We start from the raw sequence: 57,671 nt of genomic DNA on the forward strand, positions 1-57,671 counted from the left end.
ATATCTTGCTGGTCCCATTGATCATTTAACAATAATTCTAACGAATGCTTTTGAATGCCATACATGTCTTTTAAAGCTTGGATCTGCGCCAATACCGCTTGATCAGGTTCGACATAGTCTGCACGTTTGGTTGCCAAGATCATTTTATTTTTACTGGTATGTTCAAGTGCCACAAATTCAAAGACTTTGGTTTCATAACCATATGCTTTCAATAAAAGTGCACGAATCGTGTCGGTGAGCATTTCTGCTTGCTGGCCGGCATGAATGCCAAATTGCAACATTGGCGCAAGTACTTGCGGCGCTTTCAATTGAGGACGCAGTTCTTTATGACAACACGGCGCACACATGATCATTTGCGCATTTAATCGAATGCCGGTATGAATCGCAAAGTCCGTTGCTACATCACAGGCGTGCAGCGCAATCATGACATCTAAGCGCTCAGGCGCATATGTACGAACATCGCCTTGGAAAAAATCCAGTTGGCTAAAATTCGACTGCTGCGCAACACTTTGGCAAAATTCCACCATTTTTGGATTCAGCTCAACCCCAGTCACTTTAGGCACTTGCTGGTGTTTTGCTAAATAATCATATAATGCAAAAGTTAGATATCCCTTGCCTGAACCAAAATCCACAACATGTAGAGATTGATCAGTCTCTTTAATCTGACTTAAAGCGCCTGAAAAAAATTTCTACAAATTTATTAATTTGTTTCCATTTACGCGCCATGCTCGGAATAATTTGTGCTTTGGCATCCGTAATACCGAGTGGCTGTAAAAAATAACTGTCTTGATCGACATAGCGATGTTTTGCTCGATCATGCCCTTGCTGCTCCGTAGGATTTTTCCCTAAAGCAGGCTGCTTTTTGCTAATGCTTAGCATGGCTTTCTTTTTATTTTTCTTAAGCTGAATTTCTTCATCCAAGGTCATCAGGTTGGCTTGCTTACAACAGCTCAATAAACTTTCGACTTGTTGATATGCAGCTGCCATTGGATAGTTTTTGGTGATGTCTTGGGTTTTATAACGATATAAACAACTGAGAAATGACTCACCTTGCAGCGAAATGACTCGCAAGGTCATTTTTTCTAATTGGTCTAATTCACCTTTATACTGACTCAAAATCATGCGATCAAAACGCTGTGTTTCAATGGCTTGCTGAAAGGCTGCTAAAAATTGCTGCTCTTGCGTAGAGGGAGAAGCCAAAGATGACATAATATAAACCTAGATAAATTTGCAAAACAATTTTAAATCTTCTTACACCAAAAGCAAAATTGAATTACTATACATATGTATATTTAAATTATTATAAAAGATACGTTATGAATCCTCCCCATCTTTTAGCTTATGACCCAGCTGAAGAAAGACTGAATTTCTATACCCATGCTTTCGGTGCAGCGTTGTCTGCCATCGCAGGTATCCTACTGATTTTAAAAGGATCATATCTTCCAACTGGACAATGGCTTGCACTTTGGGTGTATGCATTCAGTATGCTGTTATTGTTTTCAGCCTCGAGTCTATATCACTTCGCAGAATCTCCTGAGCGCCGTGGTTGGTACAAAAAACTCGACCATACCGCAATCTATTATTTAATTGCAGGTACTTACACCCCGTTTCTGGCAATCGCATTGCCTACCGCAAAAGCGCATTATTTACTCATTGCACTGTGGGTCATTGCTGCAATTGGAACACTATTCAAATTAATTTTCATTCATCGTTTTCAAAAGATTTCGTTGATTGCCTATTTGGTGATGGGATGGCTTGCAGTACTGGTAATGGATGATATGCAACGCTTTTTATCTGATCAAGCTTTAACCTACCTGATCATTGGCGGGCTATCTTATACAATCGGTGCATTGTTTTATGCCTTAAAAAAGGTAAGATATACACACGCTATCTGGCATATTTTTGTATTGATAGGTGCAGGATCACATTTCCTGTCGATTTATCTCTACGTGATATAACCCACTGACACTGCATTCTTTAGTGACCCTAATTCCGCAGTCCGTAAGTTGGTATTTCGTATTTTTTTAAGAAATTACGCCTTTTTTAAAAAGATTACGCTTTTAAAACTAAGTTCAATTATTTTTAGTAAGTGTAAGGTCCACCATGGCGTCTTCAAGTGCTGCTGCCACTGAACAGCAACCAACAAATTCAAAATTCCGCGTACTTACAGCAAGTCTTGTAGGTACCACAATCGAATTCTTCGATTTCTACATCTATGCAACTGCGGCTGTAATTATCTTCCCGCATCTGTTCTTCCCTGCAAGTACAGATCCAACAACCGCAACAATTCAATCTTTAGCAACGTTTGCGATTGCCTTTATTGCTCGCCCGATTGGTGCAACATTCTTTGGCCATTTAGGTGACCGTATCGGTCGTAAAGCCACATTAGTTGCCGCTCTCCTCACCATGGGGATTTCTACAGTATGTATCGGCTTGCTTCCAACCTATGCTCAAATTGGTATCGCTGCTCCGCTCATGCTTGCACTTTGTCGCTTAGGTCAAGGTCTTGGTTTAGGTGGTGAATGGTCAGGTGCCGTGCTGCTTGCAACTGAAAATGCGCCAGAAGGCAAACGTGCTTGGTATGGTATGTTCCCTCAATTAGGTGCGCCAATCGGCTTTATTCTTGCAACAGGCTCATTCTTGACCTTAGGTCACTTCATGTCTGAAGCTGAGTTTATGCAATGGGGTTGGCGTATTCCATTCATTGCAAGTGCGCTATTGGTTATTGTCGGTCTGTGGATTCGTTTAAAATTACATGAAACACCAGCGTTCCAAAAAGTTTTGGATAAGCAAAAAGAAGTAAATATTCCGTTCAAAGAAGTGATCACTAAGCACTGGGGGATGTTAATTCTCGGTACGATTGCCGCGATTTGTACATTCGTTGTGTTCTACTTAACCACAGTATTCGCTTTACAATGGGGTACAACCCAGCTTGGTTACACACGTGAAGAATTTTTAAAACTTCAACTGGTTGCCACACTTTGTTTCGCTGCCTTCATTCCACTTTCTGCTGTATTTGCTGAAAAATTTGGTCGTAAAACGACTTCGATTGCGGTATGTGTTGTATCTGCATTGTTTGGCTTAGTCTTCTCAAGCATGCTTGAGTCTGGCAGTACTGCGATGGTGTTCTTATTCCTATGTATCGGTCTTGCGATCATGGGTTTAACCTATGGTCCAATTGGTACGGTATTGTCTGAAATCTTCCCAACGTCTGTACGTTACACAGGTTCAGCTTTAACCTTTAACATGGCTGGTATTTTTGGTGCATCTTTCGCGCCATTGATCGCAACTAAACTTGCAACTGGCTATGGTTTATATGCAGTAGGTTACTACCTAACTGCAGCATCAATCCTTTCATTGATCGCATTCTTAATGATTCGCGAAACTAAAAATGATGATGTGAATAATCAGGTTTAATCTGCACATAATAAAAAAGCCAGCACATATTGCTGGCTTTTTTTATGTCTCAAATTGAGTCAATGAACTGATGAATACTCTGTAGTTGACAGCATTTTAAATAATTAAATTCATGCATGCAGCTTAGATCCCACTGAGTAGCAATACACATCATCTGTTCCAAAACACTGTCATTCACTCAACTTCAAACTACAAATGTTTCATGGCACGATTCAATTTTATTAACAAAACAAGGTTTGTAGCTCTTCATCAAGAGGAACAGTCACCAAACCGTTTAGCGATAATAAACGGTAGTTTTTGATTAAACCAGCTCGATAATATCAATGGTCGGTGGCACAAGAAAACGGAAAGGTACCCCAACCATGCCCGTACCAACAGTGACAAAGACATCTGCATTGTCATGCTGATATAGCCCTTTTTTGTGGCCTAAAATGGACACTTTTTTCATTACATAATCGGTCAACCATGGCAATTCCACTTGTCCACCATGGGTATGACCCGACAACATCAATGGTCGTCCCGGAAGTTTAGGTACCATATCGACGGTATCTGGATTATGCGACAAAATGATCCAAGGTTTATCTTGTGGCAATTCTGGCAAATAGCGCATATCGGCTTTACCAGCCCATAAGTCCCCAACGCCTAATAAGCGAAACTCATTAAACTCAACCACCTGCCCTTCGATGTCCACCACATGATTACTTTCTAATGCATGTTTTAACAGCGCTTGAATAGGCGGACCGGGATATTGCTCATCATGATTACCATTCACCGAATAAATCGGAGCAATAATTTTTTTTAGTACGGCCAGTTCTTCAGCTAACTTATTTTCTGGCTCGTAAGTCCAATCCCCTGCAACCACGACCAAATCAGGATTTTGTGCATTGATCTTATCGACGATCATTTTTAACTGACGTTCATGGCCCGAAAATAAACCAATATGTAAATCACCAATTAAAGCAATGCGTACAGGCTTTAATAATTGTCGTGTTTCATGCAATTGATATCGACATTTTTTCACCTGAATCATGTGCGGCTCGATAAATCGGGCATAGCACAAAAGCCCCGTAACAGCACCGACAAAAATCGCTTCATGTAGTGAATAATAGCCACTCCAGCCTGCATAAAAGCTAAAGAAGAATAAAGGGATAAGTAAATACGAAAGATAGAATGCCAACAAATGTACGAAGGCTTTAAACGGATGAATCGTTTCCGTGCGTGACTGGCTTAACCAAGCTTGGGATATTGCCCAAACGCCCAGCACAGCCAACCCGATATAAAAATACATCACTACGGAATCTAATTCCCACATACATTTGCTCTACAATTTGCCTAACGAGAAAACTCGGTCACTATATTTATCTTTTCACAGCTGACACTTATACTCAAATCAAATTTTTTTTAGTATGTCTAACAGTATGAACTCAGCTACACCGAAACAGCAAAATTTGCCCTTCATACACAACCACACTAAGGCGGTTTTGCTGAGTTGTAGCCTTGTTTTGACTTTATCTGCATGTAGTACCTTACCTAAACAGCAAACTCAACCTGTGGAATATGCCTTTAATACTCCCACTGACGATACTAGCCTTGCGAAAATTGTGCTGCCGCTACGTGAACAAAATCCTAATTTAACTGGTTATCATGTTCTATATGACCCATTAGAAGCCTTAGCGGCTCGAATCGAGCTAATCAATAAGGCCGAAAAAAGTTTAGATTTACAATACTATATTTGGGATAACGACAAAATTGGTGCTTTGGCCCTACATGCCATGATCAAAGCTGCAGATCGTGGGGTGAAAATTCGTTTATTGGTCGATGACAACAATGCCAAAAAAATGGAAGGCATTTATATGGCACTCGACCAACATACCAATATTGATGTCAAACTGTATAACCCATACCGCTTCCGACATTTCCGCCCTGTCGATATGGTGCTGGATCTAAAACGCATCAACCGCCGTATGCACAACAAAAGCTTTATTGCAGACAATCAAATCGCATTGATTGGTGGTCGCAATATGAGTAACCAATACTATAACGTCAGTGATAATTATCAATTTTCCGATGTTGACGTCATGCTGGTCGGTGCGGCATCCGATGAAATCATCCATTCTTTTGACGAATATTGGAATGATGATTATGCCTTTCCAGTACGTCAATTGGTCAATCCACGCCACTATAGTTTGCGCTTTGACAGTCTCAAACAACAACTCGATGACTATAACCAAGAAGCCACTGTGGTCAATTATTTGGACTTAGCTAACCGTTCACATGCCTTTGATGACTGGCTCAACAATAAAATCCAATTTGATTGGGTCAAAGCCGAAGTGGTCAAAGATTCCCCGAGCAAAATCAAATCTAAAGCCAAAAAAGAAGAGCACCTCAACTTTCAGCTCCTCAACCGTTTAGATAAACCGGAACAAAGTGTTGATATCGTTTCGGCCTACTTTGTCCCAGAAAAAAAAGGGGCTGAACGCCTAAAAAACCTTCGTGCAGATGGCGTAAAAGTCAGAGTCTTGACTAACTCATTCCAGGCCAATGACGTGCCATTGGTTCATGCTTTTTATAGCAAATATCGTCAAGATCTCTTGGAACACGACGTTCAACTCTATGAATTTCTCTCTAGACCTGATGCAGAAAACCTCAACACCAATACCAAAGAGTTGGCGGAAAAATCTAAAGTTAGTCTAAAAGGTTTAAGCCGTTCAAGCCTACATGCCAAACTGATGGCAATTGATGAAAAACAAGTCTTTATCGGCTCATTTAACTTTGATCCACGTTCAGCATATTTAAATACTGAAATTGGGGTATTACTGAATAGCCCACGCTTAGCCAAAGCCGTCCACTACACCATGGATGAAAATTTAAGTAAATATGCCTATAAGTTAGTGCTCAATGCAGACCAACAGATCAATTGGAAAATTAAGCTGTCAAATGGTCAAACGCGTATTTATCCACGTGAACCGAAAATCAAGTGGTGGCAAAAAGCAGGGGTGAAATTTATCTCTTGGTTGCCGCTCGAAGGCTTTATGTAAGGATTGTGCTGCAAAGGCATCCCCCTTGCAGCATGTATCACTAATTCATTAAGCTTCAACTGGAACTGGCGCTTTAAGGACTTTGGCTTGAAGTTCTGCCAATCCCTGATTCATTTTTTGCTGCACTTCTTGTGTCAGACTGTCAACAGTATGACCTGCCGAATCAATTGCGGGCAATGTCATCAGATGCGCTGTGACTTTCGGCATTTCTAAGACATTTTTGACATGTCGATCAAAGCTAATGTCTCCGACATAGGGCGCAATATTATCGAGTTCACCGTCCTGATTCACATAGCAAATTAAGCAAATTTGGACTGGACGTTCGGCTTCAATTGCCGCACCTAAAATACGACCATGAATTTTTTTAATTTTGCTGCCATCTGAAGTGGTGGCTTCTGGGAAAAAGAGTACCGGCGTATCTTGCTTTAAGAATCCCGTAATTTGTTCTTTAATTTTAATTGAATCGCCAGAGCCACGCTTAATAAATAAGGTGCCACCGCCTTTCGCCAAATTACCCAGCACTGGCCATTTTTCAATTTCAGCTTTCGCCAAAAAGAAAACACGTGCACCAGAACCTAAAACTGCCACATCTAACCATGAAATATGATTACTTACCCAAAGGGCTGGTTGACGTGGAATTTCGCCATGCACTTTGACTTCAAGATTAAATACTTTGCATAACTTGCGACAAAAATACTGCACATAGCGGGTATTTTGCGGGTTATTCGGGTCTTTATACAATTGATGACGATAAACCAAATAAAAACCCTGCGTCACGGCAACAGCTGCTGCACCGACTTTTTTACAATACAAATAAAATTTTGAAAACACATTAATTTGCGGTGTATTGACGATTTGAGGTTGATTCATAAACGGTTCACTAAAAGGACACGGTGCCACAATTTGGCGTAAATTTTCATCATCATATACCGAAGACAGTTTTTTTGCATTGATCATAAAAACCGAAGTCGAAGATAATATTTTCCCATTTTAATCGTTTTTAAAAATCAAATATTATTTTTATATCGGTTTTAAAGGTTAAAATTATGAATCATTCATATTCAGACAATCCCCCTATTTCTTCATGGCAAGCGTTAAAAGCCATTGCTTGTTTTTCATTGATATATGTGAGTGTGCTTTTTTTACTGGCACTGAGCTTTCGCAGCTTTCTCTAATTGAACTGCAGGTCGTACAGCAACTTTGCCATTAATCCATCACTTAGATTAACCACCGCACTCCATTTTCGCCTAAAATGAATCTTTAAACAGGAGTGTGTGCTGAGTGGAAAATTTAAATCAACATCAAGCGAGCGGTGAACGCGTAATTTTAGTCAGCGTGGCAGTACAAATGCTCGCAGACCTTGATGCCGAAGAATTCCACTTACTAGCTCAATCTGCAGGTGCCAATATTCTGCAACATGTGCATGCTCAGCGTATTAAGCCTGATGCCAAATTATTTATCGGCTCAGGGAAGGCTGAAGAAATTGCAGAAGTGGTTGCAGAGCATGAAGCCGAATTGGTTATCTTTGACCATGCTCTCACCCCTGCCCAAGCACGTAATCTTGAACGCATCATGCGTTGTCGTGTGGTCGATCGTACAGAATTAATTTTAGATATTTTTGCCCAACGCGCACGTACCTATGAAGGTAAATTGCAAGTTGAATTGGCCCAATTACAGCATATGGCTTCACGGCTGATTCGTAGTCGTGGCGATCTCGATAGCCAAAAAGGTGGGATCGGCCTACGTGGACCGGGTGAAACGCTGCTGGAAACTGACCGTCGGCTACTCAAGCTCCGTATGGGACAACTCAAAGCGAAACTTGAGAAAGTCCGCCAAACACGTATGCAAGGTCGTGTGGCACGTCAAAAAGCTGCTGTTCCAACCGTGTCATTGGTGGGTTATACCAATGCTGGTAAATCGACCTTATTTAATAATTTAGCAAAAAGTGATGTCTATGCAGCAGACCAACTTTTTGCGACACTTGACCCAACTTTACGCCGTCTACATTGGGATGGTATCGGCAACTTAGTTCTCGCAGATACTGTAGGTTTTGTGCGTAATTTATCGCACTCACTGGTTGAGTCGTTTAAAGCCACCTTAGAAGAAACGTTGGAGGCGACCTTATTGTTACATGTCATTGACTCCAGCAGTCCGGACATGATGGAACAAATCGAGGCTGTCGAAAAAGTACTGAAAGAAATTGGTGTCGATGTTCCGATTCTGCGCGTTTATAACAAAATTGATGTCAGTGGCGAAGATCCTAAAATCATCTATGGCAAGCCGCATCAGCCGGAACGTGTTTATGTCTCAGCACATAGTGGTAAAGGTCTTCCCTTATTACGCCAAGCGGTTCAAGAATGCTTAATGGGACAGATTCAAAGCTTTGAAGTCCGTCTAAAACCGGCTTATGGCAAATTAAGAACACAACTGTATGCGCTCAATGTGATCCAAAATGAAAGTTATGATGAACAAGGCAACTTAATTTTGCATGTCATCATTGCCCCGCATAAGTTAGAACAACTGATTAAACAGGCGCATTTACCCATTGATGAAATATTGGGAACGCGTGCGCAACAATTTCAACGTCCACTTGAAGAATTTGAAATTAAAGACTAAATCGGTTAAAACTTGATTAGTATAATTTTAACGAAAGACAAAAATGGACTGGATCAAGCGCATCGACTGGAAAGCCTGGATAGGCACTATTGCATTAATTATTATTTTCCGTGAAGGCGCGGTCTGGGTCATGAAGCAATTCAATCACCCAGAATTAGGCAATCTAGTCGGTTTGATTAGCCTCTTGATCGTGCTTTCATTTTGGAGAAAATTCAACAAAATTCCAGCCAGTTTGGTCGATACCAATAATAAAATCATGAAAGAAAGTGCCTTTGCCTTCCTACCCATTAGTGCAGGCTCATTGCTAATGATGATGCATTTAGGCGATGAAATTCCGATGTTTTTGATTGTTCTCTTTGTCAGTACCCTCATACCGCTATGGGTCTACGCAAAAATGTCTAAGAAATGGCTATAGGAGAATCAACATGCTTTCAATCATCTCTGGATTCATCATTACCCTGATCGCCTATCTTGTCGCAAAACCTATTAATAAAAAATTACCGCAAATCCCCGTGATTGTGATTGGGATGTTTTTCGTCATTGGTATGCTCTATCTTTTTGGCATTTCCTATGAAAGTTATATGGCACACGTGAATCCACTGTTCAATAACTTACTCGGCTATGTCACAGTGGCCTTGGCCATTCCTTTAGCAGCTATGCGCTACGATGACTTGCCATTAAAAGCCGTGGGCGGGATTTTAGTCTTTGCCAGTATCAGTGCCGTTGCCCTCCCTATGGGGCTGGCTTATTTATTGCATTTGTCTGATCCAACCATTATGGCTTTTGCTACACGGGCAGTGACCACCCCAATTGCCATCAACATTGCGACGCTGCTGCATTCCCCGATTCCTTTGGTGATTTTGATTGTGATTTTATCAGGGGTGATTGGCGCAGCATTTTCACCCATCATACTCAAAAATATTCATGATGAACGTGCATCAGGACTCGCCTTAGGACTTGCTGCACATGCGATTGGCACAGCTCAAGCTTGGCAGCGCGGCAGCATTGCTGGGCGCTATGCGGCATTTGGCATGGCGGTAAATGCAGTCTTCACAGCAATCTGGTTGCCAACTTTCATACTCTATCTAAAAAATATGTGACTGAGCAATCACTTTTAAATGATTGTTTTGTATAAAAAATAAACTTAATATAAATTCTAGGGTACACCACAACACATTGAACGATGTGCTGTGGATGTTACATTTTTGGTAAAGGCACTTTTGTGCAACATGTCAACTTTCCCGAATAAAATGTAAATATTTATGCTTAGAGTAGTTGCTCTAAGTTCAGATATTACCTAGTATGATCAATAAACCCTCACAAAGTGTATTGATAAAGGATTATTAATATGATCGAAAAAAGTTTGAAATGGGCTGCATTATTCGGTGCTGTAGTCACAAGCTCTGCACTCTATGCTCAAGATCTTACAGGGACTTGGCAACAAATTGACGATAAAACCGGTTCGCCTAAAGCACTGATCGAAATTCGAAAAGATGCCAAAGACACCTATACCGGCAAAATTGTCAAAGTGACGCCACGTCCGGGTTATACACCAAAGGAAAAATGTGTGAATTGCCCTGCACCTTATACCAACCAGCCTATTTTAGGGATGGATGTATTTAAGGGGCTGAAACTTGAAAGTGAAAATACCTACTCTCAAGGAAAAATTATTGATCCTTTAGCAGGCAAAATTTACAGCTTAAAAGGCAAAATTTCTGCCAATGGTAAGCGCTTACATTTACGTGGATATCTGGGGATTTCCGCGATTGGTCGTACACAGACATGGATTCGCGTTGAATAAATTTTAAATTTATTCAGTAAATTGATTTGATATAGGTGAACCACCTACAGGGAATATCTGATGAAAAAATTAAAAGTGAGCCTCTTATTCTTAGCTGCTGTAATGAGTGGTTCAGCTTTTGCTCAAGACCTTTCAGGGACTTGGCAACAAATTGATGATAAAACAGGTTCACAAAAAGCCATTATTGAAATCCGTAAAGAAAGTAATGGAACATTCGTGGGTAAAATCATTAAAGTGACGCCGCGTCCGGGTTATACGCCACGTGACACCTGCGTAAACTGCCCTGCACCTTATAAAAACAAACCGATTTTAGGCCTTGATGTGTTAACTGGTTTAAAACATGTTGAAGGGACCAATAATTACGACAAAGGCCGTATTATTGACCCACTTTCTGGCAAAATTTATGACACAAAAGTTCGCTTAAATGCCAGCGGAAAACGTCTCACGCTGCGTGGCTATATGGGTGTATCAGCACTCGGTCGTAGCCAAACTTGGATTCGCCAAGAATAAGTTCAATGTTATAAAAACCGCCGCCATGGCGGTTTTTTTATGCCTAAGATATTCAAATTATTTTAAAAATAAAGTTGACTATTCTCGTAAACTTTCTAACATACGTGCTCATAAATCACGCTTCTAGGGGAAAAGCGATTATGTTTAAAAAAATATTATTCAGCCTTTGCACATTCGGATTGATGAATGTCGCATTTGCAAATGACATTACTGGCACGTGGCAACAAATTGACGATAAAACAGGAGCGGCCAAAGCGATTATTTCGATTCACAAAGAATCCAATAATACCTATACCGGTAAAATTATTAAAATTACACCACGTCCTGGCTATACACCGCAAAAAAACTGCAATAAGTGCCCTGCACCTTATACCAACCAACCGATTCTCGGCATGGAAATTGTTAAAGGTTTAAAGCAAATTAATAATACAAATAATTATGAAAAAGGTCGTATTATCGACCCTCTTTCTGGCAAGGTTTATGATGCTAAAGTGCGCTTAAACAGCACAGGAAAACGTATTTCGATCCGTGCAAGTATTGGCGTTTCAGTCTTGGGCCGTAACCAAACTTGGATTCGTTTAGACTAATCCTCACACCAATAAAAAAGCCGCATCAATGCGGCTTTTTTATTTTTAAATACTTACATCACAGGATTATCGACAGCAAACATGTGCTGATCTTCTAAACGATAAGCCATCAACTGATTGCCCCAGACACATCCGCCATCCACATTTTGGATTTTTGCTGAAATGCTTTTTCCTTGCAAAGCCGCCCAATGACCAAAAAGAATTTGATGGGTCTGAGCTGCTTGTGACTCAAACTCAAACCATGGCTTAAAACCCTTCGGCATAGGGTCATCGAGTGAATCTTTAAAACTAAACTCTAAACGGCCTTCTGCATCGGTTAAGCGCATGCGGGTCAAATAGTTGGTAATACAGCGTAAGCGCGCATGACCAGACAAATCATCCGTCCATAGGTTCGGCTCTTTACCGTACATCACTTGAAGAAACGCATCAACCACATCAAAGTCGTCATGACCAATCACCGCTTCCACCTCTTTTGCCAAGTCTGCGGTTTGCTGCGCAGTCCAATTCAAAGGAATGCCTGCATGGGTCAAAATGGTTTGCTCATTCGGAAATAGACACAGCGGCTGCTTGCGCAACCAATCGATCAAATCATCACTTTCTAAAGCGTGAATCACATCATCGATATTGTCTTTAGGATTGATATCCTTAATACCACGAGCGCATGCCAGCAAAGTCAGATCATGATTGCCCAGTACCGTCGCCGCAACTTCACTATCCACTAATTTTTTGATGAACCGCAAAGCGCCTACCGAGTTTTCACCCCGTGCGACGAGATCACCGGCAAACCATATAAAATCTTGGTCTGCATCAAACTTTATCTCTTTCAGTAAAGCTTTTAATGTTTCAAAACAGCCTTGAACATCACCAATGACATAGTTATAGCGAATATTGCGAGTCATAATTATTTAAGCCACCATTTGATCTGCTAATGCGACAAATTCTGCAAGTGTTAGGGTTTCAGGACGCGCCATTGGATCAACCCCTGCATTTTCAAAACCATCTTCAACCAACATGCCTTTTAAGCTGTTACGCAAGGTCTTGCGGCGCTGAGTAAAGACATGTGAAACCAAACGCGCAAGCGCTTTTTCATCTTTCGCCACAATCGGTTTAACGGCATAAGGCTCTAAACGGAATACCGCAGAGGTGACTTTTGGCGGCGGATTAAACGAACCCGGCGGCACTTCAAATAAAAACGTCGGTTTACAGAAGTATTGGATCATCACCGATAAACGGCCGTATTCTTTGGTATTCGGTGAAGCGGTAATACGGTCCACGACTTCTTTTTGCAGCATGAAGTGCATGTCTTTGACTTTGTCGCCAAACTCCAAGAGATGGAACAGCAGCGGTGTCGAGATGTTATACGGCAAGTTACCGACCACACGCAGTGGACGGCCTTCAGCAAACAGCTCGGTAAAGTCATATTTCAGCGCGTCGGTTTCAACAATGGTCAAGCGCTCAGGATGTGGCACACGACCCGGCAAACCTGCGGCTAAGTCACGGTCCAGCTCAACCACAGTTAAAGCATCGCATTCACCAATTAAAGGCGATGTAAGCGCAGCAAGGCCGGGACCAATTTCGACAATATTGTCACCAGCACGCGGATTTACCGAACGTACAATTTTGGCAATAACACGTTGATCATGTAAGAAATTCTGTCCAAACCGCTTACGCGTGTGATGCCCTTCATCTTTTGGGTTTAGGGCATTAATTTGATACATAAAATTCTCCGCATAGGTTTATTACAACGATTACTGACTTGATTCAAATTCACTCAAGCGAGCAAAAATTTCTTCGGACTTGGTCACATTATCCCGAGCCGCTTTAATTACACTGAGCAATGGCTCTCTTTGTTTCAACAAAGCCATTGTTTCAGATTTCATCATTTCTTCAGTTTCAGCCTGAATGGAGAGCAAACTTTCACGCATTTCAGCATTGTTTACGCGCTCTACACCGAGTTCAGGATTACCATTCAGTTGAGCCTTCAAAAAAATATTGAAAGTTTCAAAATCTGCTAAAAAGTCATCTAAATCATCTGGATGAATAGAATTTACATCAGTTAACTTCAGCAAAGAACTCAACATTCGTCCCGCAATATAGACTTGATTTTTGGCAATCATTGCTTGAATAGCTGAATTGTTTGCTCTAGCCATCATATCAGCCAGAATGTTATATTCAGCTTGAATACTTGGAATGGTTTCACTTACAAGAAGTTGATATTCATATAGCGCACTCAGGCTATTTTGATGCTGTACAAGCAGATCAATATTAGCATTGATTGCCTGTCCATCTTGAAGCATTTTATCAGCACCATCACGATTCGCATATTTTTTATGCACCGCGTTCAGCGCTTGATTAAATTTTTGCTGATTATGTTTAAAGCCATCCACAGCACCCGGTAATGCAAAACGTATAAATCCTTCCGTCTGTTTTGGAATTTGCAGCGATAATACTTTTAATTCACAAAAATGATGATCTGTAGCGAGCGTTGAACATGCTGACAGCATCAACGCTAACGCAATCCCAAAAAATGGGCGAATGATCGATTTCGCCCTATGCATCTTGTTATTTTCCTGTTTTATTTTTGATAATTTTTTACTATTATTCATATAAAATTCAAACCTTTATTATTAAGTTTCGTTATTTTTCGCACGTGCTAATTCTAAAGCCAAATCAACCGCCACCTGTAAACTCGAACTTTTAGCAAGACCAGTTCCAGCCAGTGACAGTGCTGTGCCGTGATCCACTGAAGTCCGAATAAACGGTAAGCCCAAAGTGATATTGATGGCTTCGCCAAAGCCCTGCGACTTTAACACAGGTAAGCCCTGATCGTGATACATCGCCAAAACCGCATCGGCATCTTTTAAATTTTCAGGGGTAAATAAGGTATCAGCAGGTAAGCTCAGGCTCATATTCACCCCTTGAGCGCGATAACGCTTAAGCACCGGATTGATCACTTCAATCTCCTCCATGCCCAAATAGCCATCTTCACCCGCATGCGGATTTAAACCGCAGACTAAAATATGCGGATGATCTTTTTTAAATTTGGTTTTTAAATCATGAATTACAATATCAATGACTTGATGCAAACGTTCTTGAGTAATAGCATCCGCAACATCACGAAGCGGTAAATGTGTTGTTGCCAATGCGACACGGAGCGTTTTGGTCGCAAGCATCATCACGACACGATCAACGCCTGCAAATTCTTGATAAAACTCGGTATGTCCACTGAAATGAATACCGGCATCATTAATAATCGACTTTTGCACAGGTGCAGTTGCAACACCTACACTTTTGCCAGACATCGCATAATCTGCAGAACGACGTAATTGTTCCAACACATAGGCTGCATTATTCACATCTAACTGACCTGCGATGACAGATTTAGCCACAGGTACATGTTCCACATAAAGCTGACCTAGAGCTGCCGAACCCTCCTGCCCAACATAGTCAATCAGTTCAACTTCGAGCTTTAACTGTTGAGCACGCTTGAGCAGCAAATCTTTATCAATAAGAACCACAAGTGGCCTTTCATCTATTCGATTGGCTAAGCTCAAACAAATATCAGGTCCGATACCTGCGGGTTCACCGCTCGTGATATATAAAGGCAGCATGGGTCTATCCTGTGTGTGCAATAGCATTATTATACTGTGTGATGCACATGACAGACCTAATTTTATTGATTAAAAATATCGGACTAAAACTCAAAAATAAGCGCGTTGTGCGACATTGTATGGGATGAAATCGAAAGCAAAACCTGAAATGCCAATGATCCAAATCAATGCAATAAGAATTACAATGCCGCGCTGAACGGCTGACACATGTTGCGGGTACTTCGTTATCAGCCAAAAAGACATACCACCCACAAGCAATAATCCAATCAACAGATAAACCAATAAATAACTAAGGAAAAATAAAGTGAGCATCATTAACCAAACGATGATCGCACCATCCGCCCCGTGCAAATACACCAAATACAAAAAAGTTGGGCTTAAAACCAAGGCGCTACATAAGCCCATTAATTGCAACCATTGCCGCCAAAATGAGGGTTCAGATGTGTTTTTTAACAGATTAGAATTCGACATGATTTACTTTCATCCGCTTTTTTTATAATTTCTGGATTATCTGCTGTTTATTGCTGAAGAAATATACTACAATACAGCGCTTGAAATTTTATATTTTCATTTGTGATTCTTCACGTATTCGTATAGAATCGCGTCTCCTTTTGTTTGGACAGCTTCCATAGTCCAAACCAACTATAATAGGTAGTGGTTTAATGAAAACTCTCAGCGCTAAGCCAGCTGAAGTTCAACACGACTGGTACGTTGTTGATGCTTCTGGCAAAACTTTAGGTCGCCTTGCGACTGAAATCGCTCGTCGTTTACGCGGTAAGCACAAAACTTCTTATACTCCTCACGTTGACACTGGTGACTACATCGTTGTTATCAATGCTGAGCAAGTTCAAGTGACTGGTAAAAAATCACTTGATAAGAAATATTATCGCCACACTGGTTTCCCTGGTGGTATTCGTGAAACTAATTTCGAAAAATTAGTTGCTCACAAACCAGAAGAAATCTTCGAACGTGCTGTAAAAGGCATGTTGCCAAAAGGTCCTCTTGGTTATGCAATGATCAAGAAAATGAAAGTGTACGCTGGTACTGAGCATCCACATACTGCTCAACAGCCACAAGTTTTGGACATCTAAGGGATACAGCACATGGCTACTAACTATGGTACAGGTCGCCGTAAGACCGCAACTGCACGTGTTTTCCTATCAGCTGGTACTGGTAAACTCGTAATCAACAACCGTTCTTTAGAACAATATTTCGGTCGTGAAACTGCTCGTATGGTTGTTAATCAACCACTTGAGCTTTTAGAAGCTACTGAAAAATATGACCTTTACATCACTGTTGCTGGTGGTGGTATCGGTGGTCAAGCAGGCGCTATCCGTCACGGTATTACTCGTGCATTGATCGCTTCTGACGAAACTCTTAAACCTGCTCTTCGTCAAGCTGGTTTCGTTACTCGTGATGCTCGTGAAGTTGAACGTAAGAAACTTGGTTTACGTAAAGCTCGTAAACGTCCTCAATTCTCTAAACGTTAATTCGTTTACCGAATCGGACAAAAAACCTTGGCTTATGCCAAGGTTTTTTTATGTCTTAATTTTTATGAAGATGATGCAAATAGAATAACGATCCGATAAACAAAGAGACTCAAACTCGCAATAAAACATATAACCGACAGTGTTAGTGTAATTGTACAAATGGTCATTTTGCTTTTTTGTTCAGGACTATCATCCTCTGCTCCATAATCAGAGGCATAACCTCCAGCGAGTGCCGTATAAAAGCCAATGCCCACAAAAATAACAGCAGCTAAAAATAATAATTTTTGTACAAGTGCAATGGTCATCATGCGGTGACGATCAGGTAAATGAATGACATGAAAAAGCTATCAGATAAAATCAAATAAAACAAAACTGTAATTTTCACTGTAGCTGCATTGATATTGCTAAAGTCCCCGTGATTTTACTGTCTAATTTTAGTATCCTATCTTATTCATTTCTCATCGTCTCGGATTATGTCAGTCGAAAATGCACCTCTCCAAGGGATTACGCTTTACAGTCATGCGGATGACTTTCGCTCACACTGGATACGCTATGTACTTGCAGAGAAGCAAATCAAACATAATTTAATTATTGCTGATGATGAAGACGAAGATCTTGCGAGTTTAAATCCCTACAATCAACTTCCGATGATGATTGAAAATGGCCTAAAACTCTATAACAGCAGTATTATTGCCGAATATCTGGATGACCGATATCGTCAAAATAAACTGTATGCAGATGCACCCATGCCTCGTGCAGAGCAACGTCAATATGTATGGCGCTTCGAACAAGATTGGTTAAGACTTGCCGATATTATGCTTCGCCATCCCGATACCCTCGATGAAAAAGCCAAGCAAAAAGCACAAAAACAATTACGTGATACACTCATTTCACTAACCCCCTTGTTTCAGCATTATCCTTATTTTATGTCTGAACAATTTGGCATGTTAGACTGTATGCTCGCACCTGTATTTCTGCGTCTAAAAGCCATGGGGATTGAGCTTCCCAAACAGCAATGCCGCCCTATATTTCTCTATTGCCAACGCATCTTTAGCCGTCCTGCATTTATCAAATCGATGACATTGCAGGAAAAAAATCGCTATAGCGAGCTTTTAGCAAAAAATTAATTTCCCATAAATATTCGAGTAAGCATTATGTCTGAACAGGAACTACAACTCACTCCAACGCGTCCATACTTAACACGGGCACTTTATGAATGGATTTGTGACAATCAACTTACACCGTACCTACTTGTCGATGCGACACAGAATGGTACGATGGTGCCAGTTCAATATATCCAAGATGGCCAAATTGTCCTGAATATCGCACCTCATGCAACGCATGCGCTACACATGAGCAATGAGACGATTACTTTCTCTGCACGCTTTGGTGGCGTTTCGCAAAATCTCTATATCCCCTTTTCTGCTGTTCTAGGTATCTATGCACGTGAAAATGGTCAAGGCATGTTCTTCGATCCTCAAGAATATGAAGGTATTCAGAATGATCAAAATGCTTTAAAATCAAACGACCAAGAACAACAAGAGCAGCCGAAGAAAAAACCAGGTTTAAGGTTGCTCGATTAAAGAATAAGGAAGCGAATAATGGCTTTTGATTTAGTACAATATTTTGTCGAACAAATAGAATCTCAAAAGCCTACGCTTTTAAGTCATTTAAATCGTGAAGAAAAACGTCAACATATACGTGAAATTAATGCATTAACTTTAGGTGAATTGATTCATCAGCTCCGCAATAATGCTCAAAAGGTTTATCAAGAAATTACTCATCCTGATGAACTCTATATTCAAGAAGTTTCACGCCATCTGACCACCAATCCATCGAATGCATCAATATTAGAGCGCTCTGAACTTGAACACCTAACAACTGAAATTTTTCATTTACAATTAAATGAATTAAAGCAACTTCATGATACCGGCTCACACTCACCACAAAGCATTCAAGAATTACTCAATGGACAAATTGAACACCTTTCTGGTCAAGCGGATGATTGGGTTTGGTCAACAAACAACCTAACAGAGCTTCTTGGTTCTAAACCCAATCTGCAAGAAGAGATATCATTAGAAGCATCAATGAAGGAGTTCAATCAAATGGTTAATCAACAACATACTCAAGAAGATGTGACAACTGAAGTACAAGTTCCAACTTGGTCAAAAATTGTAGAGCCTATTGTTGCAGTGGTGATTTTATGGATTTTGGCATCTGCAGCTTGTAATATTTTTTCTTAAGTGGCTTCATTTGTCTAAATCAATGACCTGCTTTTTAAGCAGGTTTTTTTAAATCGAATATTCTAAATTACACGCCTTTAGATCACTTTTTGTTTTCTTTATGTAAATCGGTCAGCTTTATTCTACAAAAATTGAGTTTTATCACACCATTTACAAAATATTACATTTGAATTTTTGGTAAATTTTATATCAAAAATAAAGTTCTAAAATACATAAAAAATATATATAGCAAATTAAATCACATTTTTTAAATCCTAAAACTTAACGCTATATTTAGAAAATATTATCCTTTTAAAGCAAAAAATTAATTTTATTGCAAAGCCCCTTACGCTTCTTATAATTAAATTATGTAGTTAAAAACGCTAGTTTAATTACCTAAATATCTACAAATAATAATCATGTATAACCTAAAAGAGGGGCATAAAAATGGCTAAAGTTTCATTAGAATCACTCACAACAATCGACGGTTTTCATGCAGCGGCACTGGTAGACGGTGAAAGTGGCCTAGCTATGGCGACACAAGGCGGTGGAGATATTGATTTAGAATTAGCAGCTGCTGGAAATACTGAAGTGGTTCGCTCCAAAAGACGTGTTGCTCAGTCACTCAATTTAGACGATCACATTGTCGATATTTTAATTACTCTAGGAAAGCAGTATCACTTGATTCGTCCACTGGAAAATAATGAATCCGTGTTCTTATATTTAGTACTTGATCGTGCCAAAGCAAACCTAGCCATGGCTCGACACGAATTAAAAACCTATGAAAAAAATTTAGATTTTGCTTAATTTCACCCAACCCTCTTATGCCAATAAGAGGGTTTTTTATTCCCAAAATGTTTTACAGGTTTGAATAAAATTAGTCGAGGAACACCATGAATAAGCAATATATCAATATCGGCATTGCAGGATTAAGTATTCATGATTCAGATCAACTCAAACATCAGCTTTACACAATTTTTCCACAGCACTTTAATATCCAATGGAAAAGTGCATCTGATGTGAATCTCGATTGCCTATTTATTCATGAGCGTTTTTTTGACACCGAAGGAATTCAAAAAATATTAACACGCCGCGCTTTACCTTGGCTCAAGATCTCGAAAGACAACCAACAATCAGGGCGTGTCAGAAACAATACGCTGTTCCTTCCCATAGACGACAATCAAGAGCTCAATCAATGGATTGATAAACATCTCGTCAGCCATAATGACCTTAACGAATCCATTGAGCATGCTCAACATGATCAAATCCAGAGCTTTAGCGATTTTAATTTGGAGGATGATTACTTCAAAAAAATGTATGCAGAAGATAATCATCAAAAATTACACCTATATGATGATCTAGGCACAATATCGGTAATCGATACCGCGCAAAATATAGCTTGGCTCAACCTCGAGCGTCAACTTCAACACACAGATGCTAGTTTTAAATATGATTTCGCATCAATTGAAGATATGACCCATGTAAGTCGAAAGCATCCCGTCATCCTTCAAGACTGGATATGGAATCTATTTTGGCAAACTCCGAATTTTTACCAAACAGTTCCTGAAGATGGTCATTTTCGAATTTTAAGCTGGCCAAAACCTGCTGAACATTTATCTCATAAACAAATTTTTCAACTTTCTGCATGTTTTATCCAGGCTGCAAAGATATCAACCATTGCAGAACAATATGATATTCCCCTCAGCACTGTTCGACAGTTCATTGCTGCGAATATGGCATCACTGAATATAAAAAAAATAAATCTTTGGGATAAACATTACACACCACCCGAAAAGCATGAACCAACAGAAGAAAAGAACTTTGTACAAAACTTCTTTAGTAAGTTACGCCGTAAATTTGGATTTTAGAATAGGACATCAAACATGATTCTTCAGCAATATAAAATTGTCTTTGCTGGTTCTATGGGTGCTGGAAAAACTGAAGCGATTCGTTCACTTTCTGATATCCCAGTTCTACTGACCGAGGCGTTTAATACAGATCAAACCAGCCATCAAAAACTTGAAACCACAGTAGGTATCGACTACGGAGAAGTGACCTTAGAAGATGGTTTAAAAATAGGTTTATATGGTACCCCTGGACAAAGTCGTTTTGATTTTATTTGGCCTGTGATTTGTCAAGGCGCAATCGGTGCAATTATTCTGATTGATCATAATGTTAATGACCCCTTAAGTGAACTCGAAAGCTACTTAGAAACCTTCCAAAACTATACAGATAACATAGCCATTGGAATTACCCATACAGATGAAATCACAAGTTCAACGAATACTGCTATCTACAAAGATTGGCTGATTAGTCAGGACTTATATTCGCCCCTATTCTTTATCGACTGTCGCAAAAAATCTGACGTTTTACTGCTACTTGAAGCTTTAATTACCTCAATCGAAGTAAATCACTATATCACTGCATAAGGAGCTACTAATGTTTAATGTCACAAAACGCACCGCTTCGAATGAGTTAATACAACATGCCCGTGAACAAATAAATAATATTATTAACAATGCACGCGGGGTTCATTTCATCATGGTGTGTTCAACAGATGGATTTGAGCTGACGAGTGTTTCAAACGTGGGCAATATAACAATAGCAAGTTAGCAGCTCTATCCTTGCAATGGTGTCAGCATTTATCAAAGAAATTCATTTAGTTGGTTGTCAGAATATAACCTTAGATGCAGAAAATGGAAAAGCGATACTTGCATCAGTCTCTGCTCAAAATCACCCCATGATTATTGTGGCGTTAACAGACAAAGATATTTTATTAGGCCAAGTCTTATATATGCTTAAAGCTGCAACGCAATCAATTATTTCAGCGGATCAATGACCTTGATAGAAAGATTGAGGACGTCTTACTTTATATTTGAGTGAGAAATATTCATATATTATCCACTTACAACATATTCATTTTCCTATTCTATTCTTCTATTCTTCTATTCTTCTATTCTTCTATTCTTCTATTCTTCTATTCTTCTATTCTTCTATTCTTCTATTCCCCCTTTTCTCCGCACATAAAAAAACACCCCCTGCACTAGTCAGGGGGTGTTTCGAATAATGAGCTGGCGATGACTTACTCTCACATGGGTAACCCCACACTACCATCAGCGCTAAGAGGTTTCACTTCTGAGTTCGGGAAGGGATCAGGTGGTTCACTCTTGCTATTGTCGCCAGCACAACTGTTATGGATACTCGCTTAGTCTAATCTCAGAGCAGTGCTCTTCGTGCTAAGTTTTCTACCAAATGAGTTATTAACAGAAGTACTTGAGTTAATTTAAGGTGTTCATTTTATCTAGCTTTTCAACTAAATCAAGTCTGATTGATTATATGTGAATCAATTGATGCTTTACATACAACTGTTTGGGTGTTGTATAGTCAAGCCTCACGAGCAATTAGTATTGGTCAGCTTCATGCGTCACCGCACTTCCACATCCAACCTATCAACGTCGTAGTCTTCAACGGCTCTTTAGTGGACATAAAGTCCAAGGGAAATCTTATCTTGAGGTAGGCTTCCCGCTTAGATGCTTTCAGCGGTTATCCCTTCCGAACATAGCTACCCGGCGATGCGACTGGCGTCACAACCGGTACACCAGAGGTTCGTCCACTCTGGTCCTCTCGTACTAGGAGCAGATCCTCTCAAATTTCCAGCGCCCACGGTAGATAGGGACCGAACTGTCTCACGACGTTCTAAACCCAGCTCGCGTACCTCTTTAAATGGCGAACAGCCATACCCTTGGGACCTGCTTCAGCCCCAGGATGAGATGAGCCGACATCGAGGTGCCAAACACCGCCGTCGATATGAACTCTTGGGCGGTATCAGCCTGTTATCCCCAGAGTACCTTTTATCCGTTGAGCGATGGCCCTTCCATACAGAACCACCGGATCACTAAGACCTACTTTCGTACCTGCTCGACTTGTGGGTCTCGCAGTTAAGCGCGCTTTTGCCTTTATACTCTACGCGTGATTTCCGACCACGCTGAGCGCACCTTCGTACTCCTCCGTTACTCTTTAGGAGGAGACCGCCCCAGTCAAACTACCCACCAGACATGGTCCTCGTCCCGGATAACGGGACAGAGTTAGAACCTCAATATTACCAGGGTGGTATTTCAAGATTGGCTCCACCGAAACTAGCGTCTCGGTTTCAAAGCCTCCCACCTATCCTACACAAGTAAGATCAAAGTTCAATGTCAAGCTGCAGTAAAGGTTCACGGGGTCTTTCCGTCTAGCCGCGGGTACACCGCATCTTCACGGCGATTTCGATTTCACTGAGCCTCTGCTGGAGACAGCGCCCCCATCATTATGCCATTCGTGCAGGTCGGAACTTACCCGACAAGGAATTTCGCTACCTTAGGACCGTTATAGTTACGGCCGCCGTTTACTGGGGCTTCGATCAAGAGCTTCGCTTACGCTAACCCCATCAATTAACCTTCCAGCACCGGGCAGGCATCACACCCTATACGTCCACTTTCGTGTTTGCAGAGTGCTATGTTTTTAATAAACAGTTGCAGGGGCCTGGTTTCTGTGGCTGCTCTCAGCTCAGGAAGCAAGTTCCATCACCAAAAGCAGCGTACCTTCTCCCGAAGTTACGGTACCATTTTGCCTAGTTCCTTCAGCAGAGTTCTCTCAAGCGCTTTGGTCTACTCGACCTGACCACCTGTGTCGGTTTCGGGTACGATTCCAGTGTAACTGAAGCTTAGAGACTTTTCCTGGAAGTATGGTATCAGCCACTTCACTGTACAAGTACAGCTTGCTGTCAGATCTCAGCATAGAGTACCCCGGATTTGCCTAAGATACATGCCTACTTCCTTTCACCTGGACAACCAACGCCAGGCTGACTTAACCTTCTCCGTCCTCTCATCGCATTACACTGAAGTATTGGAATATTAACCAATTTCCCATCGACTACGCCTCTCGGCCTCGCCTTAGGGGTCGACTCACCCAGCCCCGATTAACGTTGGACTGGAACCCTTGGTCTTTCAGCGAACGGGTTTTTCACCCGTTTTGTCGTTACTCACGTCAGCATTCGCACTTCTGATACCTCCAGCAGACTTCTCAATCCACCTTCATCGGCTTACAGAACGCTCCCCTACCACTTACACTAATGTGTAAATCCGCAGCTTCGGCATATAGTTTTAGCCCCGTTACATCTTCCGCGCAGGCCGACTCGACTAGTGAGCTATTACGCTTTCTTTAAAGGGTGGCTGCTTCTAAGCCAACCTCCTAGCTGTCTATGCCTTCCCACATCGTTTCCCACTTAACTATAATTTTGGGGCCTTAGCTGGCGGTCTGGATTGTTTTCCTCTTGACTACGGACGTTAGCACCCGCAGTCTGTCTCCCGGATAGTACTCATTGGTATTCGGAGTTTGCATCGGTTTGGTAAGTCGGGATGACCCCCTAGCCGAAACAGTGCTCTACCCCCAATGGTATTCGTCCGAGGCGCTACCTAAATAGCTTTCGGGGAGAACCAGCTATCACCGAGTTTGATTAGCCTTTCACCCCTATCCACAAGTCATCCCCTGGCTTTTCAACGACAGTGGGTTCGGTCCTCCAGTTAGTGTTACCCAACCTTCAACCTGCTCATGGATAGATCACCCGGTTTCGGGTCTACACCCAGCAACTAAACGCCCTATTAAGACTCGATTTCTCTACGGCTCCCCTAATCGGTTAACCTTGCTACTGAATGTAAGTCGCTGACCCATTATACAAAAGGTACGCAGTCACCAAACAAGTTGGCTCCCACTGCTTGTATGCATGCGGTTTCAGGATCTATTTCACTCCCCTCACAGGGGTTCTTTTCGCCTTTCCCTCACGGTACTGGTTCACTATCGGTCAGTCAGGAGTATTTAGCCTTGGAGGATGGTCCCCCCATATTCAGACAAGGTTTCACGTGCCTCGCCCTACTCGACATCATTATCTAAGCCCTTTCGTGTACAGGACTATCACCTACTATGGTCGCACTTCCCAGAGCGTTCCACTAAAGCTTAGATAACTTAATGGGCTTTTCCCCGTTCGCTCGCCGCTACTGAGGGAATCTCAATTGATTTCTTTTCCTAAGGGTACTGAGATGTTTCACTTCCCCTCGTTCGCCTCATAAACCTATGTATTCAGTTTATGATACCCGCCTTATAGCGGGTGGGTTTCCCCATTCAGAAATCTCCGGATCACAGGATATTTGCCGCCTCCCCGGAGCTTATCGCAGGCTATTACGTCTTTCATCGCCTCTGACTGCCAAGGCATCCACCACATGCACTTAATTACTTGACTATACAACCCCAAACAGTCGTTACACCTACAAGTCAGTGTAGCAACAAGATCCACCAGTAAACTGGCTTCTCTCACAGTTCGTTGTTCCGTGCACTTAAGCACTGTACAGCTTCAATTAGATTCATATACCAAAACGCTTGATTCAGTTAATTTCGCTAGTAACTCATTTCATTCAACTTTCACAATTGCTTGTTAGGTTAAATCAAACGAGTATGAACAAATTATTTCAACTCAAATATATTCTGTTAATGATTTTTTCCAGCCTTCGTCAGGTCAGGAAACTGTGATAAATCACAGAGCTTAATAACAATGGAGCGAATCATACGCCACTTTGTTGCTAAGCTCTATAACCTAAACACTTGATCGCTTAAGGACTAAGCTAACAATCGTTTGATTGTTTATTTTAGCTTCGTTCTTTATACATTCCGAAGGAATGTATGGTGGAGACTAGGAGAGTCGAACTCCTGACCTCCTGCGTGCAAAGCAGGCGCTCTACCAACTAAGCTAAGTCCCCAGCTTATCAATAAGTCAATGTTCTGATTTTCCGTACTTTGTCAGTAGTGGTGGGTCTGACAAGACTTGAACTTGTGACCCCACGCTTATCAAGCGTGTGCTCTAACCAACTGAGCTACAGACCCTCAGATACATCGTCATGAAGAACAACTTGTTGTGGATTCTTACCAATCGTCAATCTTTCGTTAAGGAGGTGATCCAGCCGCAGGTTCCCCTACGGCTACCTTGTTACGACTTCACCCCAGTCATCGGCCACACCGTGGTAAGCGTCCTCCTTACGGTTAGACTACCTACTTCTGGTGCAACAAACTCCCATGGTGTGACGGGCGGTGTGTACAAGGCCCGGGAACGTATTCACCGCGGCATTCTGATCCGCGATTACTAGCGATTCCGACTTCATGGAGTCGAGTTGCAGACTCCAATCCGGACTACGATCGGCTTTTTGAGATTAGCATCTCCTCGCGGAGTAGCAACCCTTTGTACCGACCATTGTAGCACGTGTGTAGCCCTGGTCGTAAGGGCCATGATGACTTGACGTCGTCCCCGCCTTCCTCCAGTTTGTCACTGGCAGTATCCTTAAAGTTCCCGGCTTAACCCGATGGCAAATAAGGAAAAGGGTTGCGCTCGTTGCGGGACTTAACCCAACATCTCACGACACGAGCTGACGACAGCCATGCAGCACCTGTATGTAAGTTCCCGAAGGCACCAATCCATCTCTGGAAAGTTCTTACTATGTCAAGACCAGGTAAGGTTCTTCGCGTTGCATCGAATTAAACCACATGCTCCACCGCTTGTGCGGGCCCCCGTCAATTCATTTGAGTTTTAGTCTTGCGACCGTACTCCCCAGGCGGTCTACTTATCGCGTTAGCTGCGCCACTAAAGCCTCAAAGGCCCCAACGGCTAGTAGACATCGTTTACGGCATGGACTACCAGGGTATCTAATCCTGTTTGCTCCCCATGCTTTCGTGCCTCAGCGTCAGTATTAGGCCAGATGGCTGCCTTCGCCATCGGTATTCCTCCAGATCTCTACGCATTTCACCGCTACACCTGGAATTCTACCATCCTCTCCCATACTCTAGCTTCCCAGTATCGAATGCAATTCCCAAGTTAAGCTCGGGGATTTCACATCCGACTTAAAAAGCCGCCTACGCACGCTTTACGCCCAGTAAATCCGATTAACGCTCGCACCCTCTGTATTACCGCGGCTGCTGGCACAGAGTTAGCCGGTGCTTATTCTGCGAGTAACGTCCACTATCTCTAGGTATTAACCAAAGTAGCCTCCTCCTCGCTTAAAGTGCTTTACAACCAAAAGGCCTTCTTCACACACGCGGCATGGCTGGATCAGGGTTCCCCCCATTGTCCAATATTCCCCACTGCTGCCTCCCGTAGGAGTCTGGGCCGTGTCTCAGTCCCAGTGTGGCGGATCATCCTCTCAGACCCGCTACAGATCGTCGCCTTGGTAGGCCTTTACCCCACCAACTAGCTAATCCGACTTAGGCTCATCTATTAGCGCAAGGTCCGAAGATCCCCTGCTTTCTCCCGTAGGACGTATGCGGTATTAGCATCCCTTTCGAAATGTTGTCCCCCACTAATAGGCAGATTCCTAAGCATTACTCACCCGTCCGCCGCTAGAAATCGGTAGCAAGCTACCTATTCCCGCTCGACTTGCATGTGTTAAGCCTGCCGCCAGCGTTCAATCTGAGCCATGATCAAACTCTTCAGTTTAAAATCAATAGTACATATAGTGTACCAATCTTGGCTCATCAATTACTGACAAAAATTTGCTCAAATAAACTTCGAGTAATTTCTACCATCAATCAATGAAAATAATTTCGATCAATCAATCAGTAAAAATCCACACAAGTTGTTCTTCATAATCTCTTAATGATCTTCTTGTTGGTTCGTCACCAGCAAGCTAGGTCGGCTATATTACTCTTTATTTCTAAAGAGTCAACTGGTAATTCAAATTATTTTTAAACTTAAAAAATAAAACCCAACTTAACCAAGTCATTGTTTTATCAGAAGTTTTAATCTTCATCACCGCCGATGGATGTGCATTCTACAGCATTTCTGATCCAACGCAACACCTTTTTTATGATTTATTTTACGCATGTCGATTTTTTAAACACACAAACATTCTTTTGTATTATTATTGGGCTATATACGCCCTATTTCATATAATAAAACGTATATACACCCAATTTTCATTCCATTTAATTTAAGACTTTTTGATTTCATATGGTTGTTTTTAAAAAAACTGCCTATTTAATAATGGCGTGCTCCATTTCACCCATATTATATGCAGCTCCCACAGCAAATATTTTCACAACCACTTTCTCTATTTTGAGTTATGCCAAGTGGGAAACCACTTCACCCAAATTTTGTGTGATTAATAATTCAAGTTTAGTCAATGATTTTAAAAAACTTGCGCCAACCCACAGCACTTATAAAATTACAGCCATCAATGTAAATGACATCAAATCTAGTCATTGCCAAGTTTTATTTTTTTCCAATCTATCAGCAAAAGAAGAACAAAGTATTTTAAACAACCATGTTAATTTCCCCGCCCTCTCTCTAAGTAGTAACAATAGTGAGTGTGAGTCTGGCAGTGCATTTTGTTTGTATAAAAAAAATCAGAGTTATTCGTTTAAAATTAATATGGAAAGTTTAACGCAGTCACAAATACATATTGATCCACGCGTTTTATTACTGGCGAAGTCATCGGAGTCAGCTGAATGAAACAACTCTATAACCCAATTACATTACACCAATTATTTACGCGTTCGCAGCTCACCATCTTTGCTTTAACATTTACGATTTGTTCTGCGATTTTTTTGGTGATTTCCACCTATACAATGCATACCTATGCAAAAAACAGCTTAACGATTTTATCAAATGCAATTAACGAACGTGTTCAACCGGCTGTGGTGTTTAATGACCAAATAACGATGGGTCAAATTTTAAATGAATACACCCAACTATATCCTATCCGTTCAATAGAAATTACCAACCTTCAAAATGCGTCGCTTGCTCATGCTGAGCAAAAAGAAATTTCAACATTCTCTAGCCAAGCGATTTTAGATTATTTCTTTTTTAGCCAACCGATTCGTTTAGATATTCATCATGATCAGAAAAGTTACGGCGAACTGGTCGTATATGGAAACTCTTCAGATTTAGTTAGTTTCTTCCATAAAATTTTGCTGGGCTTGTTTTTAGGTTTTATTCTTTTATTGGCTACTGTGTTTTGGTCGGTGAATTCTGTTTATCAATACTTAATGCAATCTGTTCGCTCTATTGTTGAATCAGCCCAAACCATTAGCATTAAGAAAGATTATAAAATGCGGGTTTCAAACTCTGATATTCAAGAATTACACGCACTCAGTACCGCCTTTAATGGTTTACTTAGTGAAATTGAACAGTCAAATAAAAACTTGATTTCAGAAAATGACAAGCTAATTCATCTAGCACGTCATGATGCATTAACCCAATTGCCAAATCGTAATTATTTTTATGAAAAGCTGTTTGAGCTATTTGACTTAAAAGCGAACGCTGCTGTGTTCTTTGTCGATATTGAAAACTTTAAACATGTGAATGACCAATATGGACACTTAGCTGGAGATGCAGTACTGCGTGCCTCATCACATTGTTTAAAACAAGCACTTCCAGATGATGCTTTCGTTGCGCGACTCGGTGGTGATGAATTTGCAATTATTATCAATCGCTTAAACTTCCTGACAGAACTCGAAGTCTTTTGTCACAAAATACATGACTGCTATGGTTCCACATTTGTTTATGAGCAACATAATATTGCATTACAAGCTAATATTGGTGTGGCACTGATCCAAAATGCGAAATCGCCAGAAGATCTAATCGCAGATGCGGATCGCGCTATGTATGATGCTAAACTTTCGAATAATCATTGGTGCATTGCACCACAACGCCCCAACTCATAGGAGTTGCTATGTTAAAGAACGCATTTAAAGTTTTATTTATAATTGCATTCACAGCCACTATGACAGCCTGCATGAGTTTAGGTAATTTAAGCTACAAACAAGCACGCATGCTTAAAAAAGAAGGGTTTGTCTTGACCAATGATGGTTGGACACTTGCCCTACCAGAACGACTTTTATTTGGTTTTGATGATTATCAAATTCAACCCCACCAACAAGTCAAGTTAAATACACTTGCCACTCAACTGATTAAATATGACCTAAACAAAATTAAGTTTATTGGTCATACGGATAATGTTGGACAAGCCAATTACAACCAACAACTGTCAGAAAAACGTGCGCAAAGCGTCGCAAACGTCTTTTTAAAGCAAGGTTATAACAGTTCAAATATTCAAATTATTGGCCGTGGTGCTGAACAACCGATAGTCTCTAATGACACTAAAACCAATCGTGCCATCAACCGTCGTGTAAATGTCACCATCATTCCCTAAATAGCAGAATATAAAAAAGCCACCTTATGGTGGCTTTTTTATTTTTTATAAATTTCAGGCATAAAAAAACCGCTAAATGCGGCATCTTTTTCATAGTATTACTTTTGAGATAAATGGTCGGAGCAGTAGGATTCGAACCTACGACCCCCTGGTCCCAAACCAGGTGCACTACCAGGCTGTGCTATGCTCCGCTTTCAACTTTAAAAGTTGGGGTGAATGATGGGATTCGAACCCACGACAACCGGAATCACAATCCGGGGCTCTACCAACTGAGCTACATCCACCATCGTGTTCTTGCTTGTGAATAACCAATATAACGCATTTTAAATTACAGGCATAAAAAAACCGCTGTATGCGGTATCTTTTATCGACCGTTTTCTTTAAGAAAATGGTCGGAGCAGTAGGATTCGAACCTACGACCCCCTGGTCCCAAACCAGGTGCACTACCAGGCTGTGCTATGCTCCGAATTGGGGTGAATGATGGGATTCGAACCCACGACAACCGGAATCACAATCCGGGGCTCTACCAACTGAGCTACATCCACCATCACAACAAGTTTCAGATTCTATTATCAGAACACCATTAAAATGGCGCGCCTGACAGGATTCGAACCTGTGACCATCCGCTTAGAAGGCGGATGCTCTATCCAACTGAGCTACAGGCGCATTACCGATGACATAGACTATCACGCGATTTTTGCCTTGAGAAATTGGTCGGAGCAGTAGGATTCGAACCTACGACCCCCTGGTCCCAAACCAGGTGCACTACCAGGCTGTGCTATGCTCCGTTTCATCTCAGCTTTCGCTGTATCGCATATCGTGCGGTACGGTGTGCATTCTAGGCGTGACGTTGATTAACGTCAACACCTATCTTCAAAAAAACATAAAAAATCATTTCAAGCGATTATTTATCAAGCACTTTAATCATTTTTCAAGCAAAAATTAACGTTTTAAACTGGCACTGAAATTCAACATCCGATCTAAAGGCAATTTAGCACGTTCAGCCAATGCCGGATCTACAAAAATTTCCTGATCGCCTTTTTGTAAAACTTCGAGAATGCCATCTAATTCATTCATCGCCATCCAAGGGCAATGCGCACATGAACGACAAGTCGCTCCCTCACCTGCCGTCGGTGCTTCGATGAGAATTTTATTCGGCACAGCTTGCTGCATTTTATAAAAAATACCGCGATCTGTTGCCACGATTAAACGTTCGTGTGGCAAGGTTTGTGCAGCCTGGATCAATTGCGAGGTGCTACCGACGGCATCTGCAATATCCACCACAGATTCTGGTGACTCTGGATGTACCAAAACTGCTGCATCAGGATACAGCGCTTTCATATTGGCAATACCACGTGCACGGAACTCTTCATGGACAATACATGCCCCATCCCATAGCAACATGTCTGCACCGGTTTTCTTTTGAATATAGCGACCGAGATGCTGATCGGGTGCCCAAATAATTTTTTCACCTAAACTATCTAAATGCTCAACAATTTCAACAGCACAGCTCGAGGTTACCACCCAATCTGCACGCGCTTTCACTGCCGCCGAGGTATTGGCATATACCACAACCGTATGATCCGGATGTGCATCGCAAAATTTGGTAAATTCATCGACCTGACAGCCTAAATCAAGTGAGCATGTTGCCTCCAGAGTAGGCATCAGTACGGTTTTTTCAGGAGATAAAATCTTCGAGGTCTCCCCCATGAATTTCACCCCTGCAACCACCAACGTCGTTGCTTGATGGTCACGACCAAAACGTGCCATTTCAAGTGAATCCGAAACGCATCCACCGGTCAGTTCTGCTAGTTCCTGCACTTCAGGATCACAGTAATAGTGTGCAACAAGGACAGCGTTACGTTTTTTGAGTTCCGCTTTAATTAATTCAAACTTTTCAAGCTTTGCAGCTTCCGTTAAGTGATGCTCTTTAACATCGCCCAAACGATCCAAATGCGCTTGTACAATTGATTTTGCTTCATTTGCAATTAAGTTGTTTGCATTATTCATCACAACGTCTTCTCTATCCTTAATGCCTGTTACTACACAGGTGCTTCACAACTGACCTATAAATATGGCACTTGGCTATTTTTACCGGTCATTAAAAAGTTCCACTTATAAAAAAGCCTCACAACGGAGGCTTTTCAAAAACATCAAATTTATGAACGGTAATCTGCGTTAATCTTAACATAGTCATACGACAGGTCACAGGTATACACAGTATCTCGCGCACTGCCACGTCCTAAATCTACACGGATCGTGATCTCAGATTTCTCCATCTCTGCAGCCCCTGCTGCTTCGGTATAATCTGCTGCAGCACCACCGTCTTTACAGATTTGAACATCACCTAACCAGACCTGAATTTTTTCAACATCTAAGTTTGGCACACCTGCATAACCAATAGCTGCCAAAATACGACCCCAGTTTGGATCTGATGCGAAGATTGCAGTTTTAACCAACGGTGAATGTGCAATGCTATAAGCAATATCACAACATTCTTGAGTATCTGCGCCGCCTTCTACCGCCACAGTAATAAACTTCGTCGCACCTTCACCATCACGGACAATGAGCTGTGCAAGACGTTTCATTACACGTGTTAACACGTCTAAAACAGCAGCATAACGTGAATCTGATTCTGAAGTAATTTCTACGCCACCAGCTTGGCCCGTTGCAATCAAAATACATGAGTCATTCGTTGAGGTATCACCATCCACCGTAATACGGTTAAACGACAGGTTAACTGTGGTTTTCAAAAGCTGTTGCACCAGCTCACGGCTAATGGGTGCATCAGTTGCCACATAACTCAACATGGTCGCCATATTTGGACGAATCATGCCTGCGCCTTTAGAAATACCTGTCATGGTATACAGAACGCCATCTAGTTCGAACTGTTCAGATGCACCTTTAGGTGTTGTATCAGTGGTCATAATGCCCGTTGCCGCATCCAACCATGCATCTTCCTGCAAACTATCTAATGCTGGTTGCAAGCCTTGAACCAAACGATCAATAGGTAATTGCTCACCAATTACACCTGTTGAAAATGGAAGAACTTCTGTATTTTGAACACCTGTCAGTTCTGCCAGTTTCGCACACGTCGCCTCAGCATTTGCCATGCCGATTTTGCCAGTACCGGCATTGGCATTTCCGGTGTTAATCACCAAATAACGTGGATTACCTGCTAATAAGTGCGCTTTCGAAATATGCACCGGTGCTGCACAAAATGCATTTTGAGTAAAAACGCCTGCGACATTAGAGCCTTCAGCAAATTCAAAAATGACAAGGTCACGTCGGTTCTGATAGCGCACATACGCTTCAGCCGAACCGATTTTTACACCTTTCACCACATGCATCTGTGGCATAGATACGTCACCAACTGCCATTTTTCAACGTCCAACTATATGAGTTATAAAAAATACAGCTTAGTGCAAAATCTATAAAAAATCGAGCAGAAGCACGGTTTTGCTGTAATTTTATTGTGGATTTCTTTTGCACATAAAAAAACCAGCCTTTCGACTGGTCTTTATCGCTGTTCGTCGTAAATTAGTTACGCGCCAGCTGAGTTGCTTCATCAAGAAGCACTTGTTTCGCTTTTTGTTGACTCGCAGCAGAAAGGGCTGGGTTTTCAGCCACAATACGGTCAGCATTCGCCGCATTGGCTGCTGCAATTTTTGCAGTTTGCAATACGATTGGACGATTTGGATTGGCAAAGGTATAACGAATACCCGTACGCGGGCTTGCTACAGTCACTTGACCGTCAGTACCAACCTGTACTTGAGTTGTTGTTGGACCAACTGCTTGTTGAACTTTCTCTAAAGAAGTCGTCTGAGGAGCGTTTGCAAAGGCAAAAGTTGGCAAAGCCAAAGCAGCAATCATGAACGGTTTTAGTACTTTTTTCATTGTCTTTTCCGTCTTACGGTTATTGATAGAAACTAAATAACATTTAATCTACTGAACTGCAAATACTATTCAGGTCAGATTAGTAGTGTAAATAAAAAATCAGAGCGCGAAGGCTCTGATTTATTTGAAATTAAACAATGCTGTTTAGATTTTACCGTGACATTGTTTATATTTTAGACCTGAACCACATGGGCAAGGCGAGTTACGACTTTCTGGCGGAACAATCACTTGCTCTGCAGGTGTGTATTGCGCATCGATAACATCATTACCATTGGCTTCAGCCAACAAATTATCAAAGTCATTGTGTGACAATTGAAGATTCATTGATTCAGCTTGAGCCTGTTTTTGAGCTTCCATTTCTGCAAGTTCTTCGGCTGTAGGCACATGAATACGAGATAAATCTGTCACGACATCGGACTTAATCACAGCAAGCATGTTTACAAATAAATTAAAGGCTTCTTTTTTGTATTCTTGCTCAGGATTTTTCTGCGCATAACCACGTAAATGAATCCCCTGACGTAAGTAATCCATTGCTGCCAAATGCTCTTTCCAATGGCGGTCCAATGAATTCAACATAAAGTGACGTTCGAGCATTGCAGCCGTTTCGTCACCCATTTGCGTACGACGTGAACGGTAGTGCTGAAGAACTTCATCAGTAATACGTTCAACCAAAGCCTCTTCATCCAAACGACGATCTTGCTCTAACCACTGCGAAATTGGCAATTCAATCGATAGATCTTCACGTAGCGCCTTTTCAAGACCTTCTATATCCCACTGATCGTGAATAGACTCAGATGGAATATATATTTCGATCATGCCTTTAGTCACATCCTGAATCATCGTTTCGATGTAATCTTGTAAAGACGGTTCAACAAGAATTTCATCACGCTGAGAGTAAATAATCTTACGTTGTTCGTTGTTTACGTCATCGTATTTCAATAGATTTTTACGAATATCGAAGTTACGTGCTTCAACTTTACGTTGTGCATTTTCAATCGAGCGTGAAACCATTTTATGCTCAATGGCTTCATCTTCTTTCAACCCCATGGCACGCATCATTGCAACTACGCGATCACCTGCGAAGATACGCATCAAGTCATCTTCAAGCGACAAGTAGAAACGTGATACACCTGGGTCACCTTGACGGCCCGCACGACCACGTAACTGGTTATCGATACGACGAGATTCATGACGTTCTGAACCAATGATGTGTAAACCACCAGAGTTCAGCACCATTTCATGATTTTGTTCCCACTCTGCTTTCAAACGTGCTTCGTCTGCTTCAGTCGGCTCTTCAATCTTCGCCAGCAACGCTTTCCAGTTACCACCTAACAGAATATCAGTACCACGACCAGCCATGTTAGTCGCAATGGTCACTGCACGAGGTGAACCCGCTTGCGCAATAATATCCGCTTCACGCTCATGTTGTTTCGCATTAAGTACTTCATGTTGAATACCAGCTTCTTTCAGCTTATCTGATAAAATTTCAGAGGCTTCAATAGTTGCTGTACCAATCAGAATCGGCGCAACACCCGTTTCATGAATACGTTGAATTTCTTGAATGATGGCGTTGTATTTACCTTCACGGTTTAAATAGATTAAATCGTTTTGGTCATTACGAATCATTGGGCGATGGGTTGGAATAAGTACAACATCCAAGCCATAAATTTCTTTCATTTCTGCAGCTTCAGTATCTGCAGTCCCTGTCATCCCTGATAATTTCTTGTAAAGACGGAAATAGTTCTGGAATGTTGTGGTTGCTAGTGTTTGGTTTTCAGGTTGAATTTCCAAACCTTCTTTGGCTTCTACCGCTTGATGCAAACCTTCTGACCAGCGGCGACCCGGCATGGTACGACCAGTGTTTTCATCGACAATGATCACTTCACCTTCGTGGATGATGTAATGCACGTTGCGTTGGTATAGGTAATGCGCACGAATGGCCGCAGAAACATGGTGTACCAAGTTTAAATTAGCAGATGAATATAAACTTTCACCTTCAGCAAGCAAGCCCATTTGAATCAATTCAGCTTCAACAGTTTCATAACCGACTTCGGTCATTTCTACAGAGCGCTGTTTTTCGTCAATCCAGAAGTGACCACCATCTGGTACCTTCTCTTCTTTTTGTGCATGAAGTTTTGGTGGAATGCTGTTAATTGCAGCATACAACTGAGATGAGTCTTCTGATTGACCAGAAATGATCAACGGTGTACGCGCTTCATCAATCAGGATCGAATCGACCTCATCGATGATGGCATAGGTTAAGCTGCGCTGTTTTTTCTCAGCAGCAGAAAACACCATGTTGTCACGCAAGTAATCGAAACCGAATTCGTTGTTGGTACCGTAAGTAATGTCAGCTCGATACGCTTGAGCTTTTTCAGTTGGGTCTTGCATTGAGTAAATAATCCCAATGCTTAAACCTAAAAATTCGAATAATGGACGGTTTAATTCAGCATCACGCTGTGCGAGATAGTCGTTCACCGTAATCACGTGAACACCTTCACCACTAATCGCATTGAGGTAACAAGCAAGCGTTCCCATGAGGGTTTTACCTTCACCGGTACGCATCTCTGCGATCTTACCTTCATGTAAAGTAATACCACCAATCAGCTGTACGTCATAATGACGCATGCCCATGACACGCTTTGCAGCTTCACGACAAACAGCAAATGCTTCAGGTAATAATTTATCAAGGCTGTCGCCTTTTTTATAACGTTCTTTGAATTCTTCAGTTTTTGCAGATAAGTCTGCATCGCTTAGAACAGATATCGTCGGCTCGAGCGCATTAATCTTCTCTACGATTTTACGCATGCGTTTGAGTTCGCGCTCATTTTTGGTACCGAAGATTCCTCCGATCAGACTTGCCAACATGAATAGACTCTCTAAATCTTGCTTGTCAAATGAATATATTTTCTTAGTCGTTATTATGGTGCTAGAAATTCGAAGTACAAGGGTTTTGCACAAAAATCCCCTTAAATATTCTGCGCTCGGGTTCTAGCCCCGGAGACTTAAGGCAAGCTAATGTAACAAATTTTCTGCAGACAACATAGTGACTCTGTCGTGAGATATTTCGCATTTATCCCCCAATAAAACTGTTTTATATGAAATATATTCATAAAGAAATGAAAAAACACTATTTTTAATCATAAAAAAAATCCTTCATATTTATTTTCAAGTTAAACAAATTCAATAAATACGGGGATATTCCATGACGATTCGTTTAGGTGATACTGCACCAGACTTTACTCAAGACTCAAGCGAAGGCAGCATTCATTTTTATGACTTTTTAGGTGACAGTTGGGGCATTTTATTTTCGCATCCTGCCGATTACACCCCAGTCTGCACCACAGAACTTGGATTTACCGCAAAACTAAAAGATGAATTTAGCAAACGTGGTGTCAAGGCCATTGCCCTGTCTGTTGATGATGTTGAGTCGCATCATGGTTGGATTAACGACATTAATAATACTCAAAATACCACGGTCAACTTCCCGATCATTGCAGACAAAGACCGTAAAGTGTCCACCCTTTATGATTTCATTCACCCCAATGCCAGCGAAACATTAACTGTTCGCTCTTTGGTGATCATCGATCCAAATAAAAAAGTCCGTTTAATCATTACTTATCCTGCATCTACAGGGCGTAACTTCCATGAAATTTTACGTGTCATTGACTCTTTGCAACTGACAGACAACCATAAAGTTGCAACACCGGCCAACTGGCAACAAGGTGAAGATGTGGTGATTGTGCCGTCATTAAAAGATGAAGAGGAAATCAAACAACGCTTTCCTCAAGGATATAACGCAGTTACGCCTTACCTTCGTTTAACGCCTCAACCTAAGTGAGGATAAAACGGAGCATTACGCTGTCCGAGCGCAAGATAAGAAGCTCTGCTGTGAGTGACCAAAGCGAAGGTGCAACTTTAACTATTTTTAAGCGCAGCACCTGACCCAACTCAGAATCATAACCATAGTTACTTATAGTTACTTATAGTTACTGATAGTTTTTCCCTCAGAACGAATTACGAGCCCGTTCTGGCATTCTCCAACCTGCTCATCTTCGGATGAGCTTTTTTTGATTACAAATTCCTCTCAGGGATTAGATTGGTTAAACATCACAATTCCGTTATAACTAAGAAAAACTTGAAAACAACAAACCGTGATTCATCAAATTCATCATTTACATTGTGGTAGTTTTTGTCCAACGTGTGCCCCTTTATTTGGACAGAAAGGCTTTCGCGCACATTTGGTCTGTCATTGCCTGCTCATTGAAACCGATAAAGGGCTCGTTTTAGTCGATACAGGACTGGGCTTACAAGATTATTTGCATCCACAAAATCGTTTAGGTCGGTTTATTTCACGCACAGCGCAGATCAAATTTAATCCGCAACTGAGTGCGATTCATCAAATTCAAAAATTAGGCTTTAAGGCTCAAGATGTTCAACACATTTTGTTGTCACACTTAGATTTTGATCATGCTGGCGGGATCTCTGATTTTCCGCAGGCGACTGTGCATGTCTTAGCCAGTGAATATAATGCCACTCAAAACCTTCATAGCTTAAAATCACGACTGCGCTATCGACCACAGCAATTCCAACTGCATCGTTATTGGAATTTTATCGAAAGCATCGGGACGCAAGCATGGTTTAATTTAGAGCACACTACGGGACTATCTATTTTTCAAGAGGATATTTTAATGCTCCCACTTTTGGGACATACCGCGGGTCATGCCGGTATTGCAATTAAAAATAACCATCGATGGTTGTTATATTGTGGCGATGCTTATTACTCACAGCATCAATTAAATCCAAATTTTCATTCGCGGGCCTTAAATCAGCTTGAGCGTTTATTTGCCACCGACAATACACAGCGACTGCACTCCCTTCATAAGATTCAGCAGTTAGCGCAGCATCCGGACATCGATCTCATCTGTGCACATGACCCATTCGAATTCGCTCGCTATCAGAATACAAGCTATGACCGCTAAAATCCTACCAATGATCCTCCTCAGTGTTAGCTTCAGCTTCACGGGTTGCATGACATCAAATCCATTACCGTTAAATGAACGTCCTCAGCATTGGGGGAAAGTCGTTCATCAACAGCATAATTTTTATCAAATCAGCCCAACGCTATTTCGCAGTGAACAACCTGATACAGATCTCGCCCCTTTTCTACGAGAACAGCAAATCGATGTGATCATAAATTTACGTTCACGGCAACATGACCCAGAACGCTTAAAAAATGCTATTGATATGCAAAAGATTAAATTTGTACATATTCCGATACACACGTGGCAAATCAATCGTGAAGATTTACTGGCAGTGATGAAAACTATAAAAGTGGCTGAACAACAGCAGCAAAAAGTGTTAATCCATTGCTACCACGGCTCAGACCGTACAGGCGCGAGTGTGGCAATGTACCGTATTATTTTTCAGCATTGGTCCATTGAGGAGGCAAAACGTGAAATGAAACAAGGTGGCTATGGCTTCCACCCTATTTGGAAAAATATAGACCGATTATTCAGCCCTGAAAATGTAAAATGGATTCAGCAGCAACTACTGAATCCATCTTATCAAAGGTAAATCCTCATATAAACTTAGCGTTTATCGAGTGGTACCCAATCAATCACCCAAGCCGATTTCATATTCAAACTTGCATCTGAATTGATCTTTTTACGTGTTGCGTCCGCAGCATCACGGTCCTTCGAAGGACCGACCATAATACGAATGCCTTTAGATGTAGGACTCTTCGTCACTTTATAGCCTTTTGCTCGTAATTTTGCAGCGACGGCATCTGCATTGGCTTCATTAGCAGCCAGTGCAACTTGCACCATCCATTGCTTATCGCCATTTTCCAACAGATCACGTGCTTTTTCAGCTTCAGCTTTTTTCTTGGCTTCGGCTTTACGCTTTTCTTCCGCCTTGTGTTTTTCTTCGGCTTTACGCTTTTCTTCAGCTTGTTGCTTCGCTTCGGCTGCTTTCTTATCTGCAGCTTTTTTCTCAGCTTCAGCATGTGCTTTACGTTCAGCTTCTTTTTGAGCGTCCGCTTTACGTTTTGCTTCAGCTTTTTGTTTTTCTGCTGCGATACGTGCCTGATCAGCCTTTTGCTGCGCCGACTGACTCTCTAACTTTTTTTGAGCCGCCAACTTATCCTCAGCTAAACGCTTTTGCTTAGCTTTTTCATCTTCAACCAATTCGGGAGGAATATTATCCGAACTTTGTTGAGCTGAACGATGTGCGTTTAAAGCCGCATATTCTTCTGCTGCTTTACGTGCTGCATCCGCTTCCGCTTGTTGTTGCATCGCTAAAAATTCTGCTGCACGTGCTTCTTGCTCTGCAACCGATTTTTCACGGGTACGTCGTTGTTCTTCGAGCAAACGCTTTTCAGTTTCAACATCAACAGTCAATGATGACATTTTACCCGCACCCTGACCTTGTTGCTCAACTTGAGCCATTTCAGGGGTTTGGCTTTGATTTTGATGTATTTCTTCTTTGCCTTTAAGTAAAAGTGCGGCCAGCAGTACACCACCACCTAATAAAACAACACCACCCATCCAGCGTTGTTTGTTATTCATTGACATTCTTCCAGATACTCCCATACCGCTTCTAAGGTATGAAATGAACCACATACCAGAATCAGCTGATTATTCTTTGTTTCTTCCAGCGCGGACTTAAAAGCTAATTGCACATTGTCATAATGTTCTACGACTTGATGCTGCAGTGCGCTATCCAATTGTGTGATAGATGCCGCACGTGGCACATTTAATTGTGCAATTTTCCACATTCTTACCGTATCTTTCAATAAGTTAACGACAGAATTTATGTCTTTATCAGTCAGCATGGAGAAAACGCTGATCACTTCTGTGTATTGTTTATTGTACTGGAGGAAATTTCGCAATTGCTTTAACAAAAATTCAACACCATGCGGGTTATGTCCCGCATCGAAAATCACCGTTTTACCTGCAATTTCTCTAACTTCAAAACGGCCTTGTAACTTGGCATTATTAATCCCCTGAGCGATCGACTGCTGAGAGACCACCAAACCACTGGCCAATATTGCTGCTACAGCCGTAGAGATATTTTCGAGTGCCAAAGAACCCACGGGGAGTTTTAAGGTTGAACCTGATGAGGCAAACATCCAAGATTGTCCGTCATCACTGTACTGATAAAAATAATCACGATTGAGTACATGTAAAGCGGCTTGGCAATCTTCTGCTTTTTGACGAATGGCTTCAGGCAAAACTTGCTGCCCACCAAAAATTACGGGAATATTTGGACGAATAATTCCTGCTTTCTCAAAAGCAATTTTTTCAATGGTGTCGCCCAACCAATCGGTATGGTCTAAACCAATATTGGTAATCACTGCAACATCTGGATCGACGACATTGACCACATCAAGTCGACCGCCAAGGCCCACTTCGAGGACCCATACATCGCAATGTTGCTGTTTAAAAATAACAAAAGCGGCCAAAGTGGTCGCTTCAAAAAAAGATAAACTTAATTCACATTCACGACGCGCCTGATCAACGGCCACAAAAGCATCAATCAGGGTTTGGTCGGCCACTTCAACACCTTGAAGCTTTACACGTTCATTGAATCGATAGATATGCGGTGATTGGTATAAACCCACATTATAACCTTGCGCATTTAAAATGGCAGCCAATGTCGTTGTGGTTGAGCCTTTCCCATTGGTTCCAGCAACCGTCAGAACTTTGGCATCAGGCTGAGTTACGCCCAATCGATCTGCAACAGGAATTACCCGCTCCAGTCCTAAATCAATACCCGTAACATGAACATGGCTCCAATAATCGAGCCATGTGTTTAAAGAATCAGTTGCAAGTGGTGCTGTGTTCAAGGCAAGTTCATCAATTTCGCTACAATACGATAAACTGTATCACGTAATGCATGACGGTGGACAATTTGATCGACTACACCATGATCAAGCAAATATTCCGCACGTTGGAACGGTTCTTCCAATTTTTCACGTACAGTTTGCTCAATTACACGCTTACCAGCAAAACCAATCATGGCTTTCGGCTCAGCCAAATGAACATCACCGAGCATTGCTAATGATGCAGTCACACCACCATAAACTGGATGTGTCAACACCACTAGATAAGGCAAGCCTGCATCTTTCATTTTTTGGATGGCAGCAGAAGTACGCGCCATTTGCATGAGTGACAACATGCCTTCTTGCATACGCGCACCACCAGAAGCAGCGAAGCAAATAAGCGGTTGTTTAGCTTTAATCGCAAGTTCAGCAGCCTGAACAAAACGGTCACCTACAACAGTACCCATTGAACCGCCCATGAAATCAAATTCAAATGCGGTTGCAATCATTGGAATGCCTTTAAGCGTTCCTTGCATTACCACTAAAGCTTCTGTTTCACCGGTTTTTTTCTGCGCTTCAGACATACGGTCTGGATACGCTTTGCTATCTACAAATTTAAGTGGATCTTTGGCTTTAAATTCTTGACCCAATTCTTTTTGTACTTGGTCAAAGAACCAGTTCAAACGATCACGCGCTTTCATTCGCAAGTGTTCATCACACTGAGGACAAACGTAGGCATTAAATGACATCGCAGTACGAGTCACAAGTGCATGACACTCAGGACATTCAATCGTCGGCTCAGTAAATGTCGCCTTTAATGCTTGCTGTTCATCAGGTACATGAATACCTGGTACCGCACGCTCTGTCCATGGCGTAGATGCGCTCAGAATTTTGCCTGTTTTTGCGTCTTGACTCATACTAACTCATCGAGCGCAGCTCGAAGCTCCTTCACTTTATTCACTGTTTCGATTACAGCTTGTTCTGGCGCTAAATTTGCAAATTGTTTAACAAAAGCACTACCTACAATCACCGCATCCGCAGCAACACCCATGGCTTTCGCCGATGCTGCATCACTGATACCAAAGCCAACGCCGACAGGTACCTGAGTATACGATTTGATTTTTTGAATACGTGCCGCAGCTTCAGCAACGTCTAATGTCGCTGCACCTGTCACACCTTTCAAAGAAACATAGTAGATAAATCCACTGGCTTGTTTCACCACATGCTGAATACGTTCATCAGTGGATGTTGGCGCAAGTAAGAAGATTTGATCCATGTCATATTTTTTCAATACTACATCTAGATCTTTTGCTTCTTCTGGTGGAAGGTCCACCAAGAGCACGCCATCTACACCGCATTCATGTGCATAGGCAACAAACTTTTCATAGCCGATTACTTCAACGGGGTTTAAATAGCCCATCAGTACCACGGGTGTTTCTGTATCGTTTTTACGGAACTCTTTCACCATGTTCAAGGCATCTAGAGTATTGGTTCCTGCAGCAAGCGCACGCTCAGCGGCAAGTGCAATAACAGGACCATCCGCCATTGGGTCTGAAAATGGAAGACCCAATTCGATCACATCTACACCTGCCTCAACCATTTGATGTAACAAAGGTACCGTTACTTGTGGATGAGGGTCACCAGCCATAACATAAGAAACCAAGGCCTTACGCTGTTGAGATTTAAGCGTTCCAAATCGAGTGGCTAAACGTGACATAGGGTTATACTTTCCTTGAATGAATCAAAACTATGATGTGGGTTTTGTCGAAATACAAGACATCGCATTGTAACGCTATTTTTTACCCATTGAACAGGGTATACAATCCTCAGTCGGCATTTCTCATGCAAACATAATTTTCCAGAACAACCCGAAAGCATCATTTACCGATATTTCAGTTTTTTTCACAATGATCAAAGATGCCTAATTTTAGGATCTGGCAAAATTATAAGGTTTTAGATTAACTTAATTTTATCATCAAAAAAATGTTAAAAATAACAGGCTTAGCATTTACATTTTAATTTTCCTTAAATTGCAAAACCTGCTTTATACTAGCCGCATACTTTTATTTTTTTATCTCCTATGTCCTCCGATTCACAAGTGAAAGTGCCTGCTCGGGCATTTGCACTGCTCCCGCTTATTGTTTTTCTGACCATTTTTTTGGGCAGTGGTATTTACCATTCCATCATTGGAACTGAGTTTGCGTTCTATCAAGTGAAAGCCCCAGTCGCTGCTCTTCCTGCAATTGTATTGGCAATTTTGCTCTATCGCGGCAAGATCAATGACGCGATAGAGACCTTTATGAAAGGTGCCAGCCACCCGAATTTGATCTTAATGTTCATGGTCTTTATGCTCGCTGGTGCTTTTGCCAGTGTCAGCAGTGCCATCGGTAGTGTCGATGCAACAGTGCAATTGGGACTATCGGTGATTGCGCCTGAGTTCGTGCTGCCTATGCTGTTTATTATTGCGGCCTTTATTGCCACAGCGATGGGAACCTCCATGGGTACTATTGCAGCCTGTGCACCAATTGCCTTTGGTTTTACACAAGTCACCGAAATTGAAGTGGTATATGCCATTGGTGCAGTGGTCGGTGGTGCTATGTTTGGTGATAATCTGTCGATGATTTCAGATACCACCATTGCTGCAACGAACAGTCAAAAAGTTCAGCTTCGCGATAAATTTAAGGTCAATGTTTGGATTGCTGTTCCTGCATCGATCGTCAGCATTTGTATTTATTTATTCATGAGTCAAGGCTCACAAGCGATTGAACACAAAGCCTATAATGCGTGGCTGATCTTGCCGTATTTAGCCGTATTTATTTTGGCCTTTTCACGTTTGCACGTGCTTGCTGTACTGACTATTGGTGTCTTACTGTCTAGCTTGATTGGTTTGGTGATTCAACCTGAATTTAATTTCTTAAGCTTAAATAATTCTATTTATGACGGCTTTACCGGCATGTTTGAAGTTGCCCTGCTTTCTATTTTCTTGGGTGGTATTTCTGCCATTATGCAAAAAGAAGGCGGTTTAGAATGGCTAATTCAACGCATTTACAGCATGACACGCTACTTTAAAGTTGGTGCTGAACGCGCAGGTGAAATTGGTATCAGTTTCTTGGTGATTTTCTCCAACCTATTTGTGGCAAACAACACTGTCGCAATTATTTTATCTGGTGACATGGCACGTGAAGTCGCGAAAGAATATGGTGTAGACCCTAAACGTGCTGCTGCGCTCTTGGACATTTTCTCTTGCGTAGTCCAAGGTCTCATTCCTTATGGTGCACAGCTGTTACTGGCTTGTTCGATCGCAAAACTTTCGCCTGTGGAACTGATTGGTAGTGTGTATTACTGTTGGGTGTTGGCAATCTTTGCCATCCTTGCCATTTTACTTCGGTATCCAAAATTAAAAGCTGCGGCATAAGCTTGGCTTTAAAGAAAAGCGGTCGTTTGACCGCTTTTTTTAATGTTGTTTGAAAGGCTTTTCTTAACGAGCAATCTGCACGTTTTATTCTAATCTCAAGGCTTTTTTTCGCGCCAACAATGTCTCTCCGCTATATGCCTTAAAAGCACGTGCCAAAGCAGACTGATCTGAATATCCTAACTGCAACGCGATATCCGTCAAATGGGTTTGTTGTGAAAGTAAATATTCACAGCGTTTCATCCGTTCAAGCTCCAAAAGCCGTTTAAACGAGGTGTCTTTCTCCTTTAACTGTCGTTGCAAGGTTCTGACTGACAGATGTAACTCCTCTGCTAACCACTCTATTTTAGGGGCTTGCTGCTGTAATTTGAGATAATCTGCTATGCATTGTTGCATCTGTTGAATTGGATCTGCATGTTGCGGACGAGCGGCTATCGCCTCTTCGGCCTGACGTAATAACAATTGCATCAGTGACGGATCAGCAAGTTCTGACTTTAAATCCAAACTGTCTGCATGAATCACAAATGAATATTTAAGGGTCGAAAATTCCATTTGGCAACCATAAAACTTTTCATAGTGATAACGTGCCATCCGCGGCGCATGGGCAAAATGAATGCGGAGTAACTTTAAAGAATCTGGAAAAATTTGCTTGGCCAAATGTGCCATACAGGCCATGGTCAATTCATTGACCAACGCATACTCATCATCATGCTGAGGCCAAGACAGTATAATTTGATGATCTTGATGGCTCATATTCATAGGCACAATTTGCGCGCCATCAATCACCAAACGACTAAACCGCATCACATATTGCAAAGCATCTGCTACGCTATTACTCAGTGTCGCCATATAGCCTAACACCCCAAAATGCTCTGCACGAATATACTTGGCCATTTCAAAAACCAATTGCGGGCAATCCAGATGCTGCTGAGTCAGTTGCATGATGGTATTAAAAAAAGAATTCGGCGATTGAGAGTCGATCGGCAAAGACAGCACATGCTGAATTTGCGCAGCATACGGCGCAATCCATTCGAGCTGTGTATAGTTTAATTCACGCTCAATTAAGACCATATTCCATAGTTGGAAGTAACCATTTGGGATCTGAATTTCAGCCATCTCGCCCCTCTTTCTGACCTGCCAATTCTGACATTTTATATTTTCATCATGGCGTAAAATGTATAAAAATTGGCAATATCTGTCAAAACAAAGTGCAATTTCTCCGACATACTGCAATCAACACGACTCGCACAGAAAAAATATCATGAATGCTATCGTCAAATATCAAGTCGAACCTATTGTTCGCACAAAGCTGAATTTTAAGTTAGAAGAAATCCCGCGCTATTGGTTTGGCGGAGACCCCTTTTTAACACGTATGTTTGATGCCTTAAGCCTGACCTTTCCTGATGGCGAGCGCTATTTTATTGAATCTGTACGTCTGTTCCGCAGTCAAATTCAAGATCCTGATTTACAACAACGTGTCGCTGACTTTATTCGTCAAGAAGCGCAGCACGGTATGGCGCATGACAAAATGAACATGTTGATGAAACAACAAGGCATGCCTGTCGATGCGTTCATTAAACGTCTAAATAAAATTTTTAAATTTGAACTGAGCAAACGCTCACCTGAATACAACATTGCCATGACGGCTTCTGCCGAGCATTTGACTGCATTGATGGCTGAAACCTTTTGTAGCCAAAAGTCCGTACTAGAATCTGCGCATCCTTATGTCCGTGCATTATTTATTTGGCATGCGATAGAAGAAATGGAACATCGCGATGTGGCTTTTGATGTGATGAAAGATGTGGCTAAGGTCGATGAAAGTCTAAAGAAATTTACTTTGGTCTGGACCAGTGGATTGATGCTTGGCTTTACCTTATACCGTGCCAATGTGATGCTGAAACATGACGGGTTCAGCTTCACTGAACGTTTAAAATTAAATATGAAAGGCTTACCGTGGTTCTTTGGTAAAAATGGCACCCTCACCCGAATGAGCAAACCATATCGAGATTGGTTTAAAAAAGACTTCCATCCGAGTCAGCATCCCATTGTGCAAAATTATGATCTTTGGTTAAAAACTTATGAAGAAACCAATGATCCGATACAAGCAGCTGAAGTGTTTTGGCAAGCTGCAAAATAAAAATTGAATAAAAAAAAAAGCCGCATCGATTGCGGCTTTTTTATAGGCTTAGACTTACCATTTGGCATAGTGCTGCTCAAGTAAACCATATTCATTTAAGAATACAATTTCTTCGCCATCACGTTGAATTGTACCGCTAATTTTTGCCTGCCATTGACTGAACTGACTACCGACCAATCTTAAATTCAGGTTTTCATAGCGCCGCCAACCTGTGGTGACGATCAAATTTAAGCTGTTATCTAATGAACTAATATTCCATTGATTATCGCCTTGTTGCTGGAACAGCACATCAGACATGGCATACAGATGTCCATTGACCCACAGACAATTTTCATTGCCAAAGCTTTCATTTACCCCAGAGGCAAGATTGATCCCAACGCGTCGATTTTGACTGTCCCAAAAGTTACACGACAGCCAGAACCATGCGGTTTCAGGACGAAGAAAACCACAGGTATCATCTAAAGACACCAATGTCCGGTCATGGAATTGAATGGTCTTGCCTTGCTTATTGATAAAGAAACCTTCACAGCCTAACGTCGTTAGTTTTTGAGTATAGGTCCAACCATTAATCCCTGTGGGGCTACACATACTTAGCGGATCAGTCCCTGCACAAAACACTCGAGCGCTCAGTTTGAGTTCGCCATGTTTTGACATTTGAATGTATCGCACACCATTGGCATGCTGAATGTCCAGTTGAATCCCTGACTTAATAAAATGACTCTGATTAAATAAAGGTTGTTCATCTAAAACGGTATTGCGTGACAGGAAATTAATCGAATTCCATTCCAACACTTCATTCGTAATATGATCATACACATAGACAAAACCGTGCCCCGCCCACGCGATATCGGCGATCGCTAGACCAATCGTATAATGTTCATGCTGAATACAACAAAATTTAAATTTTTTATATTTTAAACGCTTACGCCAACCTTGAAGTCGTTTTCCATACGGTGTCTTATATTCATACTTACTTAAATCGATGCGATTGGGAAGTTCACTAAAACGCCCATAATGCGGCTGTCCATTCGGCCGTATTAAATCCATATACGCCATTCCATTGAGGTTTAAGGTCTAAATCCTGAATGTTATTATGCCTATTATTTAACGCCTGAAAAGACAATCCATCTGATTTCAGGCGAATATCACAAAAAAATATAAAAGCTGACATTTCAGCTCTTAATCATCACAATTATTCATTTATTAAGATGTAATCATTTTTCCATGAATCTTGCTGGCTATGCGGGGTTTCAACCAATTTGATATAGCGCCCATACACATGATCAATCGCAATACAATCATCAACATCTAGGGTTCGGTCGGTATGTTGTTTTTGCCAATGTGACTCAAAAAAAGCCTTGCCTCGTTGTTTTGCAACGCTGGCATTTTGTCCCGTCACCAAAACATAACGATGTAATTCACCAAATTCGCGGGCATCATATCCCCCGAGATTAATCAGCCATAATTTTTCATCTTCAGCTCGGGGCGCGGCATCACAAAATTGGATACGATAATGCCGATTTTCAGTGCTGACTGTATGTACCTGTGCCCAAGCATCAATATGTAAGCCTTTTTGCTCACCAAACCATGCCGTTCTCAGTTGTGGATAAACCTCTTCTAATGCGTTACCCACTGCAAGAATGACATCATGCACTTCGATATTTGCTCTTGGATGGCGTCCGCCGAGCATCACCATAAATAAACTGGACACAATCTCCCCCTATTTTTGACTTCAACTACCCACATAGGGCTGAAGTAATTTCAACAAAATCACGCCGCCTAACGATAGTACTGCATTGTTGACGAAATGAATGAGTAAGACATGCCAAATATTACGCGTCCACAAATAGATGAGGTTGAGAAATAGGCCTGCCGCCATAAAACTGATGGTCGCAATCAAATCGCCATCAAAATTATGATAATGTATCAAGCCGAATAAGATTGAGTTCAGCAAGACCAAAATCACTCGCCACAGCCACGGCTGTACAAACAGCTTTTGCAGCAAGGTATAGCGGAAAATAATATCTTCAAGCAAAGCGGTAAATAATGGCCCAAGGCTGATGATCAGCAAGCTAAAAAACGCAATCGTATTAGGATCAATGGTCGATTCTTTTTCAATGCTCTCGCCCACTGGCAACAGACTGCGTGTAAAAGAAATCACTACTTGTAAGACGACTGCACCGACAACCACCAACAGGCTTGAGCGCCAAAAGGCCTGTTTATACTTTTGCCAGTGCGTATACAGCATCGTTTTATAGAGCCAGCACACGGCAATAAATAAAATACCGCGAAAGATCGAATCACCCAAAGCAACCTGAGCTGAAACACCAAAAAATTGGTCTAAGACATAACTGTTGAACAAGATCAGCGGAAGAATGCACAGCGCAAAAGTATCACGCCATTGCCAAGAAATATGGGTTGGAAAGGATTCTGCACGAACCAATTGGGTAAACGTCATTGTTATAAAGTCTTTCTAAAGCAATAAAATCTACACAGTATTGTGATTTATTTCACACTTTTATTCTGCATCAGTTTTGTAGTGATTTGCCTTAATAAAATTTTCAGCCAAAAAAAAAATCGCGCGGAATTGCTTCTGCGCGATTTTTAATTCACCCTCTCCACTTGCGAACTCAGAATATATTCCGAGATTCTCATCCCAAAGGGAGAGGCTTAAAGGAGTTTACATCTCAACCATTTCCACGCCATCAATGCGGGCAACGGTCATTAAATCTTTATCGCCACGGCCTGATACAGTCGCAATAATGATTTGGTCTTTGTCCATGGTCGGTGCAAGTTTCGTCACATAAGCCATCGCATGTGAGCTTTCCAATGCAGGGATAATGCCTTCAATTTGGGTCAAATCACGGAACCCTTGTAACGCTTCAGTGTCATTGATTGGCACATAGTTCACACGGTGCATATCTTTGAGGAAGCTATGCTCAGGGCCTACACCTGGGTAGTCCAGGCCTGCAGAGATTGAATGTGTTTCAATGATTTGACCTTGATCATCCGACATCAAGTACGTACGGTTACCGTGAAGTACACCGACATGACCTGCGTTTAATGGTGCAGAATGCTTGCCCGTTTCAATGCCGTAGCCTGCAGCTTCAACACCGTACATTTTCACATCTTCATCATTTAAGAATGGATAGAATAAGCCCATTGCATTTGAACCGCCGCCTACACATGCAACAAGCGCATCTGGTAAACGGCCTGCTTGTTCTTGAATCTGTTTACGTGCTTCACGGCCAATGATCGATTGGAAATCACGAACCAATTGCGGATATGGGTGTGGGCCAGCCACAGTACCAATCACATAATAAGTAGAGTCAACATTGGTTACCCAGTCACGCATTGCTTCGTTCATCGCATCTTTCAATGTTTTTGAACCGCTTTCCACAGGTACGACCGTTGCGCCAAGCAAACGCATACGGTACACATTCATGGCTTGACGTTTTACGTCTTCTGCACCCATGAACACCACGCATTCAAGGCCTAAACGCGCAGCAATCGTTGCCGTTGCTACACCGTGCTGACCTGCGCCTGTTTCCGCAATAATACGTTTTTTTCCTGAAAGTTTAGCCAGCAAAGCCTGACCAATGGTGTTATTCACTTTATGTGAACCTGTATGGTTCAGGTCTTCACGTTTTAAATAAATTTGCGCACCACCCAACTCTTTCGACCATCGCTCAGCATAATACAAAGGACTAGGACGACCGACGTAATACGCCAAGTCACGGTCGAATTCTGCCAAAAACTGAGCATCATCTTTCATGCGGAAATAGAGTTTTTCTAAGTCCTCAAGTGCTGCCATTAGAGTTTCTGACACAAAACGCCCGCCATGAATACCGAAATGCCCTTGTGCGTCAGGGAATTGGGTATAGTCAATCTTATTTTGCTGATCCACGATGGACTCCTTGCATAAAGCGTTCTATGAGTTGTTGGTCTTTAATACCTTTTGCCGATTCTACACCACCACTCACATCTACGGCGTAAGCGCCTGTGGTCTGAATCGCATCTTCAATATTGGTCGGAGTTAAACCGCCTGCCAAAATTAAAGGAATATCGAATTTTGGGAACTGTGCCCAGTCAAAGCTATGCCCTGTACCGCCTTTCAGCTCAGGATGCCATGCATCTAACAGTACGGCGCTTGCCCCTGCCTGCTGAAAAGCTTGGATTTTGGCAATCACATCCAGTTCAGGTTTCATCTGAATGGCTTTATACCAGCGGCGCCCAACGGACTGCGCAATTGTTTGGCACTGTTCAGGGTTTTCATCACCATGAAACTGCAGGATATCTACAGGTGAAATTTTTAAAATATCCTGTATGTCTGCAGCCGATGCATTCACGAATAAACCCACTGTCTGCACATACGGCGGCACATGCTGAATCAGCTCAGCAGCTTGCGCTGCCGTTACACTGCGCGGGCTTGGCGCAAAGAATACAAATCCGATCGCATCTGCGCCAGCTTGGACGACAGATTGGATATCTTGAATACGTGTAATTCCGCAGATTTTGGCACGGGTTCGCATGTTGTTTTGGCTCTGACTCCGCCCTATTCACAGCCTATCTATGAATATAAAGGCGAATCATTGTAATGCAATTTTCATGCATTGCGTGGATTTTCAGCATGATTACTGCGCAAAAATAAAAAGCCCTGAATGATCAGAGCTTTTTGAATAATTGATTCAATTATTTCATTGCATAACGTAAGGTTAGCCAAGCAGTACGGCCGTCTTGACGGTAGTAATAGTCATCAAATGAGTCATACACGGTGTAATATTCTTTATCAAACATATTGGCAAGTTTGGCTTGTACAGAAAATTCAGGGGTCGCTTGATAGGTTAAACGTACATCTGCTGTCGCAAAACTGCCAAAGCTTGTTGTATTAGCGGCATCCTTATAACGCTGGTCTTCTGCGTGTACAGAGCCACCTAGCGTCCATTTATCCATCGTATAATCTGCAGATACATTCAATAATTGGCCTGCACGACCCGCAATTTGATTACCTTTGGTCGCCCCAGAATTATATTCAGGCTCTTGATAAGTATAGTTTAAGTTCCACGTGAAGTTGCCCAGTGACTGTCCGAACTCAGCTTCCACACCCTTAATTTTTGCTTTTGCAATATTGGTTCCGCCTGAAATCATATTATCAATTTCATTATGGAAGGCAGAAACAGACCAGTTCAGCCATTGCGACCCTTTGAATCCAATTTCAATGTTTTCAGACTCTTCAGGTACTAGATTTGGATTTGACCAACCCGGATAATATAAGTCATTAAATGTCGGTGAGCGGAAAGCTGTACCGTATGAAACAAAAGTGCTGTAGTTGTCATTAAATGAATAACCAACAGCGGCATTGCCTGTGGTGTGATCACCAAACTGTTCGTTATCATCTAAACGAATAGCAGCTTGCAGGTTCACTCGACCAAAATCGCCAAGATATTGCGCATAGTAACCGACATTATCACGCTCTTTTTCATCGTAATTGGTGGTGCTGTCGACTTGATCATTTAAGTAATCCACACCCACCAATAGTGTGTTGTTTGCATTGAAAGATAATGTGTTTAACCAGCTGATGCTGTCTTTTGTGGTATCAAATACACCAGTTGATTTATCTGCACTAAAGGTTTCGTATTTATCTTCTGAACGGCCAAATTTAAGCTGCGTTTTCCAAAGATCTACAGGAGAATAGCTAAAGCCAACGCCATACACATTTTGTTCAACCTTGTTATAAGGATTTAGGTTATATGGACTATCGTAATTTGTTTCGCCATTTACATAGAGAACATTAAAATCAGCTGCAAATTGATCATTAAACTGATGACCCGCTTTAATTGACGCAGAATAGTTTTCATAACCATCTTTATCTGTTTCAGTCGGCAAAGTTGTTACATCTAAACCTTGTGTTTTCAAGCCTGCCAAACTCAGCGTCGCCCAAGAATTATCCTGACGAATATTCACACCAACATTTGCATCGTAAGTTTCATGTGAACCATACTTGAGCGAAGCAAATGGTTTTACGCCATTTTGCGTCCCTTTACGGGTGAAGATTTGAATCACACCGCCTACAGCTTCAGAACCATATAAACTTGAGCGCGGACCTTTGACCACTTCTACACGTTCAATTTGATCAACTGGCAAATGCTCAAATGAAGTTTGGCCAGAAGTTGCCGAGCCAAGCTTTTGGCCATCCACCAACACCAATACCGCCGTAGAGCCAGTACCACGAATGGAAATACTGGTTGGCTGGCCTAGGCCGCCAGAGTTGGTATAGGTCACACCTGGTACGGTACGTAGCAATTCTTGCAAAGACGTAAATTGCTTACGTTCAATTTCTTCACGGTTAATGACGGTAACTGCCGCCAAAGTTTTTTGTGAGTCTTGCTCTACAATATTGGCAACCGTGTTGGTAATGACTGGAAGCTGATGAACTTGGTCTGCTGCCATCGCAGCAGAAAGTGGAGATAAAACAAAAAGCGACCCGATAAGAGTCTTAGAGAAAGAATGCATGCTGTATTCCCCGATCGCACCGCCCGTGCGAAATAAAAGTTGGATAACGCGAGGCGGTTTTGGGGTAAGACAAGGCTTGCCATTTTTCAGACAAAAGCATGCAATCCCGCTATAACGCCCGCCGCATTATGAATAGGTCTGCATCAGGCCGGTCTCCGGACTTACGTTATGAATAACGATTCACCGTTGCGGGGGCAGTGTCAGATAACAACAGCTCTATACTGCTGGACTGACTTCCCAGTTTCACTTCTCAATTAAGAAAGCACCTGAAGCGCAGGCAGATTAATTTCTGCTCCAAAGCAAGTCAAGCTGTATATGTACCTATCTTCAAATACCCCATAGTTTCGATTGTTCGATAAATCGGAGTTCTCTATACTTAAGCCATTCACAACAGTTGGCATGGGAAGTTTCCACAACACTGCCCCCGCAACGGTGCGCAAAAGTAAATTTGCCAGTCCGATACCTGCTCACTGTGTTCTATCACTCAATCATTTACGTGGGGTAAATGTATGGAGCATCGCATGTCAACTTTAGCTCGCCCTACAGCACTCGCTACAGGCATTGCTGCCGCTTGGGCTTTTTCTACATCTTGTTTTGCAAATGAATCGCGCATTGCTCAACCAACAATGGATACCATTGTCGTCACAGCAACACGTTCTGCAGAAAAATTAGAAAATGTGCCTGCGCGTATATCTATTATTGAACCTGCAACCATAGCGCAATCCCCTATTTCCCAAATGAGTGATTTACTGCGTAACGATGCATCTATCAATATGGTGCAAAACGGCGGTTTAGGACAAGTTGCTTCGATTTTTGTCCGTGGCACAGAATCCGACCATACCTTAGTACTGCGCGATGGCGTGCGTTTGAACTCGGCAACATCAGGCATGGCGCCATTACAATTTTTGGATACTACCGATATTCAACAAATAGAGGTTTTAAAAGGCCCTGCCTCTGTGTTGTATGGCTCAGATGCGATTGGCGGTGTGGTACAAATTATTTCCAAGACACCCTCAGAAAATACCGCCTTTGCCAGTACAGAAGTGGGTGAACACAAAACCTATAAAAGTATTATTGGCGCAGATGCCGCAAAAAATGGCTATTATGCACAGATTCGAGGGCAACGCTTAGAATCAGATGCCACCAAAGTTTTTGATTTAGATGAACTGAGCACAGCAAGCTATGACCAAAAAGGCTGGAGTGCAAAAGTCGGATCAAAACAAGAAAATCATGCATATTCATTGGACTATAGTCATAACGATGGTCGCAGCTTTTATGTCAGTTGTAGCAATGAAGATAAAGACTATAACTGCTTGAACTACAGCAATGTCGCGCAAGACTTTAACAATGAAATGATCAACCTCCGTGGTGAAGTGCATCTGTTACCTGCTTTAGAACTGCACGCTCGACTTTCTCAGTTTAAAGATGAGCTAGATCAGGTCTCAACCACCGACTTCACACACAATAAAACCCAAGAAGCGGAAATCCATTCCAAATTTGAGCTGACGCCAAAGCAAACGCTTTTAAGCGGGATTACACACCGCAAAATCAGCGGTGATATTGTGTCTTATGGCACGGCTTATCAAGATGATAACCGCAGCACAGGTTATTACTTACAGCATCAATATCATCAAGATGGTCTTAATACACAGCTCGGCATCCGTTTAGAAGACGATGCAAAATATGGCAGCCATACCATTGGTCAAGCTGCAATTCGTCTGCAAGCACTGCCTCTTACCAGTGTATATGCCAATATTGGTACTGCGTTTAAATCGCCCACCTTAGACGAACGCTATAACAGTTGGTCAGGCAATCCAAACTTAAAGCCCGAAGAAAGCATTTCTTATGAGGTTGGTGTCGATCAAAAGCTGAATCATGGGCTAAGTACCGGCCTTTCCTTGTACCACACCAAAGTCGATCATTTGATTGTGAACGGTCCAAATTACACCTTAGAAAACCTAAATACAGCGGTGTATCAAGGTGTGGAAACCTATCTGCAATGGCAAAATAGCGGATGGTCAAGCAAACTCAGCTATCATTATGTGAAAGCGCAAGATGATGAGAAAAAACAAGATTTACAGCGTCGCCCACGTCAGAATTTAAGCTTGACTACAGGTTGGAGCAATGACATTTATGGCATGAATGCAACCTTAAATGCCAAGTCAGATACCGTGGATTATCAGGCACGCAATCCCGGATATGCCACTATTGATATGAGTGCATTTTGGAATATCAATCCCAACCTCAAAGTCTTTACCAATTTACAAAATATTGGTGATGTCGAATACAAAACCTCATCGTATGGTTCAGGTTTGTATTATATGAATGGTGGGCGTTTAGCCTCTATCGGTGTCACTGTTAAATATTAATGCACATCACTTTATTCAACTTTTTATCAAAAATGGACAATTAACATGGGCCACCGTTTAAGTAAAATTTATACCCGCACAGGCGATTCAGGCACGACAGGTTTAGGTGACGGATCACGTGTAGCAAAGGATGATTTACGCATTGAAGCCCTAGGCGATGTCGATGAGCTCAATTCAAGTATCGGCATTCTACGTTCGCACATTGCGCTTAGCAGCATTGAAGACAAAGCGACTTGGGACAAATCCCTTAGCCTGATTCAACATTGGTTATTTGATTTGGGCGGTGAAGTCTGCATTCCAAACTTCAACTTGGTACAGCCAGTATCGATTGAGTTTTTGGAAAATGACATTGACCGCATGAATGAAGCGCTCCCGATGCTGAAAGACTTTATTTTGCCTTCAGGCACTTTAGTGTGCAGCTTTGCCCATCAAGCACGTGCAGTTTGCCGACGTGCAGAACGCCGTTTAATGGCTGTACATAACCGTGACCAAAACATTCAAGCACCGTCATTGCAACTGCTAAACCGTCTATCAGACTGGTTATTTGTTGCATCACGTACCTTACAGCGCGCCGAAGGTGGTTCTGAAGTGCTTTGGCAAAAAAATATTAACGACACGATTGATCAATAAGTTTTGGATCAAAACATTGTTCAATCCTTTGACCAATCAAAAGTCTATTTTACATTGAAATAAATCGAAACATTTCGTCCGATCATTCTTGTATTTCAGAATGATCGGCTCAAAATAATAGTGTCATCTCCCTGTCATGCTTACAGGACACTATGTTTTTATCTTTCAACTTTGCAGGCCCTTTATGCGCATAATCGGACACCGTGGCGCTCGTGGCGAAGCACCTGAAAACACCCTTGGCGGTTTTCAATATATTCAAGATTTAGGGATTCGTGCGGTCGAATTTGACGTTCGGCAACTGAAAGATCGTGCCCTAGTGATCATGCATGATGACCAATTTATGCGAACGGCAGGTCAAGATAAACATC

General features: G+C 41.8%; 51 protein-coding genes, 8 tRNA genes, 3 rRNA genes, 2 pseudogenes and 1 riboswitch (2 of these 65 running past the window's edge). Of the genes and pseudogenes, 29 read left to right on the plus strand and 35 right to left on the minus strand.

Annotation, left to right across the window (positions count from 1 at the left end; genetic code table 11):
• Positions 1-1,209 (minus strand): annotated as a pseudogene (locus G0029_RS12530) (class I SAM-dependent methyltransferase); it reaches 16 nt to the left of the window's first position.
• A gap of 107 nt (positions 1,210-1,316) precedes the next feature.
• On the opposite strand from G0029_RS12530, the gene trhA reads away from it, so the two are divergent.
• The gene (gene trhA / locus G0029_RS12535) at positions 1,317-1,958 is read left to right on the plus strand and encodes a PAQR family membrane homeostasis protein TrhA (protein ID WP_180110239.1); all 642 of its coding nucleotides are present in this window, start codon (positions 1,317-1,319) and stop codon (positions 1,956-1,958) included.
• A 145-nt stretch (positions 1,959-2,103) separates the two neighbouring features.
• On the plus strand, positions 2,104-3,417 hold the full coding sequence (locus tag G0029_RS12540) for an MFS transporter (protein WP_078194265.1): 1,314 nt from the start codon (positions 2,104-2,106) through the stop codon (positions 3,415-3,417).
• A gap of 301 nt (positions 3,418-3,718) precedes the next feature.
• Here G0029_RS12540 and G0029_RS12545 read toward each other — a convergent pair whose 3' ends face one another.
• On the minus strand, positions 3,719-4,729 hold the full coding sequence (locus G0029_RS12545; RefSeq protein WP_180107887.1) for a metallophosphoesterase: 1,011 nt from the start codon (positions 4,727-4,729) through the stop codon (positions 3,719-3,721).
• Between the two features lie 106 nt (positions 4,730-4,835).
• Between G0029_RS12545 and G0029_RS12550 the strand changes: the two genes are divergently transcribed.
• The gene (locus G0029_RS12550) at positions 4,836-6,455 is read left to right on the plus strand and encodes a phospholipase D family protein (protein ID WP_227591824.1); all 1,620 of its coding nucleotides are present in this window, start codon (positions 4,836-4,838) and stop codon (positions 6,453-6,455) included.
• Positions 6,456-6,503: 48 nt separating this feature from the next.
• Here G0029_RS12550 and G0029_RS12555 read toward each other — a convergent pair whose 3' ends face one another.
• Positions 6,504-7,325 carry a lysophospholipid acyltransferase family protein gene (locus G0029_RS12555; RefSeq protein WP_180026730.1) on the minus strand — a complete coding sequence of 274 codons (822 nt, stop codon included), beginning with the start codon at positions 7,323-7,325 and terminating at the stop codon, positions 6,504-6,506.
• 477 nt (positions 7,326-7,802) lie between these two features.
• Between G0029_RS12555 and hflX the strand changes: the two genes are divergently transcribed.
• From hflX to G0029_RS12585, 6 genes are all read left to right on the plus strand, one after another.
• Positions 7,803-9,071: a ribosome rescue GTPase HflX gene (hflX, locus tag G0029_RS12560; protein ID WP_218948138.1), complete on the plus strand. Its 1,269-nt coding sequence runs from the start codon at positions 7,803-7,805 to the stop codon at positions 9,069-9,071.
• A gap of 43 nt (positions 9,072-9,114) precedes the next feature.
• Positions 9,115-9,486, plus strand: a complete 372-nt coding sequence (locus G0029_RS12565) for a hypothetical protein (protein ID WP_078190105.1) — start codon at positions 9,115-9,117, stop codon at positions 9,484-9,486.
• 10 nt (positions 9,487-9,496) lie between these two features.
• The gene (locus G0029_RS12570) at positions 9,497-10,171 is read left to right on the plus strand and encodes an LrgB family protein (RefSeq protein WP_180107890.1); all 675 of its coding nucleotides are present in this window, start codon (positions 9,497-9,499) and stop codon (positions 10,169-10,171) included.
• A 248-nt stretch (positions 10,172-10,419) separates the two neighbouring features.
• Positions 10,420-10,872, plus strand: a complete 453-nt coding sequence (locus tag G0029_RS12575) for a DUF2147 domain-containing protein (protein ID WP_180024995.1) — start codon at positions 10,420-10,422, stop codon at positions 10,870-10,872.
• A gap of 60 nt (positions 10,873-10,932) precedes the next feature.
• Entirely contained in the window at positions 10,933-11,382 is a 450-nt protein-coding gene (locus G0029_RS12580; protein WP_078190108.1) for a DUF2147 domain-containing protein, read from the plus strand.
• Positions 11,383-11,522: 140 nt separating this feature from the next.
• Positions 11,523-11,969: a DUF2147 domain-containing protein gene (locus G0029_RS12585; RefSeq protein ID WP_180024993.1), complete on the plus strand. Its 447-nt coding sequence runs from the start codon at positions 11,523-11,525 to the stop codon at positions 11,967-11,969.
• 53 nt (positions 11,970-12,022) lie between these two features.
• Here the strand turns inward: G0029_RS12585 and G0029_RS12590 are convergent, their stop codons facing one another.
• The 5 genes from G0029_RS12590 to G0029_RS12610 all read right to left on the minus strand — a co-directional run bounded on the left by G0029_RS12590 (position 12,023) and on the right by G0029_RS12610 (position 16,051).
• Complete coding sequence (locus tag G0029_RS12590; RefSeq protein ID WP_180107891.1) at positions 12,023-12,868, minus strand: symmetrical bis(5'-nucleosyl)-tetraphosphatase; 846 nt, start codon at positions 12,866-12,868, stop codon at positions 12,023-12,025.
• A 6-nt stretch (positions 12,869-12,874) separates the two neighbouring features.
• Complete coding sequence (gene rsmA / locus G0029_RS12595) at positions 12,875-13,687, minus strand: 16S rRNA (adenine(1518)-N(6)/adenine(1519)-N(6))-dimethyltransferase RsmA (protein ID WP_180107892.1); 813 nt, start codon at positions 13,685-13,687, stop codon at positions 12,875-12,877.
• Between the two features lie 30 nt (positions 13,688-13,717).
• The gene (locus G0029_RS12600) at positions 13,718-14,527 is read right to left on the minus strand and encodes a pilus assembly protein PilJ (RefSeq protein WP_180107893.1); all 810 of its coding nucleotides are present in this window, start codon (positions 14,525-14,527) and stop codon (positions 13,718-13,720) included.
• A 69-nt stretch (positions 14,528-14,596) separates the two neighbouring features.
• Positions 14,597-15,580: a 4-hydroxythreonine-4-phosphate dehydrogenase PdxA gene (gene pdxA / locus G0029_RS12605; RefSeq protein WP_180107894.1), complete on the minus strand. Its 984-nt coding sequence runs from the start codon at positions 15,578-15,580 to the stop codon at positions 14,597-14,599.
• 90 nt (positions 15,581-15,670) lie between these two features.
• Positions 15,671-16,051: a hypothetical protein gene (locus G0029_RS12610; RefSeq protein WP_180009219.1), complete on the minus strand. Its 381-nt coding sequence runs from the start codon at positions 16,049-16,051 to the stop codon at positions 15,671-15,673.
• 191 nt (positions 16,052-16,242) lie between these two features.
• On the opposite strand from G0029_RS12610, the gene rplM reads away from it, so the two are divergent.
• Complete coding sequence (gene rplM, locus G0029_RS12615) at positions 16,243-16,671, plus strand: 50S ribosomal protein L13 (protein WP_004722943.1); 429 nt, start codon at positions 16,243-16,245, stop codon at positions 16,669-16,671.
• A gap of 12 nt (positions 16,672-16,683) precedes the next feature.
• Positions 16,684-17,070, plus strand: a complete 387-nt coding sequence (gene rpsI, locus G0029_RS12620; protein WP_078190115.1) for a 30S ribosomal protein S9 — start codon at positions 16,684-16,686, stop codon at positions 17,068-17,070.
• 62 nt (positions 17,071-17,132) lie between these two features.
• Here the strand turns inward: rpsI and G0029_RS12625 are convergent, their stop codons facing one another.
• Positions 17,133-17,378 carry a hypothetical protein gene (locus G0029_RS12625; RefSeq protein WP_180009221.1) on the minus strand — a complete coding sequence of 82 codons (246 nt, stop codon included), beginning with the start codon at positions 17,376-17,378 and terminating at the stop codon, positions 17,133-17,135.
• A 165-nt stretch (positions 17,379-17,543) separates the two neighbouring features.
• Here G0029_RS12625 and G0029_RS12630 point away from each other — a divergent pair, with 165 nt between their 5' ends.
• The 7 genes and pseudogenes from G0029_RS12630 (at position 17,544) to G0029_RS12660 (ending at position 22,131) form a co-directional block, all read left to right on the plus strand.
• Positions 17,544-18,197: a glutathione S-transferase N-terminal domain-containing protein gene (locus tag G0029_RS12630; RefSeq protein ID WP_180107895.1), complete on the plus strand. Its 654-nt coding sequence runs from the start codon at positions 17,544-17,546 to the stop codon at positions 18,195-18,197.
• A 27-nt stretch (positions 18,198-18,224) separates the two neighbouring features.
• Positions 18,225-18,653 (plus strand): ClpXP protease specificity-enhancing factor, encoded by a 429-nt coding sequence (locus tag G0029_RS12635; RefSeq protein WP_078194278.1) that lies wholly within the window; start codon positions 18,225-18,227, stop codon positions 18,651-18,653.
• A gap of 18 nt (positions 18,654-18,671) precedes the next feature.
• Entirely contained in the window at positions 18,672-19,313 is a 642-nt protein-coding gene (locus G0029_RS12640; RefSeq protein ID WP_180009225.1) for a hypothetical protein, read from the plus strand.
• A gap of 426 nt (positions 19,314-19,739) precedes the next feature.
• Entirely contained in the window at positions 19,740-20,099 is a 360-nt protein-coding gene (locus G0029_RS12645; protein ID WP_180022868.1) for a roadblock/LC7 domain-containing protein, read from the plus strand.
• Between the two features lie 86 nt (positions 20,100-20,185).
• Positions 20,186-21,160, plus strand: a complete 975-nt coding sequence (locus G0029_RS12650; RefSeq protein ID WP_180107896.1) for a hypothetical protein — start codon at positions 20,186-20,188, stop codon at positions 21,158-21,160.
• A 15-nt stretch (positions 21,161-21,175) separates the two neighbouring features.
• A complete protein-coding gene (locus G0029_RS12655; RefSeq protein WP_078190122.1) occupies positions 21,176-21,721 on the plus strand; it encodes a GTP-binding protein in 546 nt (181 codons plus the stop codon).
• Between the two features lie 10 nt (positions 21,722-21,731).
• Positions 21,732-22,131 (plus strand): annotated as a pseudogene (locus tag G0029_RS12660) (roadblock/LC7 domain-containing protein).
• A 230-nt stretch (positions 22,132-22,361) separates the two neighbouring features.
• Here G0029_RS12660 and rrf read toward each other — a convergent pair.
• The 5 genes from rrf to G0029_RS12685 all read right to left on the minus strand — a co-directional run bounded on the left by rrf (position 22,362) and on the right by G0029_RS12685 (position 27,804).
• Positions 22,362-22,476: ribosomal RNA gene (gene rrf, locus G0029_RS12665) — 5S ribosomal RNA — on the minus strand.
• A gap of 196 nt (positions 22,477-22,672) precedes the next feature.
• Positions 22,673-25,566 (minus strand): 23S ribosomal RNA (locus tag G0029_RS12670).
• Between the two features lie 438 nt (positions 25,567-26,004).
• A tRNA-Ala gene (locus G0029_RS12675) sits at positions 26,005-26,080 on the minus strand.
• A gap of 47 nt (positions 26,081-26,127) precedes the next feature.
• Positions 26,128-26,204 (minus strand) — tRNA-Ile (locus G0029_RS12680).
• Between the two features lie 61 nt (positions 26,205-26,265).
• A 16S ribosomal RNA gene (locus G0029_RS12685) occupies positions 26,266-27,804 on the minus strand.
• The 16S, 23S and 5S rRNA genes sit together here with 2 tRNA genes alongside, the layout of an rRNA operon.
• 513 nt (positions 27,805-28,317) lie before the next feature.
• Here G0029_RS12685 and G0029_RS12690 point away from each other — a divergent pair.
• From G0029_RS12690 to G0029_RS12700, 3 genes are read left to right on the plus strand one after another with little or no spacing between them, the layout of a single operon-like run.
• Positions 28,318-28,818, plus strand: a complete 501-nt coding sequence (locus G0029_RS12690) for a YfiR family protein (RefSeq protein ID WP_180035852.1) — start codon at positions 28,318-28,320, stop codon at positions 28,816-28,818.
• Positions 28,815-30,032 (plus strand): diguanylate cyclase domain-containing protein, encoded by a 1,218-nt coding sequence (locus G0029_RS12695; protein ID WP_180035851.1) that lies wholly within the window; start codon positions 28,815-28,817, stop codon positions 30,030-30,032. Before G0029_RS12690 ends, G0029_RS12695 begins: the two co-directional genes overlap by 4 nt.
• Before the next feature lie 8 nt (positions 30,033-30,040).
• Complete coding sequence (locus G0029_RS12700; RefSeq protein WP_180035850.1) at positions 30,041-30,520, plus strand: OmpA family protein; 480 nt, start codon at positions 30,041-30,043, stop codon at positions 30,518-30,520.
• A gap of 114 nt (positions 30,521-30,634) precedes the next feature.
• Here the strand turns inward: G0029_RS12700 and G0029_RS12705 are convergent.
• The 10 genes from G0029_RS12705 to secA all read right to left on the minus strand — a co-directional run bounded on the left by G0029_RS12705 (position 30,635) and on the right by secA (position 37,285).
• Positions 30,635-30,711: transfer RNA gene (locus G0029_RS12705), tRNA-Pro, on the minus strand.
• A 17-nt stretch (positions 30,712-30,728) separates the two neighbouring features.
• A tRNA-His gene (locus G0029_RS12710) sits at positions 30,729-30,804 on the minus strand.
• Between the two features lie 105 nt (positions 30,805-30,909).
• Positions 30,910-30,986: transfer RNA gene (locus tag G0029_RS12715), tRNA-Pro, on the minus strand.
• A gap of 3 nt (positions 30,987-30,989) precedes the next feature.
• Positions 30,990-31,065 (minus strand) — tRNA-His (locus tag G0029_RS12720).
• Between the two features lie 44 nt (positions 31,066-31,109).
• Positions 31,110-31,186, minus strand: a tRNA-Arg gene (locus G0029_RS12725).
• Between the two features lie 45 nt (positions 31,187-31,231).
• Positions 31,232-31,308, minus strand: a tRNA-Pro gene (locus tag G0029_RS12730).
• A 154-nt stretch (positions 31,309-31,462) separates the two neighbouring features.
• Positions 31,463-32,530, minus strand: coding sequence for a quinolinate synthase NadA (nadA, locus tag G0029_RS12735; RefSeq protein WP_180108120.1), 1,068 nt, complete (start codon positions 32,528-32,530; stop codon positions 31,463-31,465).
• Between the two features lie 149 nt (positions 32,531-32,679).
• Complete coding sequence (gene argJ / locus G0029_RS12740; RefSeq protein ID WP_180085460.1) at positions 32,680-33,900, minus strand: bifunctional glutamate N-acetyltransferase/amino-acid acetyltransferase ArgJ; 1,221 nt, start codon at positions 33,898-33,900, stop codon at positions 32,680-32,682.
• Positions 33,901-34,060: 160 nt separating this feature from the next.
• The gene (locus tag G0029_RS12745) at positions 34,061-34,417 is read right to left on the minus strand and encodes a hypothetical protein (RefSeq protein ID WP_078194125.1); all 357 of its coding nucleotides are present in this window, start codon (positions 34,415-34,417) and stop codon (positions 34,061-34,063) included.
• 144 nt (positions 34,418-34,561) lie between these two features.
• The gene (gene secA / locus G0029_RS12750) at positions 34,562-37,285 is read right to left on the minus strand and encodes a preprotein translocase subunit SecA (RefSeq protein ID WP_180108121.1); all 2,724 of its coding nucleotides are present in this window, start codon (positions 37,283-37,285) and stop codon (positions 34,562-34,564) included.
• A 337-nt stretch (positions 37,286-37,622) separates the two neighbouring features.
• Between secA and G0029_RS12755 the strand changes: the two genes are divergently transcribed.
• From G0029_RS12755 to G0029_RS12765, 3 genes are all read left to right on the plus strand, one after another.
• Positions 37,623-38,258, plus strand: a complete 636-nt coding sequence (locus tag G0029_RS12755; RefSeq protein WP_078194127.1) for a peroxiredoxin — start codon at positions 37,623-37,625, stop codon at positions 38,256-38,258.
• 313 nt (positions 38,259-38,571) lie between these two features.
• Entirely contained in the window at positions 38,572-39,399 is an 828-nt protein-coding gene (locus tag G0029_RS12760; RefSeq protein WP_180108122.1) for an MBL fold metallo-hydrolase, read from the plus strand.
• The gene (locus G0029_RS12765) at positions 39,389-39,994 is read left to right on the plus strand and encodes a dual specificity protein phosphatase family protein (RefSeq protein ID WP_180108123.1); all 606 of its coding nucleotides are present in this window, start codon (positions 39,389-39,391) and stop codon (positions 39,992-39,994) included. Before G0029_RS12760 ends, G0029_RS12765 begins: the two co-directional genes overlap by 11 nt.
• 14 nt (positions 39,995-40,008) lie before the next feature.
• Here the strand turns inward: G0029_RS12765 and G0029_RS12770 are convergent, their stop codons facing one another.
• Genes G0029_RS12770 through trpA form a run of 4 tightly spaced genes read right to left on the minus strand, consistent with a single transcriptional unit; the run spans position 40,009 to position 43,959 of the window.
• Positions 40,009-40,986 carry an SPOR domain-containing protein gene (locus G0029_RS12770; protein WP_180108124.1) on the minus strand — a complete coding sequence of 326 codons (978 nt, stop codon included), beginning with the start codon at positions 40,984-40,986 and terminating at the stop codon, positions 40,009-40,011.
• Complete coding sequence (gene folC, locus G0029_RS12775; RefSeq protein ID WP_180108125.1) at positions 40,983-42,266, minus strand: bifunctional tetrahydrofolate synthase/dihydrofolate synthase; 1,284 nt, start codon at positions 42,264-42,266, stop codon at positions 40,983-40,985. The genes G0029_RS12770 and folC overlap by 4 nt, the downstream gene beginning before the upstream one ends.
• Positions 42,263-43,159 carry an acetyl-CoA carboxylase, carboxyltransferase subunit beta gene (accD, locus tag G0029_RS12780; RefSeq protein WP_180005414.1) on the minus strand — a complete coding sequence of 299 codons (897 nt, stop codon included), beginning with the start codon at positions 43,157-43,159 and terminating at the stop codon, positions 42,263-42,265. Before accD ends, folC begins: the two co-directional genes overlap by 4 nt.
• Positions 43,156-43,959 carry a tryptophan synthase subunit alpha gene (gene trpA / locus G0029_RS12785; RefSeq protein WP_180009060.1) on the minus strand — a complete coding sequence of 268 codons (804 nt, stop codon included), beginning with the start codon at positions 43,957-43,959 and terminating at the stop codon, positions 43,156-43,158. The genes accD and trpA overlap by 4 nt, the downstream gene beginning before the upstream one ends.
• Before the next feature lie 363 nt (positions 43,960-44,322).
• Between trpA and G0029_RS12790 the strand changes: the two genes are divergently transcribed.
• The gene (locus G0029_RS12790) at positions 44,323-45,657 is read left to right on the plus strand and encodes a Na+/H+ antiporter NhaC family protein (protein ID WP_180108126.1); all 1,335 of its coding nucleotides are present in this window, start codon (positions 44,323-44,325) and stop codon (positions 45,655-45,657) included.
• Between the two features lie 84 nt (positions 45,658-45,741).
• Here the strand turns inward: G0029_RS12790 and G0029_RS12795 are convergent, their stop codons facing one another.
• Positions 45,742-46,770 carry a helix-turn-helix transcriptional regulator gene (locus tag G0029_RS12795; protein WP_180027141.1) on the minus strand — a complete coding sequence of 343 codons (1,029 nt, stop codon included), beginning with the start codon at positions 46,768-46,770 and terminating at the stop codon, positions 45,742-45,744.
• 145 nt (positions 46,771-46,915) lie between these two features.
• Here G0029_RS12795 and G0029_RS12800 point away from each other — a divergent pair, with 145 nt between their 5' ends.
• Positions 46,916-47,791 carry a metal-dependent hydrolase gene (locus tag G0029_RS12800; RefSeq protein WP_180108127.1) on the plus strand — a complete coding sequence of 292 codons (876 nt, stop codon included), beginning with the start codon at positions 46,916-46,918 and terminating at the stop codon, positions 47,789-47,791.
• 54 nt (positions 47,792-47,845) lie between these two features.
• Here G0029_RS12800 and G0029_RS12805 read toward each other — a convergent pair whose 3' ends face one another.
• From G0029_RS12805 to G0029_RS12830, 6 genes are all read right to left on the minus strand, one after another.
• Positions 47,846-48,838: a DUF2804 domain-containing protein gene (locus G0029_RS12805; RefSeq protein ID WP_078194136.1), complete on the minus strand. Its 993-nt coding sequence runs from the start codon at positions 48,836-48,838 to the stop codon at positions 47,846-47,848.
• 145 nt (positions 48,839-48,983) lie between these two features.
• Positions 48,984-49,502, minus strand: a complete 519-nt coding sequence (locus tag G0029_RS12810; protein WP_180108129.1) for a DUF1543 domain-containing protein — start codon at positions 49,500-49,502, stop codon at positions 48,984-48,986.
• Positions 49,503-49,523: 21 nt separating this feature from the next.
• Positions 49,524-50,249 carry a CPBP family intramembrane glutamic endopeptidase gene (locus G0029_RS12815; protein WP_180108130.1) on the minus strand — a complete coding sequence of 242 codons (726 nt, stop codon included), beginning with the start codon at positions 50,247-50,249 and terminating at the stop codon, positions 49,524-49,526.
• A gap of 222 nt (positions 50,250-50,471) precedes the next feature.
• Positions 50,472-51,698: a tryptophan synthase subunit beta gene (trpB, locus tag G0029_RS12820; protein WP_111885382.1), complete on the minus strand. Its 1,227-nt coding sequence runs from the start codon at positions 51,696-51,698 to the stop codon at positions 50,472-50,474.
• Entirely contained in the window at positions 51,682-52,323 is a 642-nt protein-coding gene (locus tag G0029_RS12825; RefSeq protein WP_180108131.1) for a phosphoribosylanthranilate isomerase, read from the minus strand. The genes trpB and G0029_RS12825 overlap by 17 nt, the downstream gene beginning before the upstream one ends.
• Positions 52,324-52,483: 160 nt before the next feature.
• Positions 52,484-54,304: a TonB-dependent receptor domain-containing protein gene (locus G0029_RS12830; RefSeq protein WP_180108132.1), complete on the minus strand. Its 1,821-nt coding sequence runs from the start codon at positions 54,302-54,304 to the stop codon at positions 52,484-52,486.
• A gap of 128 nt (positions 54,305-54,432) precedes the next feature.
• Positions 54,433-54,589, minus strand: a riboswitch (cobalamin riboswitch).
• A gap of 236 nt (positions 54,590-54,825) precedes the next feature.
• Here G0029_RS12830 and G0029_RS12835 point away from each other — a divergent pair.
• The 3 genes from G0029_RS12835 to G0029_RS12845 all read left to right on the plus strand — a co-directional run.
• Positions 54,826-56,673 carry a TonB-dependent receptor plug domain-containing protein gene (locus tag G0029_RS12835; RefSeq protein ID WP_227591825.1) on the plus strand — a complete coding sequence of 616 codons (1,848 nt, stop codon included), beginning with the start codon at positions 54,826-54,828 and terminating at the stop codon, positions 56,671-56,673.
• Between the two features lie 45 nt (positions 56,674-56,718).
• Positions 56,719-57,303, plus strand: coding sequence for a cob(I)yrinic acid a,c-diamide adenosyltransferase (locus tag G0029_RS12840; RefSeq protein WP_067767700.1), 585 nt, complete (start codon positions 56,719-56,721; stop codon positions 57,301-57,303).
• A 184-nt stretch (positions 57,304-57,487) separates the two neighbouring features.
• Positions 57,488-57,671: the start of a glycerophosphodiester phosphodiesterase gene (locus G0029_RS12845; protein WP_180108134.1), read on the plus strand. The gene runs 530 nt beyond the window's last position; only the first 184 of its 714 coding nucleotides appear in the window; it begins with the start codon at positions 57,488-57,490; the stop codon falls past the right edge of the window.

It is taken from the genome of Acinetobacter sp. YH12138 (assembly GCF_015218525.1).
In the GTDB taxonomy this organism is placed as follows: Bacteria; Pseudomonadota; Gammaproteobacteria; order Pseudomonadales; family Moraxellaceae; genus Acinetobacter; species Acinetobacter amyesii.

What these genes read in the sequence shown, in the direction of transcription:
- trhA (WP_180110239.1), top strand. Translation starts at nt 1,317, where the DNA reads ATGAATCCTCCCCATCTTTTAGCTTATGACCCAGCTGAAGAAAGACTG.
- G0029_RS12540 (WP_078194265.1), top strand. Translation starts at nt 2,104, where the DNA reads ATGGCGTCTTCAAGTGCTGCTGCCACTGAACAGCAACCAACAAATTCA.
- G0029_RS12545 (WP_180107887.1), bottom strand. Translation starts at nt 4,729, where the DNA reads ATGTGGGAATTAGATTCCGTAGTGATGTATTTTTATATCGGGTTGGCT.
- G0029_RS12550 (WP_227591824.1), top strand. Translation starts at nt 4,836, where the DNA reads ATGAACTCAGCTACACCGAAACAGCAAAATTTGCCCTTCATACACAAC.
- G0029_RS12555 (WP_180026730.1), bottom strand. Translation starts at nt 7,325, where the DNA reads ATGAATCAACCTCAAATCGTCAATACACCGCAAATTAATGTGTTTTCA.
- hflX (WP_218948138.1), top strand. Translation starts at nt 7,803, where the DNA reads ATGCTCGCAGACCTTGATGCCGAAGAATTCCACTTACTAGCTCAATCT.
- G0029_RS12565 (WP_078190105.1), top strand. Translation starts at nt 9,115, where the DNA reads ATGGACTGGATCAAGCGCATCGACTGGAAAGCCTGGATAGGCACTATT.
- G0029_RS12570 (WP_180107890.1), top strand. Translation starts at nt 9,497, where the DNA reads ATGCTTTCAATCATCTCTGGATTCATCATTACCCTGATCGCCTATCTT.
- G0029_RS12575 (WP_180024995.1), top strand. Translation starts at nt 10,420, where the DNA reads ATGATCGAAAAAAGTTTGAAATGGGCTGCATTATTCGGTGCTGTAGTC.
- G0029_RS12580 (WP_078190108.1), top strand. Translation starts at nt 10,933, where the DNA reads ATGAAAAAATTAAAAGTGAGCCTCTTATTCTTAGCTGCTGTAATGAGT.
- G0029_RS12585 (WP_180024993.1), top strand. Translation starts at nt 11,523, where the DNA reads ATGTTTAAAAAAATATTATTCAGCCTTTGCACATTCGGATTGATGAAT.
- G0029_RS12590 (WP_180107891.1), bottom strand. Translation starts at nt 12,868, where the DNA reads ATGACTCGCAATATTCGCTATAACTATGTCATTGGTGATGTTCAAGGC.
- rsmA (WP_180107892.1), bottom strand. Translation starts at nt 13,687, where the DNA reads ATGTATCAAATTAATGCCCTAAACCCAAAAGATGAAGGGCATCACACG.
- G0029_RS12600 (WP_180107893.1), bottom strand. Translation starts at nt 14,527, where the DNA reads ATGCATAGGGCGAAATCGATCATTCGCCCATTTTTTGGGATTGCGTTA.
- pdxA (WP_180107894.1), bottom strand. Translation starts at nt 15,580, where the DNA reads ATGCTGCCTTTATATATCACGAGCGGTGAACCCGCAGGTATCGGACCT.
- G0029_RS12610 (WP_180009219.1), bottom strand. Translation starts at nt 16,051, where the DNA reads ATGTCGAATTCTAATCTGTTAAAAAACACATCTGAACCCTCATTTTGG.
- rplM (WP_004722943.1), top strand. Translation starts at nt 16,243, where the DNA reads ATGAAAACTCTCAGCGCTAAGCCAGCTGAAGTTCAACACGACTGGTAC.
- rpsI (WP_078190115.1), top strand. Translation starts at nt 16,684, where the DNA reads ATGGCTACTAACTATGGTACAGGTCGCCGTAAGACCGCAACTGCACGT.
- G0029_RS12625 (WP_180009221.1), bottom strand. Translation starts at nt 17,378, where the DNA reads ATGATGACCATTGCACTTGTACAAAAATTATTATTTTTAGCTGCTGTT.
- G0029_RS12630 (WP_180107895.1), top strand. Translation starts at nt 17,544, where the DNA reads ATGTCAGTCGAAAATGCACCTCTCCAAGGGATTACGCTTTACAGTCAT.
- G0029_RS12635 (WP_078194278.1), top strand. Translation starts at nt 18,225, where the DNA reads ATGTCTGAACAGGAACTACAACTCACTCCAACGCGTCCATACTTAACA.
- G0029_RS12640 (WP_180009225.1), top strand. Translation starts at nt 18,672, where the DNA reads ATGGCTTTTGATTTAGTACAATATTTTGTCGAACAAATAGAATCTCAA.
- G0029_RS12645 (WP_180022868.1), top strand. Translation starts at nt 19,740, where the DNA reads ATGGCTAAAGTTTCATTAGAATCACTCACAACAATCGACGGTTTTCAT.
- G0029_RS12650 (WP_180107896.1), top strand. Translation starts at nt 20,186, where the DNA reads ATGAATAAGCAATATATCAATATCGGCATTGCAGGATTAAGTATTCAT.
- G0029_RS12655 (WP_078190122.1), top strand. Translation starts at nt 21,176, where the DNA reads ATGATTCTTCAGCAATATAAAATTGTCTTTGCTGGTTCTATGGGTGCT.
- G0029_RS12690 (WP_180035852.1), top strand. Translation starts at nt 28,318, where the DNA reads ATGGTTGTTTTTAAAAAAACTGCCTATTTAATAATGGCGTGCTCCATT.
- G0029_RS12695 (WP_180035851.1), top strand. Translation starts at nt 28,815, where the DNA reads ATGAAACAACTCTATAACCCAATTACATTACACCAATTATTTACGCGT.
- G0029_RS12700 (WP_180035850.1), top strand. Translation starts at nt 30,041, where the DNA reads ATGTTAAAGAACGCATTTAAAGTTTTATTTATAATTGCATTCACAGCC.
- nadA (WP_180108120.1), bottom strand. Translation starts at nt 32,530, where the DNA reads ATGAATAATGCAAACAACTTAATTGCAAATGAAGCAAAATCAATTGTA.
- argJ (WP_180085460.1), bottom strand. Translation starts at nt 33,900, where the DNA reads ATGGCAGTTGGTGACGTATCTATGCCACAGATGCATGTGGTGAAAGGT.
- G0029_RS12745 (WP_078194125.1), bottom strand. Translation starts at nt 34,417, where the DNA reads ATGAAAAAAGTACTAAAACCGTTCATGATTGCTGCTTTGGCTTTGCCA.
- secA (WP_180108121.1), bottom strand. Translation starts at nt 37,285, where the DNA reads ATGTTGGCAAGTCTGATCGGAGGAATCTTCGGTACCAAAAATGAGCGC.
- G0029_RS12755 (WP_078194127.1), top strand. Translation starts at nt 37,623, where the DNA reads ATGACGATTCGTTTAGGTGATACTGCACCAGACTTTACTCAAGACTCA.
- G0029_RS12765 (WP_180108123.1), top strand. Translation starts at nt 39,389, where the DNA reads ATGACCGCTAAAATCCTACCAATGATCCTCCTCAGTGTTAGCTTCAGC.
- G0029_RS12770 (WP_180108124.1), bottom strand. Translation starts at nt 40,986, where the DNA reads ATGAATAACAAACAACGCTGGATGGGTGGTGTTGTTTTATTAGGTGGT.
- accD (WP_180005414.1), bottom strand. Translation starts at nt 43,159, where the DNA reads ATGAGTCAAGACGCAAAAACAGGCAAAATTCTGAGCGCATCTACGCCA.
- trpA (WP_180009060.1), bottom strand. Translation starts at nt 43,959, where the DNA reads ATGTCACGTTTAGCCACTCGATTTGGAACGCTTAAATCTCAACAGCGT.
- G0029_RS12790 (WP_180108126.1), top strand. Translation starts at nt 44,323, where the DNA reads ATGTCCTCCGATTCACAAGTGAAAGTGCCTGCTCGGGCATTTGCACTG.
- G0029_RS12795 (WP_180027141.1), bottom strand. Translation starts at nt 46,770, where the DNA reads ATGGCTGAAATTCAGATCCCAAATGGTTACTTCCAACTATGGAATATG.
- G0029_RS12800 (WP_180108127.1), top strand. Translation starts at nt 46,916, where the DNA reads ATGAATGCTATCGTCAAATATCAAGTCGAACCTATTGTTCGCACAAAG.
- G0029_RS12805 (WP_078194136.1), bottom strand. Translation starts at nt 48,838, where the DNA reads ATGGATTTAATACGGCCGAATGGACAGCCGCATTATGGGCGTTTTAGT.
- G0029_RS12815 (WP_180108130.1), bottom strand. Translation starts at nt 50,249, where the DNA reads ATGACGTTTACCCAATTGGTTCGTGCAGAATCCTTTCCAACCCATATT.
- G0029_RS12825 (WP_180108131.1), bottom strand. Translation starts at nt 52,323, where the DNA reads ATGCGAACCCGTGCCAAAATCTGCGGAATTACACGTATTCAAGATATC.
- G0029_RS12830 (WP_180108132.1), bottom strand. Translation starts at nt 54,304, where the DNA reads ATGCATTCTTTCTCTAAGACTCTTATCGGGTCGCTTTTTGTTTTATCT.
- G0029_RS12835 (WP_227591825.1), top strand. Translation starts at nt 54,826, where the DNA reads ATGTCAACTTTAGCTCGCCCTACAGCACTCGCTACAGGCATTGCTGCC.
- G0029_RS12840 (WP_067767700.1), top strand. Translation starts at nt 56,719, where the DNA reads ATGGGCCACCGTTTAAGTAAAATTTATACCCGCACAGGCGATTCAGGC.